The sequence below is a fragment of the Ruegeria sp. CG11 genome (assembly GCF_056537245.1).
On sequence record NZ_JBQFRE010000002.1, the window covers coordinates 166,483 to 222,429 of the forward strand.

At 60.3% G+C, this 55,947-nt stretch carries 56 protein-coding genes (2 of these 56 cut by a window edge); 23 read left to right on the forward strand and 33 right to left on the reverse strand.

What is annotated here, in order from left to right:
• Positions 1-359, reverse strand: the beginning of a protein-coding gene (locus ACR0KW_RS06930; protein ID WP_480804336.1) for a phytanoyl-CoA dioxygenase family protein. It extends 472 nt beyond the left edge of the window; 359 of the gene's 831 nt are visible here — the first part of the coding sequence; the start codon lies at positions 357-359; the stop codon falls past the left edge of the window.
• A 180-nt stretch (positions 360-539) separates the two neighbouring features.
• Here ACR0KW_RS06930 and ACR0KW_RS06935 point away from each other — a divergent pair, with 180 nt between their 5' ends.
• Complete coding sequence (locus ACR0KW_RS06935; protein ID WP_480804337.1) at positions 540-1,028, forward strand: twin-arginine translocation pathway signal; 489 nt, start codon at positions 540-542, stop codon at positions 1,026-1,028.
• 6 nt (positions 1,029-1,034) lie between these two features.
• Positions 1,035-1,631 (forward strand): ferric reductase-like transmembrane domain-containing protein, encoded by a 597-nt coding sequence (locus ACR0KW_RS06940; RefSeq protein ID WP_480804338.1) that lies wholly within the window; start codon positions 1,035-1,037, stop codon positions 1,629-1,631.
• Here ACR0KW_RS06940 and argF read toward each other — a convergent pair.
• A complete protein-coding gene (argF, locus tag ACR0KW_RS06945; RefSeq protein WP_480804339.1) occupies positions 1,628-2,554 on the reverse strand; it encodes an ornithine carbamoyltransferase in 927 nt (308 codons plus the stop codon). The genes ACR0KW_RS06940 and argF overlap by 4 nt on opposite strands.
• A 73-nt stretch (positions 2,555-2,627) precedes the next feature.
• The gene (locus ACR0KW_RS06950) at positions 2,628-3,815 is read right to left on the reverse strand and encodes an aspartate aminotransferase family protein (RefSeq protein WP_170326839.1); all 1,188 of its coding nucleotides are present in this window, start codon (positions 3,813-3,815) and stop codon (positions 2,628-2,630) included.
• Positions 3,816-4,108: 293 nt separating this feature from the next.
• Between ACR0KW_RS06950 and ACR0KW_RS06955 the strand changes: the two genes are divergently transcribed.
• A complete protein-coding gene (locus tag ACR0KW_RS06955; RefSeq protein ID WP_480804340.1) occupies positions 4,109-4,999 on the forward strand; it encodes a DMT family transporter in 891 nt (296 codons plus the stop codon).
• Here the strand turns inward: ACR0KW_RS06955 and ACR0KW_RS06960 are convergent.
• Positions 4,981-5,784: an ABC transporter permease gene (locus ACR0KW_RS06960; protein ID WP_480804341.1), complete on the reverse strand. Its 804-nt coding sequence runs from the start codon at positions 5,782-5,784 to the stop codon at positions 4,981-4,983. The genes ACR0KW_RS06955 and ACR0KW_RS06960 overlap by 19 nt on opposite strands.
• A 125-nt stretch (positions 5,785-5,909) precedes the next feature.
• On the opposite strand from ACR0KW_RS06960, the gene ACR0KW_RS06965 reads away from it, so the two are divergent.
• Both ACR0KW_RS06965 and ACR0KW_RS06970 read left to right on the forward strand, forming a co-directional pair.
• A complete protein-coding gene (locus ACR0KW_RS06965; RefSeq protein ID WP_170445228.1) occupies positions 5,910-6,485 on the forward strand; it encodes a GcrA family cell cycle regulator in 576 nt (191 codons plus the stop codon).
• A gap of 223 nt (positions 6,486-6,708) precedes the next feature.
• A complete protein-coding gene (locus tag ACR0KW_RS06970; protein WP_480804342.1) occupies positions 6,709-7,326 on the forward strand; it encodes a hypothetical protein in 618 nt (205 codons plus the stop codon).
• Positions 7,327-7,330: 4 nt separating this feature from the next.
• On the opposite strand, the gene ACR0KW_RS06975 is transcribed toward ACR0KW_RS06970, so the two are convergent.
• Both ACR0KW_RS06975 and ACR0KW_RS06980 read right to left on the reverse strand, forming a co-directional pair.
• The gene (locus tag ACR0KW_RS06975; protein ID WP_480804343.1) at positions 7,331-8,407 is read right to left on the reverse strand and encodes a DUF2235 domain-containing protein; all 1,077 of its coding nucleotides are present in this window, start codon (positions 8,405-8,407) and stop codon (positions 7,331-7,333) included.
• Entirely contained in the window at positions 8,385-10,676 is a 2,292-nt protein-coding gene (locus ACR0KW_RS06980) for a xanthine dehydrogenase family protein molybdopterin-binding subunit (protein ID WP_480804344.1), read from the reverse strand. Before ACR0KW_RS06980 ends, ACR0KW_RS06975 begins: the two co-directional genes overlap by 23 nt.
• A gap of 140 nt (positions 10,677-10,816) precedes the next feature.
• On the opposite strand from ACR0KW_RS06980, the gene ACR0KW_RS06985 reads away from it, so the two are divergent.
• The 3 genes from ACR0KW_RS06985 to ACR0KW_RS06995 all read left to right on the forward strand — a co-directional run bounded on the left by ACR0KW_RS06985 (position 10,817) and on the right by ACR0KW_RS06995 (position 15,650).
• On the forward strand, positions 10,817-13,978 hold the full coding sequence (locus ACR0KW_RS06985; protein ID WP_480804345.1) for a valine--tRNA ligase: 3,162 nt from the start codon (positions 10,817-10,819) through the stop codon (positions 13,976-13,978).
• Between the two features lie 136 nt (positions 13,979-14,114).
• Positions 14,115-15,278, forward strand: a complete 1,164-nt coding sequence (locus tag ACR0KW_RS06990; protein ID WP_480804346.1) for a benzoate/H(+) symporter BenE family transporter — start codon at positions 14,115-14,117, stop codon at positions 15,276-15,278.
• Between the two features lie 39 nt (positions 15,279-15,317).
• Positions 15,318-15,650 (forward strand): DnaJ family domain-containing protein, encoded by a 333-nt coding sequence (locus ACR0KW_RS06995; protein ID WP_480804347.1) that lies wholly within the window; start codon positions 15,318-15,320, stop codon positions 15,648-15,650.
• Here the strand turns inward: ACR0KW_RS06995 and ACR0KW_RS07000 are convergent, their stop codons facing one another.
• Positions 15,651-16,433, reverse strand: coding sequence for a crotonase/enoyl-CoA hydratase family protein (locus ACR0KW_RS07000; protein WP_480804348.1), 783 nt, complete (start codon positions 16,431-16,433; stop codon positions 15,651-15,653).
• 133 nt (positions 16,434-16,566) lie between these two features.
• Here ACR0KW_RS07000 and ACR0KW_RS07005 point away from each other — a divergent pair, with 133 nt between their 5' ends.
• Positions 16,567-17,670 carry a pyridoxal phosphate-dependent aminotransferase gene (locus ACR0KW_RS07005; RefSeq protein WP_480804349.1) on the forward strand — a complete coding sequence of 368 codons (1,104 nt, stop codon included), beginning with the start codon at positions 16,567-16,569 and terminating at the stop codon, positions 17,668-17,670.
• Between the two features lie 7 nt (positions 17,671-17,677).
• Here the strand turns inward: ACR0KW_RS07005 and ACR0KW_RS07010 are convergent, their stop codons facing one another.
• From ACR0KW_RS07010 to ACR0KW_RS07035, 6 genes are all read right to left on the reverse strand, one after another.
• The gene (locus ACR0KW_RS07010) at positions 17,678-18,868 is read right to left on the reverse strand and encodes a pyridoxal-phosphate-dependent aminotransferase family protein (protein WP_480804350.1); all 1,191 of its coding nucleotides are present in this window, start codon (positions 18,866-18,868) and stop codon (positions 17,678-17,680) included.
• Between the two features lie 50 nt (positions 18,869-18,918).
• A complete protein-coding gene (locus ACR0KW_RS07015; protein ID WP_480804351.1) occupies positions 18,919-19,551 on the reverse strand; it encodes a bifunctional 4-hydroxy-2-oxoglutarate aldolase/2-dehydro-3-deoxy-phosphogluconate aldolase in 633 nt (210 codons plus the stop codon).
• A gap of 5 nt (positions 19,552-19,556) precedes the next feature.
• Positions 19,557-21,362, reverse strand: a complete 1,806-nt coding sequence (gene edd / locus ACR0KW_RS07020; protein WP_480804352.1) for a phosphogluconate dehydratase — start codon at positions 21,360-21,362, stop codon at positions 19,557-19,559.
• A gap of 2 nt (positions 21,363-21,364) precedes the next feature.
• Positions 21,365-22,810 carry a glucose-6-phosphate dehydrogenase gene (gene zwf, locus ACR0KW_RS07025; protein WP_480804353.1) on the reverse strand — a complete coding sequence of 482 codons (1,446 nt, stop codon included), beginning with the start codon at positions 22,808-22,810 and terminating at the stop codon, positions 21,365-21,367.
• 137 nt (positions 22,811-22,947) lie between these two features.
• Positions 22,948-25,191 carry a phosphoenolpyruvate--protein phosphotransferase gene (gene ptsP / locus ACR0KW_RS07030; RefSeq protein ID WP_480804354.1) on the reverse strand — a complete coding sequence of 748 codons (2,244 nt, stop codon included), beginning with the start codon at positions 25,189-25,191 and terminating at the stop codon, positions 22,948-22,950.
• A gap of 46 nt (positions 25,192-25,237) precedes the next feature.
• Positions 25,238-26,476, reverse strand: coding sequence for an aspartate kinase (locus ACR0KW_RS07035; protein WP_480804355.1), 1,239 nt, complete (start codon positions 26,474-26,476; stop codon positions 25,238-25,240).
• Positions 26,477-26,639: 163 nt separating this feature from the next.
• Between ACR0KW_RS07035 and ACR0KW_RS07040 the strand changes: the two genes are divergently transcribed.
• Positions 26,640-26,993: a hypothetical protein gene (locus ACR0KW_RS07040; RefSeq protein ID WP_480804356.1), complete on the forward strand. Its 354-nt coding sequence runs from the start codon at positions 26,640-26,642 to the stop codon at positions 26,991-26,993.
• Here ACR0KW_RS07040 and ACR0KW_RS07045 read toward each other — a convergent pair.
• From ACR0KW_RS07045 to ACR0KW_RS07065, 5 genes are all read right to left on the reverse strand, one after another.
• Entirely contained in the window at positions 26,987-27,625 is a 639-nt protein-coding gene (locus tag ACR0KW_RS07045; protein WP_480804357.1) for an SDR family NAD(P)-dependent oxidoreductase, read from the reverse strand. The genes ACR0KW_RS07040 and ACR0KW_RS07045 overlap by 7 nt on opposite strands.
• Positions 27,626-27,628: 3 nt before the next feature.
• A complete protein-coding gene (locus ACR0KW_RS07050; RefSeq protein WP_480804358.1) occupies positions 27,629-28,084 on the reverse strand; it encodes a DUF1178 family protein in 456 nt (151 codons plus the stop codon).
• 71 nt (positions 28,085-28,155) lie between these two features.
• Entirely contained in the window at positions 28,156-28,620 is a 465-nt protein-coding gene (locus ACR0KW_RS07055; RefSeq protein WP_480804359.1) for an NUDIX hydrolase, read from the reverse strand.
• Between the two features lie 118 nt (positions 28,621-28,738).
• Positions 28,739-29,482 carry an EcsC family protein gene (locus tag ACR0KW_RS07060; RefSeq protein WP_480804360.1) on the reverse strand — a complete coding sequence of 248 codons (744 nt, stop codon included), beginning with the start codon at positions 29,480-29,482 and terminating at the stop codon, positions 28,739-28,741.
• Between the two features lie 53 nt (positions 29,483-29,535).
• On the reverse strand, positions 29,536-30,030 hold the full coding sequence (locus ACR0KW_RS07065; RefSeq protein WP_480804361.1) for a GNAT family N-acetyltransferase: 495 nt from the start codon (positions 30,028-30,030) through the stop codon (positions 29,536-29,538).
• A gap of 72 nt (positions 30,031-30,102) precedes the next feature.
• Between ACR0KW_RS07065 and ACR0KW_RS07070 the strand changes: the two genes are divergently transcribed.
• Together ACR0KW_RS07070 and ACR0KW_RS07075 are read left to right on the forward strand one after the other, a co-directional pair.
• Complete coding sequence (locus tag ACR0KW_RS07070; protein ID WP_480804362.1) at positions 30,103-30,708, forward strand: flavin reductase family protein; 606 nt, start codon at positions 30,103-30,105, stop codon at positions 30,706-30,708.
• The gene (locus tag ACR0KW_RS07075) at positions 30,708-31,349 is read left to right on the forward strand and encodes a CatB-related O-acetyltransferase (RefSeq protein WP_480804363.1); all 642 of its coding nucleotides are present in this window, start codon (positions 30,708-30,710) and stop codon (positions 31,347-31,349) included. Before ACR0KW_RS07070 ends, ACR0KW_RS07075 begins: the two co-directional genes overlap by 1 nt.
• Before the next feature lie 31 nt (positions 31,350-31,380).
• Here the strand turns inward: ACR0KW_RS07075 and ACR0KW_RS07080 are convergent, their stop codons facing one another.
• Positions 31,381-33,015 carry a SulP family inorganic anion transporter gene (locus tag ACR0KW_RS07080; RefSeq protein WP_480804364.1) on the reverse strand — a complete coding sequence of 545 codons (1,635 nt, stop codon included), beginning with the start codon at positions 33,013-33,015 and terminating at the stop codon, positions 31,381-31,383.
• A gap of 206 nt (positions 33,016-33,221) precedes the next feature.
• On the opposite strand from ACR0KW_RS07080, the gene ACR0KW_RS07085 reads away from it, so the two are divergent.
• A complete protein-coding gene (locus ACR0KW_RS07085; RefSeq protein ID WP_480804365.1) occupies positions 33,222-34,094 on the forward strand; it encodes an S-methyl-5'-thioadenosine phosphorylase in 873 nt (290 codons plus the stop codon).
• 5 nt (positions 34,095-34,099) lie between these two features.
• On the opposite strand, the gene ACR0KW_RS07090 is transcribed toward ACR0KW_RS07085, so the two are convergent.
• Complete coding sequence (locus tag ACR0KW_RS07090) at positions 34,100-34,963, reverse strand: alpha/beta hydrolase (protein ID WP_480804366.1); 864 nt, start codon at positions 34,961-34,963, stop codon at positions 34,100-34,102.
• Between the two features lie 245 nt (positions 34,964-35,208).
• Here ACR0KW_RS07090 and ACR0KW_RS07095 point away from each other — a divergent pair, with 245 nt between their 5' ends.
• Positions 35,209-35,838, forward strand: a complete 630-nt coding sequence (locus tag ACR0KW_RS07095; RefSeq protein WP_480804367.1) for a LysE family translocator — start codon at positions 35,209-35,211, stop codon at positions 35,836-35,838.
• A gap of 3 nt (positions 35,839-35,841) precedes the next feature.
• Here the strand turns inward: ACR0KW_RS07095 and ACR0KW_RS07100 are convergent, their stop codons facing one another.
• Positions 35,842-36,015, reverse strand: a complete 174-nt coding sequence (locus tag ACR0KW_RS07100; RefSeq protein ID WP_480804368.1) for a hypothetical protein — start codon at positions 36,013-36,015, stop codon at positions 35,842-35,844.
• Between the two features lie 105 nt (positions 36,016-36,120).
• Between ACR0KW_RS07100 and ACR0KW_RS07105 the strand changes: the two genes are divergently transcribed.
• The 3 genes from ACR0KW_RS07105 (at position 36,121) to ACR0KW_RS07115 (ending at position 37,523) form a co-directional block, all read left to right on the forward strand.
• Complete coding sequence (locus tag ACR0KW_RS07105; protein ID WP_302477135.1) at positions 36,121-36,255, forward strand: hypothetical protein; 135 nt, start codon at positions 36,121-36,123, stop codon at positions 36,253-36,255.
• Between the two features lie 80 nt (positions 36,256-36,335).
• The gene (locus ACR0KW_RS07110; protein WP_170326870.1) at positions 36,336-36,875 is read left to right on the forward strand and encodes an adenine phosphoribosyltransferase; all 540 of its coding nucleotides are present in this window, start codon (positions 36,336-36,338) and stop codon (positions 36,873-36,875) included.
• A gap of 168 nt (positions 36,876-37,043) precedes the next feature.
• A complete protein-coding gene (locus tag ACR0KW_RS07115) occupies positions 37,044-37,523 on the forward strand; it encodes a fasciclin domain-containing protein (protein WP_170326871.1) in 480 nt (159 codons plus the stop codon).
• A 39-nt stretch (positions 37,524-37,562) separates the two neighbouring features.
• Here ACR0KW_RS07115 and ACR0KW_RS07120 read toward each other — a convergent pair whose 3' ends face one another.
• The 11 genes from ACR0KW_RS07120 to coxB form a co-directional block, all read right to left on the reverse strand.
• Entirely contained in the window at positions 37,563-38,975 is a 1,413-nt protein-coding gene (locus ACR0KW_RS07120) for an FAD-binding oxidoreductase (protein WP_480804369.1), read from the reverse strand.
• 38 nt (positions 38,976-39,013) lie between these two features.
• Positions 39,014-39,832 carry an MBL fold metallo-hydrolase gene (locus ACR0KW_RS07125; RefSeq protein ID WP_480804370.1) on the reverse strand — a complete coding sequence of 273 codons (819 nt, stop codon included), beginning with the start codon at positions 39,830-39,832 and terminating at the stop codon, positions 39,014-39,016.
• A gap of 102 nt (positions 39,833-39,934) precedes the next feature.
• Positions 39,935-40,519 (reverse strand): GNAT family N-acetyltransferase, encoded by a 585-nt coding sequence (locus ACR0KW_RS07130; RefSeq protein WP_480804371.1) that lies wholly within the window; start codon positions 40,517-40,519, stop codon positions 39,935-39,937.
• Complete coding sequence (locus ACR0KW_RS07135; RefSeq protein ID WP_480804372.1) at positions 40,519-41,781, reverse strand: M16 family metallopeptidase; 1,263 nt, start codon at positions 41,779-41,781, stop codon at positions 40,519-40,521. The genes ACR0KW_RS07130 and ACR0KW_RS07135 overlap by 1 nt, the downstream gene beginning before the upstream one ends.
• Complete coding sequence (thrC, locus tag ACR0KW_RS07140) at positions 41,778-43,166, reverse strand: threonine synthase (protein ID WP_480804373.1); 1,389 nt, start codon at positions 43,164-43,166, stop codon at positions 41,778-41,780. Before thrC ends, ACR0KW_RS07135 begins: the two co-directional genes overlap by 4 nt.
• Positions 43,163-43,840 carry an SURF1 family protein gene (locus tag ACR0KW_RS07145; RefSeq protein ID WP_480804374.1) on the reverse strand — a complete coding sequence of 226 codons (678 nt, stop codon included), beginning with the start codon at positions 43,838-43,840 and terminating at the stop codon, positions 43,163-43,165. Before ACR0KW_RS07145 ends, thrC begins: the two co-directional genes overlap by 4 nt.
• A gap of 155 nt (positions 43,841-43,995) precedes the next feature.
• Positions 43,996-44,811 (reverse strand): cytochrome c oxidase subunit 3, encoded by an 816-nt coding sequence (locus ACR0KW_RS07150; protein ID WP_480804375.1) that lies wholly within the window; start codon positions 44,809-44,811, stop codon positions 43,996-43,998.
• 22 nt (positions 44,812-44,833) lie between these two features.
• Complete coding sequence (locus ACR0KW_RS07155; protein WP_170326879.1) at positions 44,834-45,409, reverse strand: cytochrome c oxidase assembly protein; 576 nt, start codon at positions 45,407-45,409, stop codon at positions 44,834-44,836.
• Positions 45,409-45,570 (reverse strand): hypothetical protein, encoded by a 162-nt coding sequence (locus ACR0KW_RS07160; RefSeq protein WP_170326880.1) that lies wholly within the window; start codon positions 45,568-45,570, stop codon positions 45,409-45,411. The genes ACR0KW_RS07155 and ACR0KW_RS07160 overlap by 1 nt, the downstream gene beginning before the upstream one ends.
• A complete protein-coding gene (gene cyoE, locus ACR0KW_RS07165) occupies positions 45,567-46,523 on the reverse strand; it encodes a heme o synthase (protein ID WP_480804376.1) in 957 nt (318 codons plus the stop codon). Before cyoE ends, ACR0KW_RS07160 begins: the two co-directional genes overlap by 4 nt.
• A 73-nt stretch (positions 46,524-46,596) precedes the next feature.
• Positions 46,597-47,508, reverse strand: coding sequence for a cytochrome c oxidase subunit II (gene coxB, locus ACR0KW_RS07170; RefSeq protein ID WP_480804377.1), 912 nt, complete (start codon positions 47,506-47,508; stop codon positions 46,597-46,599).
• A 176-nt stretch (positions 47,509-47,684) separates the two neighbouring features.
• Between coxB and tldD the strand changes: the two genes are divergently transcribed.
• The 5 genes from tldD to ACR0KW_RS07195 all read left to right on the forward strand — a co-directional run bounded on the left by tldD (position 47,685) and on the right by ACR0KW_RS07195 (position 54,666).
• Positions 47,685-49,106: a metalloprotease TldD gene (gene tldD, locus ACR0KW_RS07175; protein ID WP_480804378.1), complete on the forward strand. Its 1,422-nt coding sequence runs from the start codon at positions 47,685-47,687 to the stop codon at positions 49,104-49,106.
• Between the two features lie 230 nt (positions 49,107-49,336).
• Positions 49,337-50,464 carry a DNA-processing protein DprA gene (gene dprA / locus ACR0KW_RS07180; RefSeq protein WP_480804379.1) on the forward strand — a complete coding sequence of 376 codons (1,128 nt, stop codon included), beginning with the start codon at positions 49,337-49,339 and terminating at the stop codon, positions 50,462-50,464.
• Positions 50,465-50,625: 161 nt separating this feature from the next.
• Entirely contained in the window at positions 50,626-53,244 is a 2,619-nt protein-coding gene (gene topA / locus ACR0KW_RS07185; RefSeq protein WP_480804380.1) for a type I DNA topoisomerase, read from the forward strand.
• 91 nt (positions 53,245-53,335) lie between these two features.
• The gene (locus tag ACR0KW_RS07190; RefSeq protein ID WP_170326886.1) at positions 53,336-54,040 is read left to right on the forward strand and encodes a CoA transferase subunit A; all 705 of its coding nucleotides are present in this window, start codon (positions 53,336-53,338) and stop codon (positions 54,038-54,040) included.
• Positions 54,040-54,666: a CoA transferase subunit B gene (locus ACR0KW_RS07195; protein ID WP_480804381.1), complete on the forward strand. Its 627-nt coding sequence runs from the start codon at positions 54,040-54,042 to the stop codon at positions 54,664-54,666. Before ACR0KW_RS07190 ends, ACR0KW_RS07195 begins: the two co-directional genes overlap by 1 nt.
• A 42-nt stretch (positions 54,667-54,708) precedes the next feature.
• Here ACR0KW_RS07195 and ACR0KW_RS07200 read toward each other — a convergent pair whose 3' ends face one another.
• The gene (locus tag ACR0KW_RS07200) at positions 54,709-55,575 is read right to left on the reverse strand and encodes a lytic transglycosylase domain-containing protein (RefSeq protein ID WP_480804382.1); all 867 of its coding nucleotides are present in this window, start codon (positions 55,573-55,575) and stop codon (positions 54,709-54,711) included.
• 354 nt (positions 55,576-55,929) lie between these two features.
• Here ACR0KW_RS07200 and ACR0KW_RS07205 point away from each other — a divergent pair, with 354 nt between their 5' ends.
• Positions 55,930-55,947, forward strand: the beginning of a protein-coding gene (locus ACR0KW_RS07205; RefSeq protein ID WP_480804383.1) for a Flp family type IVb pilin. The gene runs 216 nt beyond the window's last position; the window shows 18 of its 234 coding nt (coding positions 1-18); the start codon lies at positions 55,930-55,932; its stop codon lies off the right edge, out of view.

Consider the following 55,947-nt stretch of genomic DNA (forward strand, 5'->3'; position numbering starts at 1 on the left):
TCCTGATGGAATGGCGGGCGTGAAGCCGACCCGGCCTCGCGCAGGAACCAGTTATCCATGACAAGGTTGATCGACGGCGCGCCTAACAGTTGCCCCGCCAGCGCGGCGCAGGGGGAATTGCGCACAAAATCGGTGAATTGAGGGATTTTGTTCCAGGCCCAGTAATCCTCGAAATAGGCCGGGGCGCTGGGGTCTTTGGTATGGCGGGTGAAGTTTTCGGTTGGGGCGGCGAGGTCCGCATCGATCCCCGCGCGCAGCAGCGACAGCCAATGGTCCGAGAACTTCGAACGCAGGACGACGGCCCCGTCGCGCTTGAAGGCAGCGATTTCGTCAGGTGACACCGTTTGCATCTGGTCCATGGGGCGGCCTTTCGGATCGGCATCGCAAGGATGGCACCCTTACTCACGTTGCGTCAAAGAAATTCACGTGAGGCGATCACAGGGCCGTGAAACCCGCCTCGGAAAAGGCGCGAACCGTGCTATCTTTGCGTCGTGGCGCGTCCCGGTCCCATTGGATGACACCTTGCAGGAGGTCCCGACATGACGAATACACGCTTTTCCCGTCGTTCCCTGATCGCCCTCGGCGGTGCCGTTCTGGCGACCGGTGCCACCGGCCTGCTGCTGCCTGCGCGTGCGACGGGGGTGGCCCCGACACCGTCCATGCGCGGTGGGTCCAACAACTACCGCCCCGGCGCGCCCATCGTTGATCGGATCGGCGGCGGCGGGTTCTGGATGACCGGCACCGTGCGGCGCGCTGGTGATGGAGCCCCCCTGCCCGGCCAGCGCATCCAGATTTGGGCCCACACGACCGAAGGCCACGAACGCGACCCGCAGAGCCACGGCGCAACGCTGACCAATGCGAATGGGGAGTTTCGGCTTGAGATGCCGCAAATCGTACCCGCCTTCGGCCAACCACATGGCCATCTGGCCTATGATAGCGGTGAGTTTGAGACGGTGTTCCTGCGGCCGATCATGGCGAGTTCAAAGGACAAGACCCTCGCCGCGCATTTCGTTCTGCAACCCCTCTGACCTTTCGTGACACGTGCCCTGTTGATCTGGACGGCCCTGACCCTCGTCCTGGCGGTGCCGCTGATCGCGGCGGCGAACAGCCCGCTTCTGGCGTGGCGTGATCCGGTCTACATCATCGCAGGTTTTGCGGGTGTGGTCGGTATGGGGTTGCTGTTGCTGCAGCCGCTTCTGGCCGGTCGATACCTGCCGGGGCTTTCTCCGCTGGCCAGCCGCCAATGCCATCGATGGGTTGGCATCGCGTTGGTTGCCACCATCCTGATCCATGTCGGCGGCTTATGGATCACCAGCCCGCCGGATGTGGTGGACGCTTTGCTGTTCGTCTCACCCACCCCGTTTTCCGCCTGGGGCGTTATCGCGATGTGGACGGGTTTTGCAGCGGCCTTTCTGGGCCTCTACCGGCAACGCATGCGTCTTCGGTTTCGGGTTTGGAGGCTGGGTCACACGGCACTGGCCGCTGTGACCATCACCGGCAGCGTCGTGCACGCGATGCTGATCGAAGGCACGATGGAGATCATGACCAAATCCGCCCTTTGCGCGCTGGTCTTGTTGGCGAGCGCCCGAACGCTCGCCAAACTGCGTGTTTGGGATGTGCGCAGACGTTAAACGCCCAGACACCAGCGCATCACGGCCTTTTGCGCGTGCAGACGGTTCTCGGCCTCGTCAAAGATCACCGAGTTCGGGCCATCCATCACCTCAGACGTTGCCTCTTCCTCGCGGTGCGCGGGCAGGCAGTGCATGAACAGCGCGTCGGGCTTGGCGTGCGACATAAGCTCGGTGTTCACCTGATACGGACGCAGCAGGTTGTGACGACGTTCTTTGGCCGACTGGGAATCGTGCATCGAGACCCAGGTGTCCGCAACCACCAGATCCGCGCCTTCTACGGCTTTGAACGGGTCCCGCTCGACCACGATTTTCGAGCCCTTCTGGCGAGCGAAGCCCATGAACTCTTCTTCGGGGTCGAACTGCGCCGGGCCGGTGAAGGTCAGATCAAACCCGAACTGCCCCGCCGCGTGCAGGAACGAGGCGCAGACATTGTTGCCGTCGCCGGTCCAGACAACCTTTTTGCCTGCGATGGGGCCGCGATGTTCTTCGAAGGTCAGCACGTCGGCCATGATCTGGCAGGGATGGGTACGGTCGGTCAGGCCGTTGATCACCGGCACGTCGGAATATTCGGCCATCTCGGTCAGGATCGTCTCATCAAACGTCCGGATCATGATCATGTCGACATAGCGCGACAGAACACGTGCGGTATCGGCGATGGTCTCGCCATGGCCCAGCTGCATGTCTTTGCCCGACAGCACCATGGTCTGCCCGCCCATCTGGCGCACACCGACATCAAAGGACACACGGGTCCGGGTCGAAGGTTTTTCGAAGATCAGCGCAACCATGCGATCCTTGAGCGGAAGGTCGTCATCCGGCGCAGCTTTCGGGCGGCCCAGACGGGCCTTTTTCATCTCACCGGCCTGATTGATCATCACACGCAGATCGTCTGCGTCAGTTTTGTGGATATCGAGAAAATGGTTCATTTCGCTTCGCTTTTGGCTGTCGGTTAGTGGGTCCAGCCCCCACACAACCGGAGTACTTGGAAAAAGATGAAGTTCAGGCGGTCGCAAGCTTGCCTTCGACCTGCGCGGCGGCCTTGTCGAGGCGGATCATGGCCTGCGCGATGTCATCCTCGGTCAGGGTCAGCGGTGGCAGCAGGCGGATCACGTTGTCGGCAGCGGGAACGGTGATGACCTCGTTGTCATAGCCCGCATTCACCACGTCCGTGTTGGTTGCCGTGCATTTGATACCCAGCATCAGGCCAGAGCCCCGAACCTCTTCGAACACCTCCGGGTGATCGGCAACCAGACCCTCCAGCTTTTGGCGCAGCAGACCGGCTTTGCGGTTCACACCTTCCAGAAAGGCGGGCGTGGCGACCTGATCGATCACCGCGCAACCGACGGCACAGCCCAGCGGGTTGCCGCCATAGGTCGAGCCATGTGTGCCTGCCGTCATGCCGCTGGCGGCGTCTTCGGTGGCCAGCACCGCGCCCAGAGGGAAGCCCCCGCCTATGCCTTTGGCGACCATCATGATGTCCGGGGTAATCCCCGCCCATTCATGTGCGAACAGCTTGCCGGTCCGGCCGACACCGCATTGCACCTCGTCCAGGATCAGCAGCAGGCCGTTTTCGTCGCAGATCTGGCGCAGGGCCTTCATCTCAGCATCTGGTACCGGGCGGATACCACCTTCGCCTTGCACCGGCTCGATCAGGATCGCGGCCGTCTTGTCAGTGATGGCATTGGTGACGCCGTCGAGGTCTCCGAACGTGACATGCACGAATCCCGGCAGCAACGGACCGAAACCCTTGGTCATCTTCTCGGACCCGGCCGCCGCGATACCGGCTGAGGACCGACCGTGGAACGAGCCGCTGAAAGTAATGATCTCGACCTTTTCGGGCAGGTCTTTGTCATAGAAATACTTGCGGGCCATCTTCACGGCCAGTTCGCAGGACTCGGTGCCCGAATTGGTGAAGAACACCGTGTCGGCAAAGGTATGCTCGACCAGCTTGTCGGCCAACGCCTGCTGTTGCGGGATGTTGTACAGGTTCGACACATGCCACAGCGCGTGCGCCTGCTCGGTCAGCGCATTAACCAGTGCCGGATGCGCGTGGCCCAGTGCGTTCACCGCGATCCCGGCACCGAGGTCCAGAAAACGTCGGCCGTCCGCCTCGGTCAGCCAAGCGCCTTCGCCCTTCACAAAGGTCAGGGGCGCACGATTATAGGTCGGCAGAACGGACGGGATCATCGGATCATCCTTTTCGATATGTTGAGCCCCGTGAGTGATACACGAAGGCAGGGTTCGTCAACAGATTTGGTGGAGTTTGCGCGGATTTACAGAGCGCAATGGATCAAACGGGCCGATTACGCGGCAATGCGTCGGCGTCGGAGTCGCAGGATATGTGCGTGTTTGATCATGTCGCGCCGTATAGCGGGACGCAGACAGTCTGAAAACCCAGAAAATCGCGGCGCCCTAAATTTCACCCTGAGACGTGAGTTTCCTGCTTGCTATTTCCCAGATGCTGGCCCACCGCTAGGGGCATGACACCCGTGCGCCAGAACCCTGCCCTTGCGGCCTTGCTGATCGTGGCCGCCAGCGCATTTATCGCGAGCACAACGCTGCTGGCCAAAGCGTTGGGGACGGAAACACTGGGTCCGGCGCTGCATCCGATGCAGATCAGTCACGGGCGGTTTCTGTTCGCCTTTTTGGTTATCGTCAGCGCGGTTGGCGTTCTGCGCCCAAAACTGCGCCGCCCGCATTGGGGGCTGCATATCGGGCGGACCAGTTTCGGTTGGGTCGGGATCACGCTGATGTTCGCCTCGGTCGCGTTCATCCCGATTGCAGATGCCACGGCAATCTCCTTCCTGAACCCGGTCTTTGCCATGGTGCTGGCCGTTCCGTTGTTAAAAGAGGGCGTAGGCCCCTGGCGCTGGCTGGCCGCCGCCGTCGCCCTGACCGGAGCACTTATCCTACTGCGACCGACGCCTGCCAGTTTTCAACCCGCAGCCCTGCTTGCGCTGTCAGCAGCGGTGGTGATTGGGATGGAACTGATCTTCATCAAGAAACTCTCGAGCCGGGAAATCCCGATCCAGATTCTGCTGATCAACAATGCGATGGGGCTGACGATTGCCTCGGTCGCGGTCAGCTTCGTGTTTCAGATGCCAACCGCCGCGCAATGGGCTGCATTGGCGGGTATTGGCGTGCTTATGGCCTGTGCGCAGGCCTGCTTCGTCAACGGCATGGCGCGCGCAGACGCATCATTTGTGGCTCCGATCAGCTATGCCACGCTGATTTTCGCCGCCTTCTATGACTTTGCGGTTTTCGGCGTAATCCCGGACGCGATCAGCCAGATCGGCTCGGCCATCATCCTGACGGGCGGGCTGATCCTGATCTGGCGCGAAACGCGGCAGCGTCAGGCCTTGAGTCGGTAACCTGTCCGCAGCATTTGCCAAGTGACCGCACCAACGAACAACGTTGCCCCCGCACAGACCACCATGCCCAACCAAGGCGAGCTATCCGACACGCCGATCATCCCGTAACGCAACCCATCGATTAGGTAGAAAACCGGGTTCAGATGGCTCAGCTTGTTCAGAACCGGCGGCAGTGCCTCGACCGAGTAGAAGGTACCCGACAGGAAAGCCAAAGGCGTAACTATGAAGTTGGTGATCGCCGCCATCTGGTCAAATTTATTGGCGAAGATACCGGCAAACAGGCCTAGCGCGCCCATGAGCGCACCTCCGAGGATCACGAAGATCAGGGTAATCAACAGGTTCTGCGGCGCGATGGACAGGAACACCAGAAACGCGACCGCAACGACAAAGGCGATCAGGACACCCCGAATGACGCCCCCCGCCAGATAACCCAGCAGGATTTCCAGCGGTGAAAGCGGCGGCATCAGAGTGTCCACGATGTTGCCCTGAACCTTGGCTATGATGATCGAGGACGAGGTATTGGCAAACGCATTCTGGATCACCGTCATCATCATGATGCCCGGCGCCAGAAAGATCAGGAACGGAACCCCCATCACGTCGGACCGCCCCGGACCAATGGCGATGGTGAAGATCAGTAGGAATAATCCCGCCGTCACCAATGGCGCCAGCAACGTCTGCGTCCAGACCGCCAGAAACCGCAGGGTTTCGCGTTTGGCCAGCGTGTAGAGGCCCATCCAGTTGACCGCCCCAAACCGGCGCGCGTCCTGATCGATAAGATTCTGCATGTCTGCCCCATAGCTGATTCGAAGACCGCTTGTAACTCGGCCCGCAGTGATTAAAATAGGGGGCTGAGACGAATTCCCAAGGCGGCCCGAATCCGGGGCCGCTTTCCGCTTTTGAAAGGCAACCGATGTCCTGGACTGACGAGCGCGTAGAACTTCTGAAGAAAATGTGGGGCGAGGGCCAGTCTGCCAGCCAGATCGCCAAGGAACTGGGCGGTGTGACCCGCAACGCCGTGATCGGCAAAGTGCACCGTCTGGGCCTGTCCAACCGCGCAACCGGTGCAACGCCGGCCAAGGCCGAACCCAAGGAAAAACCGGCCCCCGCGCCCAAGGCCGAGGCCAAGCCGAAACCCGCACCCAAAACCGAGCCGGCGCGCCCGGCCCCTGCCCCGGCAGCCGAAGCGAAACCTGCGGTTCCCGCCCGCCGTCAGATCATCCCGGCGGGCCAGCCGCTGCCGCCGCAGCCTTCGGCAAATGAAATCAGCCCCGAGGCACTGGCCAAGGTCAACGAGATCGAGAAGAAGGCGAAGAAGCTGACGCTGATGGAACTGACCGAGAAGACCTGCAAGTGGCCCGTGGGCGACCCCGCGACCGAGGATTTCTGGTTCTGCGGCCTGCCCGTAGAAGCCGGTAAGCCCTATTGCGAGGCGCATGTCGGCGTAGCCTTCCAGCCCATGAGCTCGCGCCGCGACCGCCGCCGGTAAGCTTGATCTAACAAATAGGCTGGCCGCTCGCCCAATGGCGGGCGGTCAATCTTAACACTCCGCTTTCTTTACAAGAGTTTTTCAGATTCAGTTCAAATTGAATCCCAAATACCTATTCTGCGGCTACGCTGCCTTGATCTTTTTGGCCTATTTCCAGCCCTTGGATCGAACTGTCTTCGAGCCGAACTATTCCTTCGGAACTTTCCAGTTTTGGATACAGGCCATGTATCTTGTGGTCTGGATCGCGCCTGCGGTGCCTTTGATCCTTTCAGCCATGGCCCTCATGGGTTTGCGCGGGATTCCCACAATTCTCGCCCACACCCTTTTCATCGTCACACTTCTTCTTGGAGTTTTCTTCACACTAGCCTCTGGCGTACTTTCTCTGTTTTCCACCACTCAATTGCTCCATGGTCTTACCCTGACAATGGCGTTGGGGTTGGGGTTCCTCATCTGGTCGGGAAAAGATGGAAAAGTACGTCCATCACGTTTTGCAAAGCTCGGAATAGCGGTCTCGGTTATCGCAGCGCTGTGGTCTTTGCTGACCGTTCCGATGATCCATATTCAAACACGTGTGATTGCGGGTGGTTCACCCTATTGCATCGCCGGGCATGCAGAAAACTCTCCGATCGAAACCCTGCACCAACTACGTGGGTTTTCATTCTACACAACAGAGACCGGCTACAAATCGACTTCCGAATGGTACTTTCACGGTCTGCTGTTTGTCGATGATACCGACGAAGAACGTATCTACAATTGGTCCCCGAGGCGATGGCGCTTCGATCTGGTCGAGCGTCCGGATGCACTGATCAAACAAGTCACAAACGTCTGCGTCCCAAGCTGACCTTCTACTGCGCCGGATGCGAGGGCAAATCCGGCATCGGCACCCAGCCCGGCAATTCATCCGGTGCGACCGAGACATGCAGGCGTTCTGACGGATCGCGACCAATCTTGCGGTGTTTGCGCAGCAGGAAAATCTTGCCCCAGCCGCGCCAGGTTCCAACAGACGGCGCGGTGGTCGCAGTCGGGAACCGGTCGCGCCAGCCGTCGGGCAGCGGCAACCCGTGCAGCTCGGCCTTGTCCAGCATCCAGATCAGGGAAATGTTGCTAAGCGGCCGTGCGTCTTCGAATCCATTCAACTGACCACCGACATCACCGTGGGTGCCCCGGAACCAGACCTGTTCTACGTGACCGTTGAAATCAGAGGTACACTCCCACAGAACCGGTTCATAAACCTCGCGCGTCTCGTCCAGCGCCATGGCGTGATAGCCGTGCCGGGTGGCAGGCCCAAGCTGATGGTTGTGGAACGAGTGCTTTTCTTCGGCCCGGCGCCACAGCAACGGAAGACGCAGGCCCAGCGCCTTGACCGTATCCCAGACACCGATCATTTCGATGGCGATTTCATCGTGGCAGAACTGACGGCGGAAGTCCCGGGCAGCGGTGCCGTTGGGGTTGCATTCGTAGTGGCGATAGGCCTGCTTGATATTGCGCACGGTGGCGTGTTCGGCCTTGAGCAGGCCAATCATGTCGATCACCCCGGCAAGGCTGCGCACGCCGTAGGCCCCGCGCGAATAGCCGATAAAGTAGATCCGATCACCGGGTTTGTAGCGCGATGCAAGATAGCCATAGGCGCGACGGATCTGGCGGTTGATCCCCCGCCCCATCATCACGTCCAGCGAGGTTTTCCAGCTTTCCCACTGAACCCCAGCCTCGTAAAACACCGAGACCTTGCCACCCATCTCCTGACACAGACGAAACGCCTGACCTGCATGGGTTTCAAATCCCGGCTCCAGCGTCGACATTGTGCCGTCGAGGATGATGACATGGCTGACAGGCTCGCGATGAGGTGTCTCGGCCGAGTGCTCGGACCGCAGAGGCCGTCCGAGCCATCCCAGTACCTTTCTACTCAGCCGCGACAGAACCATGCGTCAACAATTCCCATACTCTGTTGGGTGTGAAAGGCATATCCGCCTGCCGCACCCCGTGATCCCAAAGCGCGTCCTGAACCGCGTTTGCCACAGCGGCCAGCGCGCCCACGGTGCCGGCCTCTCCGCAGCCCTTCATACCCATCGGGTTGGAAGTTGACGGAACCGGCGCCGAGGTAAACTTTATCATGGGTATCTCGGCCGCGCGGGGCAAGGCGTAGTCCATCAACGAAGCCGTGAGCAGTTGCCCTTGCGCATCAAGCACAACATGCTCGGTCAAGGCCTGTCCAATGCCCTGGACCACACCGCCATGCACCTGCCCTTCGGCCAGCATCGGGTTGATTAGGTTACCAAAATCATCAACGACTGTATAGTGGTCCACCCATGTTTCACCGGTGTAGGAATCGATAACAATTTCGGCAACATGCGCGCCGTTGGGATAGCTGCGCGCATCAAGATTGGCGCGCGCTACGTGTTGCAGCAGATCGGTGCGACCATCGACGCGGGCCATCTCGGCCGCCTCGGTCAGGGTGGGCGTCAGGTTTGACCCGGGCGCGCGGAATGTTTCGCGATCAAAGCTCACGTCAGCCTCCTCGACTCCCATCTTATCGGCCAGATACGGCGTGAATGCGGCGATCATGACGTCGATTGTGGCCAATGTCGCCGTGCTTTGCACCGTGACCGAGCGCGACCCACCGGTGCCGCCCCCGTGGCGCAGCTGGTCGCTGTCGCCCTGAATGATGGTGATCCGGTCCGCGGGAATGCCCGTCTGATCCGACAGAAACTGAGTATAGGCCGTCTCATGCCCCTGCCCGTTTGACTGGGTTCCAACATAGAAGTTAACGGTGCCATCCTCACAAAACGCTATCTTTGCGTTCTCGGACGGGTCTCCCAGAATGCTTTCAATATAGTAACAGAGGCCCTGCCCCCGGATCAGGCCGCGTTCGGCATCGGCGGCCTTGCGTTCGGCAAAGCCCTGCGTCTGTTCGCCCGCACGGGTCAGGACCATGTCAAAATCGCCGACGTCATAAGTTTCGCCGGTGGCGGATGTGTAGGGAAATTTCTCAGGCCGGATGAAGTTCTTTCTGCGCAGCTCCCAAGGATCGACCCCTAGTTCACGCGCCGCACGGTCCATGATCCGTTCCAGCACATAGATCGCCTCGGGCCGTCCCGCCCCGCGATAGGCGTCGACCTGTGTGGTAGTGGTATAAAACCCTTCAACCCGCATAAAGGTGGTCTGAACGTCATAGACACCCATCAGAACCTTGCTGGCCAGATCGGTCTGAATCGCCTGACCGAAATGGCTGTTATAGGCGCCGAGGTTGACCTTGTTGTGCACCCGATAAGCGGTGATGCGGTGCTCAGCGTCAAAGGCCATCTCGGCCAGCGAGGTCAGGTCGCGGCCATGATGGTCGGACAGCATCGCTTCGGACCGGTCGGACATCCAATGGACGGGTTGACCCAGCTTCATCGCGGCAACTGCGACACAGAAATATTCGGGATACGGCATCACCTTCATGCCGAACCCACCACCCACATCGGGGGTGGTGACGCGGATCGCCTCAGGCTCCAGCTTCAGCTTTTGTGCCAGTTGCGCCCGCATGGCCCAGACGCCCTGACCGCCATAGGCAAACTGCAGCCGCCCATCAGCCCAATGCGCCTGACAGCCACGCGGTTCCAGCGAGGCGATGATCACCCTATTGTCCGCCACATTCAGCGAAACGGTATGAGCAGCCTGCTGAAACGCGGCCTCGGTCGCCGCTACATCCCCTAGCCCCCAATCAAAGGCACGGTTGTCAGGGGCCTCGGGGTGCAGCACTTCCCCTCCGGCGTCGACATCCAGCTTGGCGGGCAGGTCGTCGGTCTCCATCCAGATCAACTCAACCGCATCGCGGGCCTGCATCGGTGTTTCGGCGATGACCACGGCCACCGGCTCACCAACAAACCGCACCCGGTCTTTCGCCAGCATATGCCGGTCCGGTGCTGCCGCCTTGGACCCATCCCGATTGGTCACCGTCGCCGCGCTCATCACGGTATCGATCCCCGCCCCGGCCAGATCATCCAGCGCCATGACCAGCCGCACGCCATCCGCATCACGCGCCGCGTCCAGATCCAAAGCGGTGATCCGGCCATGCGCAACCGGGCTGCGGAAGAAGGCCGCGAACAGAGCATCGCCCGGCACATCATCATCCATGTACCGCCCCTGCCCGGTCAAAAAGCGCTGATCCTCGACCCGCTTGACCGGCTGGCTTTTTCCGAACTTGTCCATGGAATGCTCCTGTCGCTGCCTCACAGGCGACATTAGGTTGCGCCCGTTCGTTGTCTAGAGCGTCCGCAGACCCTTCCACTTCGCGCCACGTTTCGTTATTGCAGGCGCTGACCTAGGATTGATGACGCAGGACGCACCCCATGGCGATGGAAAAGACATTCAACGCGGCCGAGGCCGAGGCCCGCATCTACAAGGCCTGGGAACAGGCCGGAGCCTTCAAGGCAGGCGCGAACAAATCACGTGACGAGAGCTTTACCATCATGATCCCGCCGCCCAACGTGACGGGCGCGCTTCACGTGGGCCATGCATTCAACAATACTCTACAGGACATCCTGATCCGCTGGCACCGGATGCGTGGCTTCGACACATTGTGGCAGCCCGGTCAGGACCACGCGGGTATCGCGACGCAGATGCAGGTGGAAAAGATGCTGGCCGCCACCCAGCAGCCCGGTCGCCGCGAGCTGGGGCGTGAGGCGTTTCTGGACAAGGTCTGGGAATGGAAAGGCGAATACGGCGGCACAATCATCGAACAACTGAAACGTCTGGGTTCCTCCTGCGACTGGTCACGTAACGCCTTCACCATGGCGGGCGCACCGCGCGATCCGCGAACGGGGCATGAGAACTCCGCCAATTTCCACGACGCGGTCATCAAGGTCTTCGTCGATATGTACGAAAAGGGTTTGATCTATCGCGGCAAGCGACTGGTCAACTGGGATCCGCATTTCGAAACGGCAATCTCGGATCTTGAGGTCGAGAATATCGAAGTCGCCGGTCACATGTGGCATTTCAAGTACCCGTTGGCGGACGGTGAGACATATGAGTATTTGGAAAAAGATGAAGATGGGAATGTGATCTTCCGCGAGGAACGGGATTACATTTCAATCGCCACCACTCGACCTGAAACCATGCTGGGGGACGGCGCAGTTGCGGTTCATCCATCAGATGAGCGATACGCGCCAATCGTTGGGAAACTCTGCGAAATTCCGGTTGGTCCGAAAGAGCATCGCCGTCAAATCCCGATCATCACCGATGATTATCCTGACCCAGATTTCGGCTCGGGCGCGGTGAAGATCACCGGCGCGCATGACTTCAACGACAACATGGTGGCCAAGCGCGGCGGCATCCCCATGTATCGCCTGATGGACACCAAAGGTGCGATGCGGGCCGATGGCGCGCCTTACGCTGATGAGGCGGGCAAAGCGCAGGAATACGCGCGCGGGCGTGAATTCACTGAGAACGAGATTGATGCGATCAACCTCGTCCCCGATCACCTGCGCGGGCTCGACCGGTTCGAGGCGCGGGCAAAAGTGGTTGAAGAAATCACCAATGACGGTCTGGCCGTCATGTGCCGTGCCGACGACGCGCGGCTGGGTTCGACCGCGCTGAAGCCGGAACACGAAGGTGCCGACAAGCTGGTCCCGCTGGTCGAGAGCAAACCGATCATGCAGCCCTTCGGCGACCGCTCGAAAGTGGTCATCGAGCCGATGTTCACCGACCAATGGTTCGTGGACGCTGAAAAGGTCGTCGGCCCCGCGCTGGATGCGGTCAAGGACGGCACGGTCAAGATCATCCCCGAGTCGGGCGAGAAGACCTATTACCACTGGCTGGAAAACATCGAGCCCTGGTGCATCTCGCGCCAGCTGTGGTGGGGGCATCAGATTCCGGTTTGGTATGGCCTTGATCTGTCCGCTGATGACTTCATCGACGATGAAAATGATGGTGACCTTGATCTGGTCGAACTGGGCCGCTTGCTGAATGAAGGCGGTATGCTGCATCGCGGCAATGTCATGGAATGCGCAGCGAGTCTTGAGGCCGTTACCGAGAAGTTCCTCGATGACAATGCCAACATACCCAGCCCGCTGAGCCACGCAACTGTTATAGAAGTTGCCGACAAGCAGGAAGCGATCCACCAGTTCGCTGAAAGCCTTGCTCAATACGCTGTCGACCAAGACCCGACCAAGCTGGTTTACCCGGTGTGGCGCGACCCCGACGTCCTCGACACCTGGTTCTCCTCCGGCCTCTGGCCCATCGGTACGCTGGGCTGGCCCGAACAGACCGAGGAATTGGAGCGCTATTTCCCGACGGACGTTCTGATCACCGGCTTCGACATACTGTTCTTCTGGGTCGCCCGGATGATGATGATGCAACTGGCGGTGGTCGATCAAATCCCGTTCCACACAGTCTACCTGCATCAGCTCGTCCGTGACGAGAAGGGCAAGAAGATGTCCAAGACCACCGGCAACGTTATCGATCCGCTGGAGATCGTGGACGAATTCGGCGCCGACGCGCTGCGCTTTACCAACGCCTCGATGGCGGCCATTGGGGGTGTGCTGAAGCTGTCGCGCGAGCGCATCACCGGCTATCGCAATTTCGGTACCAAGCTTTGGAACGCCGTCCGCTTTGCCGAGATGAACGAGGTCTTCACCGACGCCGTTCCGCAACTGGACGTGGGCGACCTGAAGCCCAAAGCTGCCGTGAATCGCTGGATTATCGGCGAGACCGCCCGTGTACGCGAAGAGGTCGACGCGGCGCTGGAAAGCTATCGCTTCAACGACGCGGCCAACGGACTCTATGCCTTTGTCTGGGGCAAGGTCTGCGACTGGTACGTGGAGCTGTCGAAACCGCTGCTGCAGGGCGACGACGCCGAAGCACAGGCCGAGACTCGCGCCACCATGCGCTGGGTTCTGGATCAGTGCATGATCTTGCTGCACCCGATCATGCCCTTTGTCACCGAAGAGCTGTGGGGCCTGACCGGCAACCGTACCAAGATGATCGTTCACGCCGACTGGCCGACCTACGCCGCTGCTGATCTGGTGGATGCGGATGCGGATCGTGAGATGAACTGGGTGATTTCGGTGATCGAAAACACCCGTTCGGCCCGTGCGCAGATGCGAGTTCCGGCTGGCCTCTATGTGCCGATGCTGGTGACCGAGATCGACGCCACCGGACAGGCCGCCTGGGACCGTAATGAGGCGCTGATCAAACGTCTGGCGCGGATCGACAGCCTGACTAAGGCCGATGAGCTGCCCAAGGGCACCATCTCGATCGCCGCTCCCGGTGCCTCCTTCGGCCTGCCGCTGGCGGATATCATTGACATCGGTGCCGAAAAGGAACGGCTGGAAAAAGCCAAGGGCAAGCTGGCCAAGGAACTGGGCGGCCTGCGCGGGCGTCTGAACAACCCGAAATTCGTAGCCTCGGCCCCGGAAGAAGTGGTTGCGGAAGCCAAGGCCAACCTCGCCGCCCGCGAAGAGGAAGAAGAGAAACTGAACGAGGCACTCGCCCGTCTGGCCGAGATCGCCTGATCTTCACCTTTTCCCAAACACTCAAATTAAAACCCCACCGGCCAATCCGTCGGTGGGGTTTTCTTTTGGCTCAAGGGACTTGCCCCCAAAGCGTAACCCTTGTTAGCAATTGCCGGTCACAAGCCCCGAGGTCAAAATGGCGCGCGCCTACCCCCCGATGCAAACAATCTCGACCGGGCTGGTTGTGGCCATTGTCGGGTTCTTCAGTTCGTTCCCCATCGTGTTGCAGGGGTTGGCGGCCATGGGGGCATCCCCGGCCGAATCCGCCTCGGGCCTGATGATGGCCGCCATCACCATGGGTCTGACGGCTATCGGCCTAAGCCTGTGGTACCGGCAACCCATCAGCGTCGCGTGGTCGACACCCGGCGTCGCGTTATTGGCGGTGTCCGCGCTTCCAGCGGCAGGGTTTTCAGAGGCCGTGGGGGCATTCCTGTGTGCAGGCGCACTGACCGTTCTGGCCGGGCTTTGGCGCCCATTGGGTCGGCTGGCCGCAGCGATCCCAACGACGCTGGCGCAGGCGATGTTGGGCGGCGTTCTGCTGCCCCTTTGCATTATCCCTTTCAAGGCTGCGGTTGACCTGCCTTGGCAAGCCTTGCCGGTGATCCTGACATGGTTCATCGCCGGGCGGATCAACCGGCTGTTCGCTGTCCCGGCTGCGGTGATCGCTGCAGCGATTGTTGTGGTCCTGAACGCAGGCGATACATCGGTTGCCCCATCTCATCTGATGGCCGTACCGGTCTGGACCATGCCGACGCTTTCGCTGGCTTCGATCATCGGCATCGCAATCCCGCTTTTCATCGTGACAATGGCCACACAGAATATACCCGGCATCGCCGTGATGCGCAGCTTTGGATATGCGCCCATGCCGGGCAAGCTGTTCTCATCCGTCGGAGCAGCCAGCATTCTGTCAGCGCCCTTCGGTGCTCCGGCCACCTGCCTTGCTGCGATCACCGCCGCGATGTGTTCCAACGAGGACAGCCACCCCGACCCGAACCAGCGCTATTGGTCAGCGGTAATGGCGGGTGTGTTTTACTGCCTGTTCGGCATTTTCGCGGTGGCGATTACTGGGTTCGCCGTACATGCCGATCCTCTGCTGATGGGTACTCTGACCGGAATCGCACTGATCGGAGTGCTGGCCAACGCCACCCACGCGGCACTTGAAGTCCCTGCCGAGCGGGAGGCTGCGGTTTTGACCTTTGCAATCACGGCCTCTGGCATATCCGTCTTTGGCCTGGGGGCTGCCGTCTGGGGTCTGTTGGCCGGAGGCATTGCTTATTTGGTGACGAACCGAACACGCTAGCCGCTTTCACCTGTCGCACGTCCGGAGTATCGTCTTGTCATGTTTGGATCGCTTGGAAAACTGATCGAACGCCAGATCAAAAAGGCGCAGGCCGAGGGCCAGCTAGAGGGCCTGGAAGGCGAAGGCCATCCTCTGCCCGACCGGTCAGGTGAGGCCCAAAGCGACCCGGCAATCGCAGCAGGGCACCGGATTATGGCGCAGGCCGGTGTGCTTCCCGAAGAATTCGAGATCCGCAAAAAGCTGGATGCAGCGCGAAAAGACTATGCTGCACTGACCGACCCGGATGACCGCAAAGCGGCCATGGCCCGGATCGCGGATCTTGAGATGCGGTACAACATGGCACGCGACGCGCGGCGGGCCTTTATGCGCTGATCACTTGAACTCGGGTTTGCGACCCTGCATCTGCGCCATCACCACCTCCATCTGATCGGGTTTGCCAATCAGTTCCACCTGTTCGGCAGATTCCTCCATCAAAACCTCGGCGCGGGATTTGCTCTCAGCCACTTCGATCAGGCGTTTTGCCGCGCGGATGGCCGAGGGGCTTTTGCCTGCAATGTCTTCGGCCAGCGCCTGCGCCTCGGTCAGCGGATCATCCGAGAGTTTCGTGACCAGCCCCCAGTCTGCCGCTTGCTGCGCGCCGATGGGACGCGCGGTGTAGGTCAGCAAACGCAACACGTCCGAGCGCACAAGCTGCGGCAGCAGGACCATGCCGCCCATGTCGGGGATGATGCCCCATTTCATCTCCATCACAGCCAGCTTGGCCTCGGGGTGAGCGATGCGGATATCCGCGCCCAGCGCGATCTGAAGCCCGCCACCATAAGCCACGCCCTGAATGGCGCAGATCACCGGCACCGGGACACGTCGCCAGACCAGTGCCAGTTCCTGCATCTCGTTGGCATCCTCATGGCTGCGGGTCATCAGCCATTCGGTCGGGTCCATATGGGCCATCTTGGCAAAGCTCGCCATGTCCAACCCGGCACAAAAGCTCTTGCCCTCGCCCGACAGCACCACGGCGCGCACGTTCGAGACCGCAACCTCTTGCCCGGCGGACAGCAAAGCCTTGATCATCGCGTCATCCAGCGCGTTCATCTTGTCGCCGCGTGTCAGCGTGACATGGGCGATGTGATCTTTGTACTCGACGGATACGCGTGACATGTGGGCCTCCCAATCTCTGTTACCCCAAACCATGCCCGGAAGGGTCGGCAAGTTCCACTACAACGTCGGGGCACGTCTGGCGGTGCTGTAGCAGGTGGTTGCCTGACGGGGGACCATGGGGTTATCTCGCTGCATGACTGATCCACGCTATACCCCGCTTGCCTTGTCACTGCCCGCAACCGTGCCCTTTGTCGGGCCCGAGACACAAGAGCGTCAGCGCGGCGCACCATTTGTGGCCCGGCTGGGCGCGAATGAGAGCATTTTCGGCCCATCGCCCCGCGCGATCGAGGCGATGGCGGCAACAGGAATCTGGATGTATGGCGACCCCGAGAACCATGATCTGCGGCACGCGCTGGCGGATCATCACGGAGTGACGCCGGAAAACATCGTGGTTGGCGAAGGCATCGACGGGTTGTTGGGTTACCTCGTGCGGTTACTGGTCGGCCCGGGCGATGCGGTCGTCACCTCGGACGGAGCTTATCCGACCTTCAATTATCACGTGGCAGGCTTTGGCGGCGTGTTGCGCAAGGTGCCGTATAAGGGCGACCACGAGGACCCTGCGGCGCTGTTCACCAAGGCCGCGGAAGTGGATGCAAAGCTGGTCTATCTGGCCAACCCCGACAACCCGATGGGCAGCTGGCACAGCGGCGCGGACATCGTTGCCGCGATGGAGGGCCTGCCCGAAGGATCCCTCTTGGTGCTGGATGAGGCCTATGTGGAATGCGCGCCCGAGGGCACCGCGGCGCCGGTCGCGGCGGATGATCCACGTGTGATCCGAATGCACACGTTTTCCAAGGTCTACGGCATGGCCGGGGCGCGGGTTGGATATGCCATAGGCGCACCGGGATTGATCGCGGCCTTCAACAAGGTGCGCAATCATTTCGGCATGAACAGGGCCGCGCAGACAGGCGCGCTGGCTGCGTTAAAGGATACTGAATGGCTGGCCCATGCGCAGGAGCAGATCAGCATATCCCGCGACCGCATCAGCCAGATCGCACGGGATAACGGGCTAAAGCCCCTGCCCTCGGCCACGAATTTTGTCGCCATCGATTGTGGTCAGGACGGAGTATTTGCCAAGGCAGTGCTGGAGGCATTGGTGGCGCAGGGCATCTTTGTGCGAATGCCTTTTGCCGCCCCTCAGAACCGGTGTATCCGAGTCAGCTGTGGTGAGGCGGTGGATCTGGACGCATTTGCAGCCGCGCTGCCACAAGCCTTGGCGGCAGCGCGGGCTGAATAGGCCTCGTTTATTGGGATAGAACGGCCGCTGCGGCCTCAAGCGCGCCTTTGCCGCGCGGGATGTTCTGGGCGGCCATAGCGGTCTCCATGCCCCCCAATATTGCCATCACCATTTGACCGTTCACGTGGCCCATATGACCGAGACGGAAAAAGCCGTTCCAGTCCTCCATGCCAAGACCGATGCCCAGAGTCAGACCCATCTGTGTCTCGGTGAATTGGCGCAATGGCGTACCACGCTCATCCGTCAGGCGCAGAGTGGTGACCGCGTGGCTGCGATGGGCACGGTCGGCGACGTTCAACTGCAGCGCACCGCCTTCTGCCCAGGTTTCACAGGCGGTCCAGATTGCAGTGGCAAGGCGTTCGTGGCGGGTCCAGACACGTTCGATGCCTTCTGCGTGGATCAGGTCCAAGGCGGCGCGCAGGCCGTACAGGTGATGCGTCGGGGCGGTGCCGTTGAAATACTGGTAGAACAGTTCCGGCTTTGCCCGCGGCTGCCAGTCCCAGTACTGAGACACACGCGGCATCTCGGCCCGTTTGGCCTGCGCTTTGTCGTTGAAGAACGCGAACCCGACGCCTGCCGGAGTCATCAGACCTTTTTGGCAAGCGGTGACCATGACATCGACGCCCCAGACATCCATCTCAAACCGGTCGCACCCCAGCGAAGCGATGCAGTCTGCCATTAACAGCGCCGGGTGGTCCAGGTCATCCAACAGCGCCCTGAGCGCCGGGATGTCGTTGCGGATCGAGCTGGAGGTATCCACATGCACCGCCAGAACCGCTTTGATCCGGTGTCCGGTATCCGCGCGCAGGGCGTCTGCAATGCGCTCCATATCCCACGGTGAGGACGTACCGAAATCAATCAGTTCGACCTTGGCGCCAATTCCTTCGGCCATCTCGGCCCAGCCATGGGTGAACCGGCCCGAGGCCGGGGCCAGCACGGTTTCCCCCGGAGCGATCACGTTGGACAGCGCGGCTTCCCACGTACCGTGACCGTTGGAGATGTAGATGGCGACGTGATGTTCTGTCCGGGCCACGCGGCGCAGGTCGCGGGTCAGGGCAGGCATCATCTCGATCAGTTCGCCGTCATAGATATTGGGCGACGGGCGGTGCATGGCCTGCAAAACCGCATCGGGCATGACCGACGGGCCGGGAATAGCCAGATACTCACGCCCCTGCGCGAGAGAAATTGGGTTTGTCATGGGGTCAACCTGTTTGAATTGCCCCCACCCTAACGCCGCAATAGGTGGCGTCAATCCGCCAGCTTGGCCGCCTCACGGGCAAGTGCTTCGATCCCGGCCCAATCGCCGTCCAGAACCATCTGCTTGGGTGCAACCCAGCTGCCTCCGGCGCAGACCACGTTTGACAGCGACAGGTAATCTTTCGCATTCGCGGGCGAGACGCCACCGGTCGGGCAGAACGTGATCTGCGGCAATGGCGCTCCGATGGCTTTCAACGCAGGCGCGCCACCCGATGCCTCGGCCGGGAAGAATTTCAGCATGTCATAGCCCTGTTCCAGCAGGCGCATCGCCTCGCTCGCCGTGGCCGCTCCGGGCAGCAAAGGCAGACCTTCCGCCTCACAGGCCGCGATTAGTGCGTCGGTCGCACCGGGGGAGACACCGAACTGCGCGCCCGCCTCTTTGGCGGCGCGGACGTCCTTAGGGGTAACCAGCGTGCCTGCCCCAACGACTCCGCCGGTCACCTGCGCCATCTCGCGGATCACATCCAGCGCAGCAGGCGTACGCAGCGTGACCTCCAACGCGGGCAGCCCACCGGCGACCAGCGCCTCGGCCAGAGGGCGGGCGTGTTCAGCGTCATCGACGACCAGAACAGGCACAATCGGCGCAAGGGCGCAGATTTCACGGGTACGTTGGGTTTTTGTCATGAGGATTATGCTCCGAAAATGCTGGCGCCAGCGTCGGCGGAACCGACGTTATTGCGGAAAGCGGCAAACAAGTCGCGACCAGTGCCGTGTTGGTTGGCAGACAGATCGGCGGTGACAGGAGCGCGATCCAGCACACCCGGGGTAAGGATTTCCAGATCGCCTGTCACCGCATCAACGCGCAATAGATCACCGTCTTGCAAGTAGGCGATCGGGCCACCCTCCAGCGCTTCGGGGCAGACATGGATCGCGGCGGGAACCTTGCCCGACGCGCCGGACATGCGGCCATCGGTGACCAGCGCCACTTTCTGCCCCCGGCCCTGCAGGATCGACAGCATCGGCGTCAGCGAGTGCAGCTCCGGCATACCGTTGGCCTTGGGGCCCTGAAAACGGACGACAACGATGACGTCGTCGGTGAACTCTCCGGCCTTGAAGGCGGCTTTGACTTCGTCCTGATCGTGGAACACGCGCACGGGCGCCTCAACCACCTGATGTTCGGGGGCCACGGCCGAGACCTTCATGACAGCGGTGCCCAGATTGCCGGTTAGGCGCGACAGGCCGCCGGTGGGTTGGAACGGATCTTTGGCGGGGCGCACGATCTTGTCGTTCAGGCTGTGGCCTGCGCCCTCTTCCCAAGTCAGTTCGCCGCCCTTCAGTTTGGGCTCCTTGGTGTAGTTGTGCAGGCCCTGCCCCGCCACGGTCAGCGTGTCGGGATGCAGCAAGCCATCCTCAAGCAGCGTACCGATGCAGTAGCCAAGGCCGCCAGCCGCGTGGAAATGGTTCACGTCCGCCAGACCGTTGGGATAGACCCGCGCGATCAGGGGTACTACGGCGGAGATGTCCGAAAAATCCTCCCAATCCAGCACGATCCCGCCTGCGCGCGCCATGGCGATCAGGTGGATCAACAGGTTGGTCGAGCCACCCGTGGCCATCAAACCGACGATACCGTTCACAAAGGCGCGCTCGTCCAGCACCTGATAGACCGGCGTGTAATCATTGCCCAACGCGCTGAGAGACAGGGCACGGCGAGCGCCCTCTTGCGTCAGCGCATCCCGAAGCGGGGTGTTGGGGTTAACAAAACTGGAGCCCGGCAGATGCAGGCCCATGAACTCCATTAGCATTTGGTTGGTGTTGGCGGTGCCGTAGAAGGTACAGGTGCCGGGGCCGTGATAGGCGGCCATTTCCGCTTTCATCAGCTCGTCGCGCCCCACCTCTCCGGCGGCGAATTTCTGACGGACCTTGGCCTTTTCATCGTTCGGCAACCCGCTGGTCATCGGGCCAGCGGGCAGGAAGACGGCAGGCAGATGCCCGAACGCCTGCGCACCGATGATAAGGCCGGGCACGATCTTGTCGCACACGCCAAGGAACACGGCCGCATCATAGGTGTTGTGGCTCAGCGCCACTCCGGTCGCCAAAGCGATCACGTCGCGAGAGAACAGCGAAAGCTCCATCCCCGCCTCACCCTGCGTGACGCCGTCGCACATGGCGGGCACGCCACCTGCGACCTGTGCGGTGCCACCCGCCGCGCGGATCGCATCACGGATCAGGCCGGGGTAGCGCTCGAACGGTTGGTGGGCCGAAAGCATATCGTTATACGAGGTGACAATGCCCAAATTCCCGGCCGTACCCGTCGCCATCGACTGCTGATCTTGCCCTGCACCGGCATAGGCATGGGCCTGACCACTACAGGACAGGTGCGCGCGCGCCGGCCCCTTTGACCGGGCTTGCTCCATCCGCTCTATGTGAGGCCCGCGCAGGTCGGCGCTGCGCTCGATAATCCGTTGGGTGACGTCGGTGATAACAGAATGAACCATAGTTAACCTCCGATCTGACGCCAGCGGCGACCGTCGCGATGCATCAGCATCAATGCTTCTTCTGGGCCTGAACTGCCCTGATCGTACCGCGCCGGGCGATCGCCCCGCTCTTCCCAGCCCTGAATGATGGGATCGACCCAGGCCCAAGCCGCCTCGGCCTCGTCCCCGCGCATGAACAGGGTCTGATCGCCGCGGATCACATCCATCACCAGCCGCTCATAGGCGTCCGGCGCACTGGATTCAGCGCCCAGCGCGTCGGCAAAGCTCATGTCCAGCGCCACATCGGACAGGCGGAAACCGCCCGGGCCAGGATCTTTGATCGTGGTGCGTAGAGTGATGCCTTCATCCGGTTGCAGGCGGATAACCAGCACGTTGCCGTGCAACGGGCCGACATTTGGGAAAATCGTATGTGGGGGATCGCGGAAGAACACCGCAATCTCGGATTCACGTGCCCGCAGGCGTTTGCCGGTGCGCAGATAGAATGGCACCCCGGCCCAGCGCCAGTTGCCCAGATGAACCTTGAGGGCAATGAAGCTCTCGGTCCGGCTGGCGGGATTGCCGACGTGATCGACATAACCGCCTTGACCATGTTCGGCGCGATACTGACCACGCGCAATGTCTTTGGGCTCTACTTGTTCCAGCGCCTCGATCACCTTGACCTTTTCGTCCCGCACAGCGTTCGGTGCAAATTTCGAGGGCGGCTCCATCGCCGTCAGGCACAGAAGCTGCACAAGATGGTTCTGGATCATGTCCCGCATGGCGCCGGATTGATCGTAATACCCCCCGCGCCCCTCGACGCTGACGGTTTCAGCCACGGTGATCTGCACATGGTCGATATGGGTCGAGTTCCACAGCGGTTCGAACAGCGAATTGGCAAAACGCAGGGCCATCAGGTTCTGCACTGTTTCTTTACCCAGATAGTGATCGATCCGGTAAATCTGATGCTCTTCGAAACAGGCGCGCAGACCCTCGTTCAACGCCTTGGCCGAGGCCAGATCATGCCCGAAAGGTTTTTCCACCACGATGCGGCTGTCCGGCGTGGCAAGCCCGTGATCATGCAGTCGCTGCGCAATGCCTGAGAACAGGCTGGGACCAACAGACAAATAGAAGGCGCGCACCACATCAGGGCGCAGAGACTTGGCAAAATCGGACCAGCCCGCCTCGCCCATCGCATCAACCGGAACGTATTCGACCCGGCTCAGGAATTGATCCAGCACGTCCCTTTTGAACTTGGGCGCGAATTCCTTCATCGAGGCGCGGATCTGTTCACGAAACGTGTCGCTGTCCATATCCGACCGGGCAGTGCCAATGATCCGGGCGTCTTCGGGCATCTGGCCCACTTCGAAACGATGATAGAGGCCCGGCAAAATCTTGCGCTGTGCCAGATCGCCAGTGGCGCCGAACAACACCAGATCGAACGGGTTGACCGGAATTACGCGTGAAACCATCGACGGGCTCCTTCAGTTTTCACCTGAGCCACCATAGCATCCCAGTTCTGGTGCCTGTGACATGGGTTATGTTATCGCTAACATTTGCGGTTTGAATAGGCAATGCGGATGCAGAAAGCAAGTCCGGATTTGGAAAATCAGCTCTGATTGCGCAGCCAGTCCATGACGGCGGGGCGTACAGACTGCTCTCCTCGGTGGCGCGCGTCGGCGATAATCTTGCGCAGCGATTGCAGGTCAGCCCGTAAAAGAAGGCTTTTGACTGGACCAATCGAAGCCGGACGCATCGACAGCGACCGAATGCCCATTGCGGCCAGGCACAGCGCCTCGACCGGGCGACCTGCATCCTCACCGCAGAAGGACAGCGGCGTATCCGAGATGTTGCAGCGTTCAACGATCCGCTCGATGAAACTTAGAAAGCTGACGTTCAGCGTATCGTAGCGGCGACGCACCAGTTCATTCTCGCGGTCGGCGGCAAAGAAGAATTGCTTCAGGTCGTTGCCGCCGATCGAGACGAAATCGACCTCGTCAAAAAACTTCTGCGGCGCAAAGGCAAGTGACGGCGTTTCCAGCATCGCGCCGACTTCGATCGTCTCGGGCAGGACGTGACCAAGGCGCTTTTCGCGCTCGATGGTCTTGTTGACCTCCCATTTCGCCTCGCGGAATTCGTCGGCCTGCGCCACGAAGGGGAACATGATCGTCAACGGCCGACCATTGGCAGCGCGCAGCAGGGCCTGCAACTGCATCCGCATCACGCCACGCTTGTCCAGCCCGACGCGAATCGCGCGCCAACCCAGAGCCGGGTTCGGTTCGGCCACGTGTTTCATATAGGGCAAAACCTTGTCCGAGCCGATATCCAGCGTCCGGAACACCACGCGTTTGTCCCCGGCCGCATCCAGAACCCGCTGATATTGCGCCACCAATTCCGACCGTTTCGGCATCTGGTTGCGGATCAGGAACTGCAACTCGGTCCGAAACAGGCCAACGCCTTCGGCCCCGGAATTGCCCAGCGAGGGCAGATCAGCCATCAGGCCCGCATTCATCACCAGATTGATCCGTTCCCCATCCCGCGTAACGGTCGGGGTTTCGCGGATCGAAGCATAACGCTCCTGCGCCTTGGCCTGCATGGCGATCTTGTCGCGGAAGGCGCTGACCACGGTATCTTCGGGGCGCAGATGCACGACACCATGATCACCATCGACCAGGATGTGGTCGCCGTTCAACGCCTCAGTGGTGATGCGGCCCACATGAACAACCAGCGGAATCGCCAGTGCACGGGCGACAATGGTGGCGTGGCTACCGACCGAGCCTTCCTCAAGAACGATACCTCTCAGCGACCGGCCGTATTCCAATAGATCACCGGGGCCGATATTGCGGGCGATCAGGATCGGATCGGGCGGCAGGTCGGCCCCATCGGTTTTGCCCTGCCCGGTCAGAATACGCAGCAACCGGTTGGACAGGTCGTCCAGATCGGCCAGTCGTTCACGCAAATAGGGATCGGTCACCTGACCCATGCGGGCGCGGGCCTGCGATTGCTCTTTCTCGACCGCGGCTTCAGCGCTGAGGCCGCGGGCGATGTCCTCTTCCATCCGCCGCATCCAGCCTTTGGAATTGGCGAACATGCGATAGGCTTCCAGAACCTGAAGCTGTTCCTTGTCGGCCCCTCGCGAGATTTCCAGCATCTTGTCGACGCCTACGCGCAGTTCTTCCACCGCCTCGTTCAGACGTTCAAGTTCACGACGCGGGTCTTCGGCGATGGGGTTGGTCACCACGACGCGCGGTTCATGCAGCCAGACATGGCCCTCGGCTGATCCTTCTTGCGCCGGACCACCGCTCAACTGCACCGATTGCTGGTGCAGCGGCGACAGGGCCGCGCCCTCACCGACAAAAGCGCCAAGCTCGGCCATCTCGGCCAGAACCATGGCGACCACTTCCAGCGCATAGACCTCATCCGCGGAAAATTCGCGCGCCTCGCGGGACTGAACCACAAGAACGCCCAGCTTTTCGCCCAGACGCTGAACCGGCACGCCAAGGAAGGACGAGAACCGCTCTTCCCCGGTTTCCGGCATATAACGGAAACCCTTGGCCGACGGCGCATCTGCCGTGTTCACGACCTTGCCGGATTGGGCGACGCGACCCACCAGCCCCTCGCCCATGCGCATCCGGGTCTTATGCACCGCTTCTGGTGCCAGACCTTCGGTGGCGCACAGCTCCAGCGTATCCTCATCGCGGAACAGATAGATCGAGCAGACCTCTGCCCGGATGCTGTCCGCAATCAGGCTGGTGATCCGGTCAAGACGCTCCTGACCGGCGGCTTCGCTCGCCATCTCTTCGCGCAGCCGCCCCAGCAGCTTGCGGGATTCTGTTTCGGTGCCGTCCGCCATGGCCCAACCAATTTAGTGTGTCAGGCGAAACCCTTGGCTGAGATGCTCAGGCCGCCTTGTCCAGTTCAAAGGCATCATGCAGTGCCTGAACCGCAAGTTCCATGTATTTCCTGTCGACAAGGACGGAAATTTTAATCTCAGAGGTTGTGATGACCTTGATGTTGATCCCCTCATCCGAGAGGATCTTGAACATTTTGGCCGCAACACCGGACTGAGACCGCATCCCGATGCCCACCACCGACACCTTGCAGACATCGGTATCGGCCACCAGTTCAGCATAGTTCAACTCGCCCGCGTCCTTGATTGCCAGCAGGGCTTTTTCCGCCCGCGCTACCTGATCGGTTGGGCAAGAGAACGTCATATCCGTGCGCCCTTCGTCCGAGATGTTCTGCACGATCATGTCGACGTTCACGCCCTCATCGCTGAGTGCGGTAAAGATGGTCGAGGCGATACCGGGGCGGTCCGCCACCGATACGACGGTCATCTTGGCTTCGTCACGGGAATAGGCCACACCGGCCACGACATTGGATTCCATGATATCCTCCTCGTCAACGACCAGCGTACCGGCCTCGTCGGATTGTTCTTCGAAACTTGAGAGAACGCGCAGTTTCACCTTATAGCGCATCGCCAGCTCGACCGAGCGGGTCTGCAGCACCTTGGCCCCCAACGAGGCCAGTTCGAGCATTTCCTCGAACGAAATGCGGTCCAGCTTGCGGGCCTTTTCACAGATGCGCGGGTCGGTCGTGTAAACACCGTCCACGTCCGTATAGATATCGCAGCGCTCGGCACCGAACGCGGCCGCAAATGCAACCGCAGTCGTGTCCGAACCACCGCGTCCCAGCGTGGTGATGCGGCCTTCGGGGCTGATGCCCTGGAAGCCCGCAACAACAGCCACCTTCATGCCTTCGCCGAACTTCTGGTTCAGGTTCTCGGTCGGGATTTCCTCGATCCGGGCCTGGCTGTGGGCGCTGGTGGTTTTCAACGGCACCTGCCAGCCCTGCCAGCTGCGCGCCGGGATATCCATTTCCTGCAGCGTCAGCGCCATCAGGCCAGCGGTCACGTTTTCACCCGAAGACACCACGGCATCATATTCGCGCGCGTCATACAGTGGAGAGGTCTCGTCGACCCAGCCGACCAGTTCGTTGGTCTTGCCGGACATGGCCGAAACGATGACGATCACGTCATAGCCCTTGGCCACCTCGACACCGATGCGTTTGGCTGCGCGACGGATGCGGTCAAGGTTGGCAACCGATGTGCCACCGAATTTCATAACGAGTAAGGGCATGGGGGTGGTCTCTCCGCGCCTTGGAATTCAGATCCCGTGCGTCTTATGCGAGGGGGGCCCTAAGGGCAAGGGTTCAAAACCGCCCCGAATGCCGCATGGGGCCGCTTTACATCCGGCAGTGGGGGTGTCAGCCTTAGGCGACAAATTTTCCAAGAGGTTTTCCATGCTCCGCCTTGCCATCGCAGCCCTGCTGCTGTCTTCACCCGCTTTTGCGCAAGTTGCCACACTGGCCGCAACCGACGGCAAGAATGCCTTGGGCACGGTGCCCTGCGCCGCGGGTGGTGAACCTCTGAGCAGCTGTCATGCCGAGCTTCGCCACCATGACGATGGCACCACCACGCTGGCCGTGTCGTTGGGCGCAGGCGAGGTGCGCAGCATCTACTTCACCGATGGCGTCCCAACGTCCAGCAGCTCGCCCTCAAAGATCAGCCACGAAACGCGCGGCGACCTGACTGTGGTTTTCATCGACCCGGATGAGGTTTACGAAATCCCCTCAGCCGCGCTGATCCGTCAATAAGCGTGGGGGCGACCGTCCCAGGTTTCGAAACAGCCGGTGGTGTCCAGTGATAACGCGTCGAACCGCTCGATCAGGCCCTCTGCGGCCTGATCCGAGGTGATCTCGGCAGCCGGCCCGCCCATTTCGGTCTTGACCCATCCGGGATGATAAATGCCGACGGCGATCCCGTCTGCGCGCAAGTCAGTGGCCAGATTTCGCCCCAGATTCAGTGCCGCAGCCTTTGATGCGCGGTAGATATAGCTACCGCCAGGCGCCCGCGTGTGTGACGCCATTTGCGAAGATAAAATCACGATCTTTCCGCGCGCTGCGCGCAGGTTGGGCAGCAAGGCCTGAACGGTCAGGAACACGCCGGTGACATTGGTGGCAAAGCTCTGCGCCCACATGTCGGCCGGATAGCCGTCGATGCCCTGTCCCTTGTCTAGATAGACCCCGGCATTGCAGATCAGCAGGTCAACCGGCTGGACTTCCAAATGCGCTGCCAAATCAGCATGTTGCGACGGGTCAGCGACATCCAGGACCACTTGCGCAGACCCGTCCCGCGCAGTGCCGGTCAGCGCGTCGCCCCGCGCCCGATAGTGATCCGCCAGCGTTCTGCCGATCCCACGACCGGCGCCAGTGATCACAACATGCATGTGTCAGTTGGTCTTTCTGCTGGGAACAAACGGAAGCGGAGCCACCGGCACCCCATCATCAATTAAGGCCTGAGCCTCTTCCGGCTTGGCCTCACCATAGATCGCCCGTTCGGGGGCGTCTCCCAGATGAATCTTGCGCGCCTCGCTGGCGAAATCCTTGCCGACATAGTCCGAGTTTTCTTCGACCTTACGGCGCAGCTCGGTCAGCACCTTTTCGACATCGGGGGCCGGTGCCGCCACATCTATCGTGTCCGCCTCTGGCATCGGCGCCAACGGCCGCGCCTCGGCGTTGCGGGCCGGACGGACGCGTGGTGTCATGATGGCTTTTTCGACTTCCAAACACCCGCAAACGGCGCATGTCACCATGCCCGAGGATGCCAGTTTGTCGTAAGCGGCGGCCGATTGAAACCAACTGTCAAACGTGTGGCCGTTGCTACACTTCAATGCGTACTGAATCATGGTCCGTCCAAATGTCGGTTGTCGAATAGATACCGTGGGACATGGCAAGATCAAGCCCCTCCAGCGACAACTCAGTGCCTAACAGGCTCAAGCTTTCGTAACAATATTGCCAATTCGCGGGAATTGACCTTTTGGGCCGCCTTTTTCGGTGAATACCACTTTCTGTCCCGTTGCCTGCATTCGGGAAAGCGCGATGAGACCGATTGCACCAATAGCGGAAATACATCCACGGCGCACAATACAGGCCCCTTTTTTGGGCGGAATTTCTGGTAATGGAACCGCCCCATCGTTTTCGTGTCGCAGAGACCGCGAATACCGGCCTCTTCCCATGCTTCCTGAAGGGCTGTCTCGGACGGGGTCAAACCGTCGATCAGCCATCCCTTGGGAATGATCCAGCGATGGGATTTACGTGTGGTGATCAGCAGAACTTCGGTGCGCCCCTTTTCGATGCGATAGCACAGCGCGGCCGATTGCTGCCGCACCGGCAGATGCCGGGTCTTTCGCGAAACATATGGCGCAAGTCTGGCGTCAATCACGCTAGCCGCCTTTCAATTGGAATCCTTGCCTGTTTTCCCGCAGTTTTTTGCTTATTTAGCGGGCCCTCGGATAACGGATACCATATAAAGCGTTTTTCTCCAAGCCCTTGGCCTTGGATCACATACGCGCCGCCAGCTTTCGCACCAGATCATCATGCGGGATGTCCGCATCGATCGCCAATCTCCGTAGCCCAAAATGCACACGGGCGATCTGCTGGTAATAGCGCGTGTAGACATAGTTCGTGCCGCCCCCTGCAATCGCCCCCAGCACCGGCACGGACTGCGCCGCCAGTTTCTGCCCCAGCACGACAGACAGGCGGGGGGCAACCGCTGCGACCAGCTTTTGCATGGCCGGGCCGGTCAGCGTCAGCCTGACGGAAAAGAACCCAAGATCAGCGCCATCGTCCTTGGACAAAGGCCCGGCTGCCGACAGAACGCGCACGCAGTCGAATTTCACGCCTTCTTCGGACGGATCAAACCCTTCGCGCGCCGCGGCACCCTGTATCGAGCGCAGCAGCATCGCAGTAGTCGCCGGTAGCTCCATCAGAGCGGTAGAAACACCGCCCAAGCCGCCCGCCGCGCCCATAGCGGTGGTCACAGCGGTGTTGACCCAGGGGCGCTGATCGGGAACAGCGCGACGCGACCCTTCCGCCGCGTGCATCGCCAGCCACAGGGCCTGTTCCGTCGCACCTGTCAGACCCTGCCTGATCGGTTCGGGCAATTGCTCCAACAAGGATTCAGCCGACCCGCCCAGGCTGTTCAACAATTTGACACCCGGTCCACCGGCCGTCCTGTAATACCCGGCCAAACGGTCCAATTCGGCCTCGGCATCCAGTTTTTCGACAAGAACCACGTCCTGCATAAACACCCTCCTGCCCTTTAGACATCGGGGTTTATGCCCGCGGTTTCAATAGTTCAGCGGCTCCAGCGGGTCACTGGCCCTCGGACGCCGTCCCAAACGCCGGGCGACAATTCCAGCCCCAAAACACGGTCCGGGTTGGTGGGCGGTGGCATCTCAATCCCGCTGAGACGGGAAAAACCAAACCGGGCGTAATAGGGCGCATCACCGACCAACATGACGCGTTCCCACCCCAATGTGCGGCCAGCTTCGATGCCTTCGTGGATCAGAAATCCGCCCAAACCTTCGCCCTGATGAGTTGGGTGCACGGCCACCGGTCCCAACAACAGCGCATCGTGTTCGCCAACATGAACTGGCCAGAACCGGATCGCACCGGCGAGAATGCCCTGCCCGTCCCGCGCCACCAGAGACATCCCGGCCACTGGCGGCACATCATCGCGCAGACGATAAGAGGACAGCGCCTCGCGCCCCGGCGCAAAGCACAGGTCATAAAGGGCTTCGACTTCCCACCAATCCTCCGGCTCTTCCGGCCTGATCCCGAACTGCTGCACCCCAGCCCTCTTTTCCTTGCTGGCATTCGCACTAGCACTTCGGTACGCCTTGGGCAAACGCTTGGAGATCATATGTTCTACCGCCCCGAAGACGGCCACGGCCTGCCACACAACCCCTTCAACGCTGTCATCACGCCGCGGCCGATCGGTTGGATATCCACACGCAGCCCCGAGGGGATCAACAATCTGGCCCCCTATTCCTTTTTCAACGGGGTCGCCTACACGCCGCCGCAAGTGATGTTTGCATCAACCGGCACCAAGCATGATCAGGATAGTGGCAAGGACAGTGTGTCGAATATCGAGGCGACCGGCGTGTTCTGTGTGAATGTGGTTGCTCATGCGCATCGGGACGCGATGAATGCCAGTTCCGCAGGCCTGCCCAAACATCACGACGAATTCGATCACGCCGGTCTGACACCGGTCGAATGCGAGACTATTCCGTGCGCCCGAGTTGAAGGCGCTCCAGCTGCACTGGAATGCAAGCTGACGCAGATTGTTACTCTGCCAGGAGAATCAAATCGTGTCGTGTTTGGCGAAGTCACCGGTGTTCACCTGCGGGATGATTGCCTGAAGGACGGAATTTTTGACGTCACGTCCTTCCAGCCGCTGGCCCGGCTTGGATATCGCGACTATTCAGTTGTGACCGAGCTATTCAGCCTGTCCAGGCCTGACGACTGATGCCACTCCCTGACCCTCATCGCAGATACCCGGTTACCCTGCCCGATGGGACCGACCACAAGGGCACGGTGTTCTTGTCCGAGGCAGTCGATCATCCACGGTTTGAGGCCGGGGCGTTCAGCTACGCATCAGACTTTGACCCGCCCGAGGATTGGGGGGCACGGCTGGCTCCTTATCTGTTTCCGTTTTCTAAGGAAAAACTGATCCTGGGCAAATTTTGCCAGATTGCTCATGGCGTTCGGTTCATTACATCTTCGGCCAATCACGCGATGGCGGGACTGACCTGTTTTCCTTTTCCTGTCTTCGATCCGGACAGGATGTCGGGATACCAACCCGACACGCGGGATACGATCATCGGGCATGACGTATGGATCGGATATGGCGCATTGATTCTGCCCGGAGCCCGGATCGGCAACGGATCAATCATTGGTGCCGGATCGGTTGTCCGAGGTGATATCCCACCTTACGCAATCGTCACGGGAAACCCCGCAGAGGTGCGGCGTTTCCGTTTTGAAGCGGATGTGATTGCCAGACTGGAGGAACTTGGCTGGTGGGACTGGCCACCACAAGAAGTTGGAGCCGCCGAAAGCGCCCTTTTATCCGGGGATATCGATAGGCTGGAACGACTGGCACCAAATTGAAAGGCGACCCTCGGGCCGCCTTTCCAATATGTCAGTGGCCGCCCAAAATGCCGGTACGGACCGAGTAGTCCACGGCCAGTTCGTAATCCGGGTCATCATCGCTATCGACCATCAGGTGACCGGCCTTATTCAGCAGCTTGTGGCAATCACGGCTGAGGTGGCGCAGCATGACGCGTTTACCTGCGGCTTCGTATTTGGCGGCGATGTTTTCAATCGCCTGCAGCGCCGACTGATCGACAACGCGGCTTTCGGCAAAATCCACGATCACTGTTTCTGGATCATTTGGTATGTCGAAAAGCTCGACGAAACCGTCAGATGAGCCAAAGAACAGTGGGCCTTGAATCTCATAGACCTTGGCACCCTTTTCAGTCGACGACTCGCGAGTAACGGCGTGAATACGCTTGGCATTGTTCCACGCATAAGCCAGCGCCGAGACGATAACACCGACGACCACGGCAACCGCCAGGTCCTCCATCACGGTTACAACGGTAACCAGAACGATCACGAACGCATCGGTCAGCGGCACTTTGCGCAGGATTTTGAACGAGTTCCAGGCAAAGGTTCCGATGACCACCATGAACATCACCCCGACCAGCGCGGCCAGCGGGATTTGCTCGATCAGCGGTGAAGCGAACAGGATGAAGATCAGCAGGAACAGCGCCGCCGCGATACCTGCAATGCGCGTACGACCGCCGGACTTCACGTTGATCATCGACTGACCGATCATCGCGCAACCGCCCATACCGCCAAAGAAACCGGTGGCCACGTTTGCGACGCCCTGTGCGATACACTCTTGCGAGGCTCCGCCGCGCTTGCCGGTGATTTCCCCTACAAGGTTTAGGGTCAGCAGCGATTCAATCAGGCCGATAGCGGCCAGAATCACGGCGTAGGGCAGGATGATCTCAAAGGTTTCCCAGTTCAGCGGCACCATCGGGATGTGGAAGGCGGGCAGTCCGCCCTCGATCGAGGCCAGGTCGCCAACGCGCGGCACGTCCAGCCCAAAGCCGATCACCAGCGCAGCCACAACCAGAATACCAGCCAGAGGCGCAGGAACGATGCGCGTGATACGCGGCATGACCCAGATCACCGCCATGGTCAGCGCTACCAGCCCCAGCATGGTATAGAGCTGCATGCCCGAGAGCCATTCACCGCCACCTACGCCGTGGCCGGTATTTTCCATGGTGCCCGGCACCTTGAACTGCCCCATCTGCGCCAGGAAAATCACAATCGCCAGACCGTTCACAAAGCCCAGCATCACCGGATGCGGCACCAGACGGATGAAGCGACCCCAGTGCATAGCCCCGGCAATCACCTGCAGGATGCCCATCAGCACTACGGTTGCGAACAGGTATTCGACCCCATGTTCAGCGACCAGCGCCACCATCACCACGGCCAACGCCCCGGTTGCGCCCGAAATCATGCCCGGACGGCCGCCAATCAGCGCGGTAATCAGACCGACCATGAAGGCCGCGTAGAGACCGACCAGCGGATGCACCCCAGCAACAAAGGCAAAAGCCACCGCCTCAGGAACCAGTGCCAGCGCCACGGTCAGACCGGACAGCAGCTCGATCCGCAGACGCGAGGCGGTCAACCCCTCGTCCGGCACCCAACGCAAATCGGGCTTGGCTATACGATTGGCAAAGCTTGCCAGCATGGCTCGGGGCATGGGACGGTCCTGTCGGTCTGTTTTGTTCGCGCGAAAGGGGCCTTGTAGCGGTCAAACCCCGCCGGAGATACCGCGTCAGGCGGGACCCTGGTATGCACAAGGCGCATACCGAACCAGTACCCAACACAAACCGTTGAAGCCACTTGCCAAATCCTCTGCCGCCCCGCAGAAATTCCTCAACGGATTTTTTCATGCGGAGAGCAGCCATGACCCAGACCAAAATCGCCATCATCGGTGGATCAGGTATTTACGAGATCGACGGGCTGGAGAACGCGGAGTGGGTCACGGTGGAAACCCCGTGGGGCGATCCTTCGGACCAAATCCTGACCGGAACGCTGAATGGCGTGGCCATGGCCTTCCTGCCGCGTCACGGGCGCGGTCATGTGCATTCGCCGACCGAGGTGCCCTATCGCGCCAATATCGACGCGCTGAAACGGCTGGGGGTAACGGATGCGATCTCGGTATCTGCCTGTGGGTCATTCCGCGAGCATATGGCACCGGGGGATTTCGTGATCGTCGATCAGTTCATCGATAGGACATTCGCGCGTGAAAAGAGCTTTTTCGGCACCGGTTGCGTTGCCCATGTCAGCGTCGCCCATCCAACCTGCCCACGTCTGTCGGACGCCTGTGAAACCGCGGGCAAGGCGGCGGGTATCACCATTCACCGCGGCGGAACCTATCTGGCTATGGAAGGACCGCAGTTCTCGTCCTTGGCCGAGTCCAAGATGTACCGCGAACAATGGGGCTGCGACGTGATAGGCATGACCAACATGCCCGAAGCGAAACTCGCCCGCGAAGCTGAGCTTTGTTATGCCTCGATCGCCATGGTCACCGATTACGACAGCTGGCATCCTGACCACGGAGAGGTCGACGTGGCCGCCATCATTGCCACTCTGACCGGCAATGCCGAGAAAGGCCGGGCTCTGGTTAAAGGCCTGCCCGATCTGTTGGGAGCCGAGCGCGCACCCTGCCCGCATGGCTGCGACCGCGCGCTGGAATACGCCATCCTGACTGCACCGGAAAAACGCGACCCAGCGTTGCTGGCCAAATTGGATGCGGTTGCCGGTCGGATTCTCTGATCTGGCTATTGCCCCAGCGCGCCTTGCACCTCGGCCCAAAGCCCATGCGACCAGAGGTCGTTATGGGTTCCGCCGGGGATAACGTGCAACTGGGCGGTGTCCCCTGACATCGCCGCGAGCGCCTCACCATGATGCAACGGGATGGTCTCGTCCTCGGTCCCGTGGAAAATCAGGGTCGGCACAGTGATGCTGTCGATCAAGTCACGGGTGGCGAACTGATCCCTCATCAGGGCGGAGACCGGCAGGAACGGATAGCGCTCGGCTGCCACATCCACGGTGGCGGTAAACGGCGCCTCAAGCACAAGCAACTGCGCGTTGGGGCGCTCTTCGGCCACCGCAGCCGCAACACCCGTCCCGAGGCTCTGGCCGTGCAGGACGATTTCGGCGCCTTCAGCCTCCAACCGGTCGAACAACTGCAGCCCATCCGAGATCAATGCCAGTTCCGAGGGCTCGCCCTCGCTGCCTGGGAAACCGCGATAGCTGGGCGCAAGAAGGCCAAAACCGCTGTTGAGGATTTCGCGCATACGATCGGCCCGGTCGCCCAGATTGCCGCTTTGACCATGAAAGAACAGAACCGTCGGTGCGTCCTCGATGGCCGGCGGAGCGGACCATGCGGTCAGCACCACGCCGTCGGACATGGGAACCGAGATCACATCCACATCGGCCAGCCCAACAGCCCTGGGATCGGGCAGTTCCCCGGACGGTTTGTACAGCAGCGCGTTCTGGTTTGCGTACATATACCCAAGTATCCCGGCGTATAGCGCACCCCCGATCAGGACCAAGAGGATCAACACACGCCTTACCGGCCAGGCTCTCGACCGGGCGGGTTTCGAAAATGTTCCGATGTGATCTGGATGTAGCTGCGTCATTTTTCGCCTCCGATCCCCTGGTGCCTCTTAGTTTGGGAAACCGGGTGCGAGTTTCAAGGAAGATGCACAAGCCTTAATTCAATCTTTAACCTGCACGGCTCGGACTTTTTATTAGACGGTTCATCTGGACACGCACCTTGATACTCTCTGTGAGTTCACCTGAAACAGAAACCTAAGCAATCCACGAAGGGCTTGACGTTGCCGCCGCATCGGGGCTTGGTGAGAAGATAAACACAGGAACCCCCATGTCCATCGACCTTTGGCTGGCCTTTGTGGCCGCATCAACCGCCTTGCTGCTGATCCCCGGACCGACCGTACTGCTGGTGCTCAGCTATGCCCTGTCGAAAGGTCGCAGTGTTGCCGTGGCCTCGGCCTCCGGGGTCGCGGTGGGGGATCTCGTGGCCATGACCGCATCGCTGCTGGGCTTGGGCGCGCTGGTACTGGCCTCGGCGACGTTGTTTTCCGTTTTGAAATGGGTGGGTGCGGCCTATCTGGTGTGGCTGGGCCTCAAATTGTTGCGCAGTGCGCCTTCGGGCGGATTGCAGACAGTGGAAACCGGCCGCGACGTCACCGCCCACAGTGTCTTTGGCCACGCCGCCGCCGTCACTGCGCTGAACCCGAAATCCATCGCGTTCTTCATTGCCTTCGTGCCGCAGTTTCTGCGCCCGGCGGACCCTTTGGGCCCACAATTCGCCATCCTGATCGCTACCTTCGTCGGCCTCGCCTGGCTGAACGCGCTGGCCTATGCGCTGCTGGCGGACAGGCTGCGCCGGATGATCGGACGTGCCAGTGTCATCACCGCGATGACCCGGTTCGGAGGGCTGACGTTGATCGGAATGGGGGTTGCGACCGCCGTCCTGCGCCGCCCGGCCTGAGGATCAATCCTCAGCGTGTTCCTTCATGAAACCACGGATGAACCGTCGGATTTCCCGTGCGGCTGAGGTATCCAGTTCCTTGCAAAGTTCGACAAAAGCGTCGCGCTCATCCTTGTCCAGACGCAAGACCAACTGACTGTTTTTCTTGGTAGAACCTTTTCCGTCTTTCTTTGACACGTTCTTTTCCCCGTCGAACACTTGATTCTCCAAGCGATGCAATGTATATACATCGCATAGAAATTGTAGTTATCGAGCACCTAACAATAAAAAAGGAATATGGCAATGAACCTTCATGCTGCTCAGGCATTTCTTTTGCGAGACCAGCGCAACTGGCGCAAACCGCATCTTTCGTGGCTGCCTGCCGCGCTCTATCGGTACAAAAGCCTGCCGAACTCTGTTTCGCAACGTCGCAAGTAAGGCGGCGGTAATCTTTCCTTGCAAGGCTGACCCCAATGGGCCAAACACGCCCGCGTGTTTTGACGCCAAAGGGGTTGGCCATGTCCAGAAACAAGTCGGTCAAGGATTACATCCGAACCATCGTTGATTTCCCGCATGAAGGGATCATGTTCCGGGACGTCACCACCCTGTTCGCCGATCCGCGCGGGTTCCGTATGGCGATCGACCAGATGCTGCACCCCTATGCGGGAGAACAGATCGACAAGGTCGTCGGCCTTGAGGCCCGCGGTTTCATCCTTGGCGGCGCGATTGCCCACCAACTGAGCGTCGGCTTTGTCCCGATCCGCAAAAAGGGCAAGCTGCCCGGCACCACGATCAGCCAAGATTATAAGCTGGAATACGGCGAGGCCATCGTGGAGATCCACGATGACGCCATCCAACCGGGCGAGAAAATCCTGGTCGTCGATGACCTGTTGGCCACCGGGGGCACCGCCGCCGCCGGGATCAAGCTGATCGAGCGGCTGGGCGGTGAGATCGTCTCGTGCTCCTTCATCATCGACCTGCCGGAACTGGGCGGTCGCAAGGTGCTGGAAGAGATGGGCATGGACGTACATATTCTGTGCGAGTTCGAAGGGCTGTAAGCGCCCTGCGTTCACAAGATTGTGAGTGGAAAACCGGGCAGGCTCAGGCTTAGCGCGATGAAGCCCAATATCAACCCGATCCCATAGACACATTCAGTGATCTTTTTGCGAGGGTCATCCGTACCCCTGTTGATGCCGGATGAGGCATTCGAACAAGGGAATTGTATCATGTTTCGCAAACTCGCTATTGCTGGCGTGACCAGCGCTCTGCTTGCCCCTACCGCCTTTGCTGGCGACAACAAAGACATTGTTGACACCGCTGTCGGTGCTGGCAGCTTTGAAACCCTCGTTGCCGCTGTTCAGGCCGCTGATCTGGTGGACACGCTGAAAGGCGAGGGCCCATTCACCGTCTTCGCCCCCACGGACGAGGCGTTTGCCGCCCTGCCAGAAGGCACAGTGGAAACACTCCTGATGCCCGAGAACAAGGATCAGTTGGTCGCGGTTCTGACCTATCATGTGGTGCCGGGCAAAGTGATGTCGGGTGATTTGTCAGACGACATGACAGCCGCCACGGTTCAGGGTGGAGATATCACTATCGATCTGGACAACGGTGTAATGGTGAATGATGCTAACGTTGTTCAGGCGGATATTGAGACTTCGAACGGCGTGATCCACGTCATCGACAAGGTCATCCTGCCGGGCTCATAATCGCCCCGTCGCGGCCCGACACATCCAAGGGCCGCGTCTTTACCTCAAAACCGCGCCCGGATTCATGATCCCCAAAGGGTCTAGCGCGGTTTTGATGGCGCGCATGGCCGCCAGCTTTGTCGCATCCCCATATCTTTCCAGATCGCCGGTCTTGAGCCGCCCGACCCCGTGCTCGGCACTGACAGAACCGTCAAACGCGTGAACCAGGTCATGCACAGCGTGTTTTACAGCCTGCCTTTGCCCATCGAACTCCGAGCGGTCATGACCAAGCGGCGGGAACACGTTGTAATGCAGATTGCCGTCCCCCAGATGCCCAAAGCAGTTGATACGGAACGGGCCAAGCGCCGCCACCACCTCGGCGCCGCGAACAATAAACTCAGGAATTCGCGAGATCGGGACCGAAATGTCGTGGCTCGACACCGACCCGATCAAGCGGTTCGCCTCGGGGATGCGCTCGCGAACGGCCCAGAGGTCCATGCGCTGCGCCTCGCTCTGCGCGATGACCGCATCGTCAACGAGGCCAGCCTCGTTCGCTGCGGCGTAGAGCGTTTCCAGTGCCTCTGACGGTGATTGCCCGGAAAACAGCCCCAATTCGATGAGCACGCACCATTCGGGCTGGGTCGTAAAGGGTTGTCGCACATCCGGCAGCACCTCAGTCAGGAACTGCAGACCTTGCCGGTGGATCAGTTCAAATGTGCTGATCCCGTCCCCCAACTGATCCCGTGCCAGCGCCAGCAACTCGATCGCCGCTTGCGGCGAGGCGACCTGCACCATCGCAGTCCCCACCGCATCGGGTCGCGGAAACAGATGCAGCGACGCCGCCGTGATGATCCCCAGCGTGCCCTCGGAGCCGACCAGAAGGTCGCGCAGGTCATAGCCGGTGTTGTCCTTGCGCAACCGGCTGAGCCCATGCCAAATCTCACCATTCGGTAAAACCGCCTCAAGCCCCAGACACAGATCACGCGCATTGCCATAGCGCAGCACATTCACCCCGCCCGCATTGGTGGCGAGGTTGCCACCGATCCGGCACGACCCCTGCGCCGCCAACGCCAGCGGGAACAGCCGGTTGGCATCCTCAGCGGCGGCCTGCACATCAGCCAGAATCGCGCCCGCCTCAGCGATCAGAATATTCTCAGTCGGATACACCGCACGGATCGCCGTCATCCGCTCGAGCGAGATCAATAGCGGCGCAGGCCCGTCGGGCATGACCTGCCCGCCGACCAGCCCGGTGCCCCCACCGTAGGGAACCACAGGCACCCGCGCGTCCGAGGCCAGCCGCACCAGCGCCAACACCTCCTCAACCGTTCGCGGCAGAGCGAGCAACCCCGCATGTCCGGAAAATCGGCGGCGCGGTTCTTCCAGGTAGCGATCGGTGACAGGGCGCAGGATATCGTCGCCCAAGTCGGCCCGGATCAGGTTGGCAAGGGTCTCATCGGCAGGATTCAGTGTCATACCTATTCCTTGCCCAAGCGGCCCTGTCCCCACAAGCCCTATTCCAATTCAATCAGATAGCGCGGCTCCAGCACCACGACCGTGGGCCGATCCGGCAGTGTCTGCAGCGAAACAACCAGTTCCGAGACACCGTCACGTTCGACCGGAAAATCATTTCGGATATCGACCAGAAACCGATCCAGCGAAAAGCCGGAAAACCAGTGCATCGGTATGATGACCGAGCTTTTCAACCGCTTCAAAACCGAGATCATGTCGGGCAGAGGCATGGTCGTACCGCCATCCACCGCAGCCATCACCACATCCAGCCGCCCCAAGGCCGCGAACTGTTCGTCCGAAGGCACGTGGTGCAGGTGGCCGAGATGACCGATGCACAGGCCTTCAATTTCAAACACAAAGATCGAATTGCCGCGTTCTTCGACCCCGCCATAGGGGGATCGGATATCGGTCGAGACATTGCGCACCAACATCTCGCCCAGATCGAGGTGATGCTCAATTCCCTGCCCGAACTCTCCCCAACCGGGTAAAACATGCGGAATGGCCGGGTCGGGATGGGCCGTCCAATGAGTACTGTGCGCGTGATTCATGGTGACCACGTCAGGGATCAGATCAGCGCTGCCAATGAAGCCGGTGAAATCGGTCACCGCATTCAACCCGCCCTGTGTCTGGATCAGAAACGAAGCATGCGCGATATAGCTGATCCGCACCGAGTAGTCCGGGATCGGGTCTTGCCAGGCGGCCTTGTGAACATACTCGATACCAGGCGCAGCATCCGCGATGGCGATACAATGGCTCGGCCGTCGCTCCTGCGCTGCGGCCCCGCCCGAGATTACCATCAATGCCGCAACAATCCAGCGCATGTCGGAAGTGTAGCGCAGAACACCCCCAAGTCATGCCCTTTGTTCATCTGGCAATAAATATCCCGCGGGAGTCGCGGCCTGCCGCGGCGGCTGCAGAGCCCCCTACCCCGCGTCGGTCTTTCCTCGCCGGTCCGACCGCAGGCTTGCGTACAAGACATGCGTACGCCAGCGTCCGTTGATCTGCAGATAAGACTGCGCCACGCCCTCGTATTTGAACCCCGAGCTTTCCAGCAACCCGCGTGAGGGCTTGTTTTCGGGCAGGCAGGCGGCCTCGATCCGGCTCAGGTCCAGGCGGGTAAAGGCGTGGTGCACCACGGCGCCGATCGCCTCGCGCATAAAGCCGTTCCGGGCGAAGGCCTCACCGGTCCAATAGCCCAGCGTCCCCGCCTGCGCAGGGCCGCGACGGACGTTGTCGAGTGTGATTGCCCCAACCAGCACATCGTCCGTGCGGCGGAACAGGAACAGAGGGATCGCCGTGCCGCTGGAAACCGATCGCTGCGCCCAATAGACCCGGTTGGTGAAGGACTTGCGGCTCAGGTGATCCTTGGCCCAGACCGGCTCCCACGGGGTCAGGTATTCTTTGGAGGAACGCCGCAGCGCCGCCCAGTCGTTGAAGTCGGAATGCACCGGCGGGCGCAAGCTCAGGCGCTCGGTTTCGAGTTTCAGCTTGCGTCTGCCCAGAAGCATCACGCCGCACGCCTCTCCTGCAGTTCCGCCAAGGTGGGCGCGCCCGAGACCGGACCATAAAGCGCCAGCGCCGCCGGGGCCTTGACGGCCATGTCTTCGGCAAAGGCGCGCACGTCTTCGGTGCTGACCGCATTGATCTTGGCGACGGTATCTTCAAGCGAGGGGACCCGGCCCCAAATCTGAACCAGCCGCGCCAGACGTTCCGCCCGGTTCGAGGGGCTTTCCAGCCCCATCAGCATCCCGGCTTTCATCTGGGCGCGCGCACGGGCGACCTCTTCCGGGCTCATGTCCTCGGCAGCGCGTTTCATCTCATCGATAGTGATGGTGGCCAGTTCCGCGACCTGTTCGGCCGAGGTTCCGGCATAAATCGTGGTCGTCCCTGTATCGGCATAGGCCCCGGTCTGCGCGAAGATCGTATAGCAGAGCCCGCGCGTTTCCCGCACTTCCTGAAACAGGCGCGAGGACATGCCGCCGCCCAGAGCGGTGGAATAAATCTGCGCCGTATAGATCGCATCATCACGATAGCCGGGGCTTTCCAGCGCTAGCGCGAAATGAGCCTGTTCCAGTTCTTTCTCCTGCCGCGCTTCACCGCCGGTAAATCGCGCCGCTTCGGGGATCAAACCTTTACGCGGTTGCAGATGACCAAACATCTGTTCGGCCATTTTCATCAGCGCATCGTGATCCACGGCACCCGCCGCAGACAAGATCATCTGCTCGGGGCCATAATGCTCGGCCACGAATCCCGACAGGTCCTCACGCGAGAAAGCACTCACACGCTCGGTCGGGCCAAGAATGGTGCGGCCCAACGGCTGGTCGTGATAGCTTTGCTCCTGCAGCCAGTCAAAGATCACGTCGTCAGGCGTGTCATAGGCCTGCCCGATCTCTTGCAGGATCACGCCGCGCTCGACCTCAATCTCTCGCGGGTCGAAAACCGGGTTCAGAACGATATCGCCGATCACATCCATCGCCAGCGCCACGTCGTCCTTCAGAACACGCGCATAGTAGGCCGTCACCTCGCGCGAGGTGTAGGCGTTGATGTACCCACCCACATCCTCGATCGCCTCGGCGATTTGCAGCGCAGAACGACGCTCGGTTCCCTTGAAAGCCATATGCTCAAGGAAATGCGCGATACCGTTCTGCTCGATCCGCTCATGCCGCCCGCCGGCGGTTACCCAGATACCGATGGCCGCCGATTGCAGCCCCGGCATATTTTCACTGACGATACGAAAGCCGTTCTTCAGTTGGTCTTGTCTGACTGTCACTCAGCAATATGCCTTCTGATATGATCCTCAAGGGCGCCCAGATCGTTGGCAATGCGGGTCACCCGTTCCGGACGTTCATACAGATCAGACATGCGGGATGGAAGAGGCGGATGTTCGCCGCTTGCCTTCTCGACCGCTGCCGGGAATTTCGCCGGGTGTGCGGTGGCCAGCGTGATCATCGGAACCGCCACTGCACGCTGTTCTTCGGCGACCTTGATGCCAACTGCCGTATGCGGGCAGACCAGTTCGGCACTATGGGCCAGAGTGTGCTTGATCGTCGCCAGCGTTTCGTCTTCGGACACGCGACCCGAGTCAAAACTCTCGCGCAGCGCTTCCATTGCGCCCTGACTGACGTTGAAACCGCCATTCTTCAATTCGTCCATCAACTGCGCAACGGCGCCGCCATCCTCGCCATAGGCGTAATACAGCGCACGCTCAAAGTTCGAGCTGACCTGAATATCCATCGACGGGCTGATCGAGGGGATGGTGTCGCCCTTGAAATACCCCTCACCCGACAGGCAGCGGTGCAGAATGTCGTTCTGGTTGGTCGCCACGACCAGACGGTCGATGGGCAGCCCCATGCGTTTGGCCAGATAGCCCGCAAAGATGTCGCCGAAATTGCCGGTGGGCACGGTGAAACTGACCTTGCGATGCGGCGCACCGAGGCTGACAGCGGCCGAGAAGTAGTACACGATCTGCGCCAGAACCCGCGCGAAGTTGATCGAGTTCACGCCAGCCAGCTTCACACCATCGCGGAAGTCGAAATCGTTGAACATGTCCTTCAACGCGGCCTGGCAATCGTCGAAATCCCCATCCACGGCCAGCGCATGAACATTGCTGTCAGCGGGCGTCGTCATCTGACGGCGCTGCACCTCGGACACGCGGCCATGCGGGAATAGGATGAATACATCAACCGCGTCCAGCCCCCGGAACGCCTCGATAGCGGCCGAGCCCGTGTCACCGCTGGTCGCCCCGACGATGGTCACGCGATCCCCGCGCCGTTTCAAAGCCACCTGGAACAGCTGGCCGATCAACTGCATCGCAAAATCCTTGAAGGCCAGCGTCGGCCCATGGAACAGCTCCAGCAGGAAGTGGTTCTCGTTCAGTTGCTTCAACGGCGCGCGGGCGTCGTGGCCGAACCCCTCGTAGGCGCGGGCGATGATCGCCTTGAACTCATCCTCAGCGAACGAGCCGCTGACATAGGGCCACATCACCCGAAAGGCGATTTCCTCATAGGGCAGACCGGCGAGCGCTGCGATTTCATCCTGCGACATCACCGGGATCTCAGCGGGCAGGTACAGGCCGCCGTCACGGGCCAGCCCGGTCAGCATCGCCTCTTCAAAGGTCAGTTCAGGCGCTTGGCCACGGGTCGAGATGTATTTCATTGCTCTTCACTTTCAGAAGGGGCGCGGTTGCGCCACAGGAAATAACCGGTCATCGCGGCCCAGACCAGAGCCAGACCAAACCATGTGATTGCATATTGCAAGTGATCGTTGGGAATGCCCGCCGTATCCACCGGCAGAGGCGTCACCCCCGGGTCGGTTTCCGAACGGGCGATCAGCAAAACGGGCTCTGCCCCCAGCGCAGCCGCCAGATTGGGCACGTCCCGGGCAAACCAGATGTTGTCCTCGATATCGGGTTCGGGGGTATAGCTGTCGATCTCATCCGGCCAATGCAGATTGCCCGTGACCTCCATTGGACCCGTCAGGCGATCAGCCTGCTTAGCCGTCGTCGGCACAAAGCCCCGGTCAACAAGAATGGTCCGATCTTCAATGCTGAAGGACTGGATGATCCGATACCCTGCCCCGACCTGCTTGACCGAAACCAGTACGTGAATTTCCCCCGGCTCCATGTCTCCGACCACCGTCACGGGAAGAAACTTGTCGTCTTCCTCCGAAACCGTCTGGGGCAGGTCAATCGGCTCAGCTGCGATACGCGCCTCGATCTCGGCCAGCACATCCTGCTTCCACGCCAGCCTCTGCACCTGCCAAAGGCCCAGCCAGACCAGCACGCCCAGACCGGCAAGACCGAAGATCAGCAAAAAGAGAATGCGGCGCATTTATAGACCATATTGCAAAGCCGGAACCGGCGTCTTGTTAAGGGGCACGCGGACCGAATTGCAACCACGCAATTGTATCGGGCGCAATCTTGCGCCCTGATCGAGAAAAAGCCGCCCCAAAGGGCGGCTTTTGCAATTGAACAGCCTGACCGGCGTTACATCAGCGGGGCCTGACCCCAGATGTAAACTGCGAAGAACAGGAACAGCCAGACAACGTCCACGAAGTGCCAATACCAGGCCGCGGCCTCGAAGCCGACGTGCTTTTCAGGGGTAAAGTCACCGCGCAGCGCCCGGATCAGACAAACAGACAGGAAGATCGTCCCGATGATCACGTGAGCACCGTGGAAACCGGTTGCCATGAAGAAGTTCGAATAGAACTGGTCGCCACCGAATTTCCAACCGTCATGGGCCAGCAGTTCAAAATACTCAAACCCCTGCAGGAAGGTAAATGCGATGCCCAGCGCAATACCGATGGCCAGACCCTGCACCAGCGCCCTGCGGTCATTGTTGTGGACCAGAGCATGGTGCGCCCAGGTGATTGCACAGCCCGACAGCAACAGAACCAGCGTGTTGATCAGCGGCAGATGGAACGGGTCAACCGCATGGATATCCGGTTGGATGTACTCGGTGCCTGCATAGTCGTACATCGGGTACATGCGATGTTTGAAGAACGACCAGAACCAGGCGAAGAAGAACATCACCTCGGACATCACGAACAGAATGAAACCGTAGCGCAGGCCAATACGGACAACCGGCGTGTGATCCCCGGCGCGGCTTTCGGCCACCACTTCGGACCACCAGGCGAACATGGTGTAAAGAACAGCCACCAGCCCCATCCAGAACATGAACGAGGTGATGCCGTGCATCCAGAGGACAGCTCCGAACAGCATCACAAAACCGCCGACCGCGCCGAAAAGCGGCCAGATCGACGGGGTCAGAATGTGATAATCGTGGTTTTTAGCGTGTGCCATCAGCGTCCCTCACCTACAGGCGTTAGTTCGTGTTTGTATCTGCCTGCGTTTCAAGAGCGGCGTAGCCCTCGGGCAGGTCTATTTCGTAGAATGTATACGACAGAGTGATCGTATGCACATATTTGGCTTCCAAATCCTCGACCATTTCGGGATCGACGAAGAAGCTCACCGGCATCTGAACCCGTTCCCCGGGTTGCAGCACCTGCTCTTCAAAGCAGAAACAGGCGATTTTCTGGAAATACCCGCCGGCAGAATAAGGCGCGACGTTGTAAGACGCCTGCCCGGCAATCGGGCGGTCGGTCGGGTTGTAGGCCTCATAGAATGCCAGCCCGGTCTCGCCGATGCGCACTTCCATCTCACGCTCGACCGGCTTGAACTCCCAAGCCATGCCCTTGGCTTTCGAGGCGTCAAAGCGGACGGTCACTGTGCGGTCCAGAATTTCTTCGGGCGCTTGCGCAGCCACGCCGGTGGTGCCACCAAACCCGGTGACACGACAGAACCAGTCGTAGAATGGCACCGCAGCCCAGGCCAGGCTGCCCATCAGGACAACCACACCCACCGTCTGCGCAACCGTTTTCTGCGGACCGGTCAATGCCATCAGTTCTGCACCTCCTGTGCGGGTACACCCATGCTCGTGCCCGAAACCTTAACGATGGTCAGGCCGAAGATGATCACGATGAAAGCCGCCAATGTCAGGCCGACCCCCAGATTGCGGCTAAAGCGGCGTTCGTGCAGCTCGTGACTTTTACGCAGGCTCATGACCACCCTCCCAAGCCATAGGGTTTCAACAACGCTTCGGTCAGAATTGCACCGAAGTGCAGGAAAAGATAGAGCAGCGACAGCTTGAAGAAAGAGCGCTCGACCTTGAAGTTGTCCGCCTCTGCATCGTCCTCGGTCCGTCGCGAGATCTGCCATGCCCCACGCAGGAATAGGGCGTTCATCACCACCGCAACGGTCAGGTAGATCGGCCCACCAATGCCCGAGAACGCAGTGCCAACAGCCAGCAGCGCCAGCAGCGCGGTATAGATCAGGATATGCCAGCGGGTTGCGCGGCGGCCGTGGGTTACGGTCAGCATCGGCACACCTGCATCGTCGTAATCCGAGCGCATGAACAGCGCCAGCGCCCAGAAATGCGGCGGGGTCCACATGAAGGTCAGGGCGAACATCAGCCACGGCTCAAGCGTCATCGACCCTGTGGCGGCAACCCAACCGATCACCGGCGGGAAAGCCCCGGCCGCGCCGCCGATCACGATGTTCTGCGGCGTCGAACGCTTCAGCCACATCGTGTAGACGACAACATAGAAAAAGATGGTAAAGGCCAGAAACGCACCGGCAAACCAGTTCGTCGCCAACCCCAGCATGATCACGGACAGGCCGGACAGCGCCAGCCCGATCGCCAGAGCTTCGCCCTCTTCCACCTTGCCGGACGGAATCGGGCGGCGCTTGGTGCGTTTCATCACCTTGTCGATATCCGCATCCCACCACATGTTCAGGGCGCCCGACGCGCCCCCGCCAATGGCAATGAACAGGATTGCGCAGAAGCCGACGAAGGGATGGACCGGCACCGGAGCGGCCAGCAGACCGACCAGAGCGGTAAACACCACCAGCGACATCACACGCGGCTTCAGCAGGGCGAAATAGTCGCCAAAGCTGGCCTCGTCCGCGCGGGTTTGCGCGGTCACGGTGCTGGCATTGATGCTTGCGTCGCTCATATCCGGTCCTTCTGAGGCGAAAGCTGCGCGATCACCGCGCAGCCTGCTTGTGTTGGTCTAGGCCTTTTCGGGCTTAGTTCGAGGCAACCTGATAGGCCGCAGGCTGACCTGCATACTGTTCCTGAGCGCCCTGCAGCCACTGCTCATACGCCTCTTCGCTGACCACTTTGACGGTGATCGGCATATAGGCGTGATCCTTGCCGCACAGTTCCGAGCACTGGCCGAAATAGACGCCTTCCTTGTTAGCCTGGAACCACAGCTCGGCCAGACGTCCGGGCACACCGTCCTGCTTCACACCGAAGGAAGGAATGGCCCACGAGTGGATCACGTCGGATGCGGTGACCTGCATGACGACGATCTTGCCGACCGGTACGACAACGGCCGTGTCGGTGGCCAGCAGCCATTCGTCATCGCTGTAACCTGCGTCAGCCAGCTTGGCGCGCATTGCATCATCCAGAACAAACGGTGTTACGTCAGCATCTGCCGGGCGAGCTCCTTCGTCCAGCGTAGCCGGGTGCCCCAGCAAATAGCTGTCGAATGCAAAATCGTGATCAACATATTCATAGGTCCAGTACCACTGGTTGCCCACAACCTTGATGACAACGTCGCCTTCGGGAATCTCCTGCTGCTTGAACAGAACCGGCAGCGAGAAGGCACCGATAAAGACCAGAATCAGGATCGGACCCAGGGTCCAGGCGATCTCAACCGGGGTATAGTGCGAGAAGCGCGCCGGTGTCGGATTCACACGCTGGTTGTACCGTACGATGCAATAAACCAGCAGGGCACCAACGAACAGGCAGATCGCTGTGATGATCACCAGAATCATGCCGTCCAGCCGTTGAATCCCGTCGGCAAGGCTGGTGGCCGCGGGCTGGAAACCCATGCCGCCGTCAACCGGTTTACCAATAATCTCAAGCTCCTGAGCCATGGCGGGAAGGCTGGAGAGGGCTGTCATGAACCCCGAAAGCATCAAAGCATTCTTCATTTTCTGTCCTGATCGTTTGATCTTTGCGTCCCTGTCGAAAAGGTGTGAATCGGTCGCACCTCTCCCGTTGTCTTTGGCAAAGTTAAAAACCATATTCCGAATGTTAGATAAAGCAAAATGCTTGCGTCAAACAGACGCTATTTTTGATCTGGATCAAACCCGAAAGGTCCCAAGTGATGCCCAACGACCCGTTTCGCCCCTTTGATAGCGCTCTTCCGCAGGACGAAGCGCTTGCGGTATTGCAGTCTGCCACTGCCGGGGCCGAGGACGGAGAACTGTTCGTCGAGCGGCGGAAATCCGAGTCTCTGGTCTTTGATGACGGACGCCTGAAGACTGCGTCCTATGACGCGTCCGAAGGATTCGGCCTGCGCGCCGTTCAAGGTGAGGTTGCAGGATATGCCCATTCCACCGACGTCTCGATTCCAGCGCTGAAACGCGCGGCGGAAACTGCACGTTTGGCGGTTGGCGAAGGCGGCGGCACGCTGGCCGAAGCACCGCGTGCCACCAATTCGCGGCTTTATACGGACGAAGACCCGATCGAATCTGCCAGCTTTCCGGTAAAAATCGAAACCCTGCGCGAGATCGACGCCTTCTCCCGCGACCTGGATCCCCGCGTCGTGCAGGTCAGCGCCACCATCGCTGCTGCGGTTCAGGAAGTCGAAATCCTGCGCCCAGACGGCGTGATGGTGCGCGATGTGCGCCCGATGACCCGCCTGAACGTGTCGGTCATTGTGGAACAGAACGGCCGTCGCGAAAGCGGCTCGGCAGGGGGTGGCGGTCGCGTTGGTCTGGACGGGCTGATTGATCCATCCGATTGGCAGGACAAAGCGCGCGAGGCGCTGCGCATCGCGCTGGTCAATCTGGACGCCGTCCCCGCCCCGGCCGGTGTGATGGAGGTCGCGCTCGGCCCCGGCTGGCCCGGCATTCTGCTGCACGAGGCCATCGGGCACGGACTGGAAGGCGATTTCAACCGCAAAGGCAGTTCGGCCTTTGCCGGGCTGATGGGTCAACAGATTGCGTCCAAAGGTGTAACGGTGGTGGATGACGGCACCATCGCGGACCGGCGCGGGTCGATCACGGTGGATGACGAAGGTACGCCCAGTTCGCGGACTGTGCTAATCGAGGATGGTGTCCTGACCGGCTACATGCAGGACCGTCAGAACGCCCGCCTAATGGGGGTCGCGCCCACCGGAAACGGCCGACGGCAGAGTTATGCCCACAAGCCGATGCCGCGCATGACCAATACGGTGATGTTGGGCGGGGACGCTGATCCTGCCTCTTTGGTTGCTGATATTAAAGACGGCATCTGGGCCGTAGGTTTTGGCGGCGGGCAAGTGGATATCACCAACGGCAAGTTCGTATTCTCCTGCACCGAGGCTTATCGCGTCGAAAACGGCAAGATCGGTGCCCCGGTCAAAGGTGCGACGCTGATTGGCGACGGTCCATCGGCACTGAACCGTATTCGCGGGTTGGGTAACGATTTGGCGCTTGATCCGGGCATGGGGACCTGCGGCAAGGACGGTCAATGGGTGCCGGTCGGCGTCGGGCAGCCTACGGTTCTGATGGATGGGCTGACCATCGGCGGATCAGCGGCCTGAGAGAGAATCGGGGGGGCCGCCACGGTTAACGTCGCGCTTTCGGCATTTCTGTTTTCCCGCGTCCGCTTGGCATTCACCCCAAGCGGGCGCAATTATTTTTCGGTTGTAAATCAATGCGGTGCAGGGCGCCGCGATTTAAATCATGAAAATTTTCCGAATAATTTGAAGGGATTCACAAGCTGTTAACCCCTGCAGCCGTAAACCAGTTCTGCAATCAGACGGAGCAACGGATGACCGAAGAGCAGCTTTCTTCCAATCACCCCACACTCCCACCCACCACGGAAGAGGATCGGTTTTCCTGGCTTCGTCTGTTGCGCTCGCGCAAGGTCGGTCCGGCGACATTTCGTCGGCTGCTGCGGGAACATGGCTCGGCGCAGAACGCGCTGACCGCGCTGCCTGATATGGCACGCGCTGCCGGAATTGAAGGGTATGAAATTTGCCCACCCGGCGTGATTGAGGCGGAACTCAAGGCCGCAAAAGCCGCAAATGCGCGGCTTTTGTGCCTTGGGACCGCTGATTTTCCTGATGCTTTGAACGATCTGTCCGACGCCCCGCCGATGCTGTGGGCGATTGGCGATGTGTCATTGCTGCGCAAACCCTGCATTGCGATGGTCGGGGCGCGCAACTGTTCCTCGCTGGGTGCGCGGATGGCGCGCGGGTTGGCGACCGATCTGGGAAAGCAGGGATATGTCGTCGTGTCCGGGTTGGCGCGTGGCATTGACACTTCTGCACATATGGCCGCACTGGAGACGGGCACCGTGGCGGTCTTGGCCGGCGGCGTGGACGTAATCTACCCCGCCGAAAACACCGATCTGGCCAGAAATATCGCCCAATCGGGGCTGCGCGTGTCCGAGCAGCCGATGGGCGTGACCCCACAAGCCCGGCACTTTCCGCGCCGCAACAGGATCATCTCGGGGTTGGCACAGGCGGTTGTTGTGGTCGAGGCCGCTGCCAAGTCCGGCAGCCTTATCACCGCACGCGATGCGCTGGATCAGGGGCGTGAGGTTCTGGCCGTGCCCGGCCACCCCTTCGATGCTCGCGCGGCTGGTTGCAACCTGCTGATCCGCGACGGGGCCACACTGGTTCGATCCGCAGAAGACGTGATCGAAGCATTGCCACAGCAGCAGGTGGACTTGTTCGAAGCTCCATCGCCCGCAGCGCCCGCGGAATCAGCCCCCACGGGGACAGCCCTTCACGCTGATATACTTGCCCGCCTGGGACCGTCACCGATTGCCGAAGACCAGCTGATCCGCGACATCGCGGCCACGGCGGGTGAGATTGGCCCGGCTCTGGTCGATCTGGAACTGGAGGGGCGCATTCAGCGCCAGCCCGGCGGGTTGTTGTCCCTGACCGCTTGACGATGCGGTTCGCAGAACACGCTAAAAATTCCACCTCTATCGCGCTGAAATCGCCGCCAAATTCCGGTTTTTAAAGGAACGCATTGACAATTCGCTCTTGCCCTACACATTTTGCACGATCATAGAAGGCGCCTAATTCGTCGAGCGAGGTTTTCCCTTAAATGCCTGTAGTTGTTGTAGAATCCCCAGCAAAAGCCAAGACAATCAATAAGTATCTTGGCTCCGACTACACGGTTTTGGCGTCATACGGCCATGTGCGAGACCTGCCCCCAAAGGACGGATCGGTCGACCCCGAGCATGAATTTGCGATGAAATGGGAAGTGGGAAATGACAGCCGCAAACATGTCAAAGCCATCGCCGACGCGCTGAAAGAAGACAACGCCCTGATCCTCGCCACCGACCCCGATCGCGAGGGCGAGGCAATCAGCTGGCACCTGCAAGAGGCGCTGACCAAACGTCGCTCGATCAAGAAGGACACGCCGGTCAGCCGGGTGACCTTCAACGCCATCACCAAGGACGCGGTGACCGAAGCGATGCAGAACCCGCGTGACGTCGATATGCCTTTGGTCGAGGCCTATCTGGCCCGCCGCGCGCTGGATTATCTGGTAGGGTTCAACCTGTCTCCGGTCCTGTGGCGCAAACTGCCCGGCGCGAAGTCCGCGGGCCGAGTGCAGTCGGTTTGCCTGCGTCTGATCGTCGAACGCGAGATGGAGATCGAAGCGTTCAAGCCGGTCGAATACTGGTCAGTACGCGCCTTATTCGAAACGCCGCGTGGCCAGACTTACGAGGCGCGTCTGGTTACCTTGGCTGGCAAGAAGCTCGACAAACACGACCTGGCGAATGCCACGCAGGCGGAACTGGCCGTGCAGGCCATCACTAGCCGCGCGCTGAGCGTGACGTCGGTCGAGGCGAAGCCAGCAGCCCGCAACCCCAGCGCCCCGTTCATGACCTCGACTTTGCAGCAAGAGGCCAGCCGCAAGTTCGGCATGGGCGCACGTCACGCGATGCAGGTGGCGCAGCGGCTCTATGAGGCCGGGTATATTACCTATATGCGGACAGACGGCATCGATATGGCCCCCGAGGCCGTAGCTGCCACCCGGGATGCGATCAAGGACCGTTATGGCGACGAATATGTGCCCGACAGCCCTCGGATGTACAAAAACAAAGCCAAGAACGCGCAGGAAGCGCACGAATGTATCCGTCCCACGGATATGTCGCGCGATGCCAAAGCGCTGAAGGTGACGGACGAGGATCAGCGCAAGCTCTATGACCTGATCTGGAAGCGCACCATCGCCTGTCAGATGGCCGCTGCCCGGTTGGAGCGCACGACGGTCGAGATCGGCAGCGCGGATGGCCAGGTCGGCCTGCGCGCCACCGGCCAGGTGGTTCTGTTCGATGGGTTCATGCGCGTTTACGAAGAGGGCCGCGATGATGTGGCTGACGACGACGAAAAGCGCCTGCCGCAGATCATGCAGGGCGATCCGGCGCCGTTTGCCAAAACCTCGCTGAAGGATCAGTTCGCCAAAGCCGAGGACAAGGCCGCCATTCTGTCCGACAATGAGGCTGTTCTGGCCTTGCAGCACCACACCCAACCGCCGCCGCGTTACACCGAGGCTACCTTGGTCAAACGGATGGAAGAGTTGGGCATCGGGCGCCCCTCGACCTACGCCTCGATCGTGACCACGATTCAGGACCGGGAATATGTGCGCAAGGACAAAAACCGGTTGATCCCCGAGGAAAAAGGGCGGATCGTCACCATCTTCCTGCTGAATTTCTTCCGCCAATATGTTGGCTATGAGTTCACCGCCAACCTGGAAGAACAGCTGGACGACGTCAGCGCCGGTGACCGCGACTACAAGGACTTGCTGGGCAAGTTCTGGCGCGATTTCTCGGCCGCAATTGGCGAGACGTCTGAACTGCGTATCTCGGAAGTGCTGGACAAGCTGGACGAGGCGCTGGCGCCCCAACTCTATCCTCCGCGTGAGGATGGATCTGATCCGCGTATCTGCCCGAAATGCGGCACTGGACAGCTGCACCTGAAAACCTCGCGCACCGGCGGGTTTGTCGGCTGCGGCAACTATCCCGAATGCACCTATACCCGCCCCATCGCTGGTGAAGGCGCAGAGGGGGATGAACGACTGCTGGGCGAGGATGCGGGCGATGAGATCTGGCTGAAATCCGGCCGCTTTGGGCCTTACGTGCAGCGAGGCGAGCCCACGCCCGAGAACAAAAAACCCCCTCGCGCCTCCCTGCCCCGAGGTTGGAGCAAGGACGATATGGATCTGGACAAGGCGCTGACGCTGTTGTCCCTGCCCCGCCAGATCGGTGAACACCCCGAGGGCGGCATGATCAGCTCGAATTTCGGACGGTTCGGGCCATATATCATGCACCAACTGCCGGAAGAGGCGAAACCCGTCTACGTCAACGTCAAAGACCCCAATGACGTGTTCGAAATCGGCATGAACCGGGCCGTTGAGATGCTGGCCGAAAAGCGCGCCAATCCCGGGCGCGGGCGGAGCGCCGCTGCGAAACCGCTGAAAGAGCTGGGCGAACACCCCGATGGCGGCGCGATGCAGGTTCTGGACGGGCGGTATGGTCCATACGTGAAATGGGAAAAGGTCAACGCAACTATCCCCAAAGACATCAAGCCCGAGGACGTGACCCAGGAAATGGCCATCGAACTGGTCAATGAACGGGCGGCCAAGAAAGGCACCAAGAAAAAGGCCGCACCGAAGAAAAAGGCTGCCGCAAAGAAAACCACCAAGAAGGCGGCGACCTAGGTAGAAATACCACCACCCCTTTGGATTCGTTGACTTCCCTGTGACGTGGCGGCACAACCTGCCCATCACCATGTCATTGGGGGAGTTTTCCATGAAGAAAATCTATGCCAATGCCACCGAAGCACTCGACGGGGTGTTGACGGATGGCATGATGATCGCAGCAGGCGGTTTCGGCCTGTGCGGCATCCCTGAATTGCTGCTGGAGGCGATTAAAGAATCCGGTACTCAGGACCTGACCTTTGCCTCGAACAACGCGGGCGTTGATGATTTCGGCATCGGTATCCTGCTGCAGACCAAGCAGGTCAAAAAAATGATCAGCTCCTATGTCGGCGAAAACGCCGAGTTCATGCGTCAGTACCTGGCCGGAGAGTTGGAGCTGGAATTCAACCCGCAAGGTACCCTGGCCGAGCGTATGCGCGCTGGTGGCGCCGGTATCCCCGGTTTCTACACCAAGACCGGCGTGGGCACCGTCATCGCTGAAGGCAAGGAGCACAAGGACTTCAACGGCGAAACCTACATCATGGAAGAAGGCATCTTTGCCGATCTCGCGATCGTCAAGGCGTGGAAAGCTGATGACACCGGCAACCTGATCTTCCGCAAGACCGCCCGCAACTTCAACGTGCCTGCCGCCACCTGCGGCAAGATTTGCGTGGCCGAGGTTGAGGAAATCGTCCCGCGCGGCTCGCTGGACCCCGACCAGATCCACCTGCCCGGTATTTACGTGCATCGTATCATTCAGGGCGATCACGAAAAGCGCATCGAACAGCGCACCACCCGCAAGAAGGAGGACGCATAATGCCCTGGGACCGCAATCAGATGGCTGCCCGCGCGGCGCAAGAGCTGGAAGACGGCATGTATGTGAACCTCGGCATCGGTATCCCGACGCTGGTGGCAAACTATGTGGGTGACAAGGACATCACCCTGCAATCCGAGAACGGTATGCTGGGCATGGGCCCCTTCCCGTTCGAGGGTGAGGAAGACCCCGACCTGATCAACGCCGGCAAGCAGACGATCACCGAACTGTCGCGCACCTCGTATTTCGACAGTGCCACATCCTTTGCCATGATCCGGGGTGGCAAGATCGCCGCTGCCGTTCTGGGCGCGATGGAAGTGGACGAGGAAGGTGACTTGGCCAACTGGATGATTCCCGGCGTGCTGGTGAAAGGCATGGGCGGCGCGATGGACCTTGTGGCCGGTGTAGGCCGCGTGATCGTCGTGATGGATCACACCAACAAGCACGGCAAGTCCAAGCTGCTGCAGAAATGCACCCTGCCGCTGACCGGTAAAAAGGTGGTGGATCGAATCATCACCAACCTCGGTGTTCTGGATGTGGTCGAAGGCGGCCTGAAGATCGTTGAAATCGCCGAAGGCGTGACCGAAGACGAAATCCGCTCGGCCACCGAGGCCAGGATCGTCAACTGATCCCCATCACCGAAAAGGCCCGCCGAGATCGGCGGGCCTTTTTCAGTTCAGGGTTTGAAACACACACCCGTCCGAAATCAATTCGGGTGGAGTGGAGCACAGAGCCTTGGCGATCTGGAAGGCCGCAAGCACCTTGGGCACATAGTCCCGCGTCTCTGCGTAAGGTGGTACGCCGCCATGTTTGCGCACGGCCCCTTCGCCCGCGTTGTATCCAGCCAGCACCAGAATCGGATCATTGCCAAACTCTTCCATCAGCCAGTTCAGATATTTCACACCGCCCGAGATATTCTGAGAAGGCTGGAAACTGTCCTGCACCCCAAAGCGCTTGGCGGTGGCTGGCATCAATTGCATAAGCCCTTGCGCTCCGGCCGAGCTGACCGCATCCGCACGGCCCGCCGATTCCACCGAAATCACCGCCAGCACCAGAGCGGGCGAAACCTCTGTTCCAACCGTCGACCGCAGAATCTCGATCCCCTGTTGTTGCGCGATGTTTTGGAGCGTCTGCAGGCGTGGTGATGCCACATTGGTTGTGGCCAGCGCTTTTATGGCCTCGTTCAGCCTTCCTGCGCCCGAAGCTGAAAGCGCGGGCGAGATTTTGTCCCAAAAGGCCTTGTAGGACCCGACCGGCTTGTTCTGTGACCCTGCGCCCGGAGCGCTCGGGGGAACAACTGCTGTGCGCGTCACGGCTTCGGGTATGGAAATCTCAGCCCCGGTGCTGGGCGCATAGGGGGCTGCCGCATGTTCCTCGGGCGATATCTGAACAGTCACCTTGGGCCGTGTACCGGGCTTTGGTGCCTTCACTCTTTTGTATACGCCCCTGGGTTCAACCTCGGTTGCGGCGGCCGGCATTGGCGCTGACACCATTAACGCCAAGATGCCGGCGCAGGTCATTGCGTCCCGGAGTTTCATTTTGCCTGCCTCGTGCTTTTTGTTTTCAACAGTTTGAACCGCAAATCCCTTTGAAAAGCCAGAAAAACACGCCGAATTGGGGCAATTTCGCCTCATTTGCCGCAATTTTGCATCGGCGACAACACCGAGCGTCTTCCATTGTGAATTTTAAAATGTTTATTTTCAATACCTTAACCAAAAAACTACCAAAAAGTTAAGTCCGGAATGAAAAAATCGGGGTTTGGCCCAATTCCTGCCACGCCTAACAGGCAAACATAATGCCATACCGAGACGGTCGGGAGCGGACTGAGAGAGAAAGCTCTGTTAGACACCGAGGTTTAAGTGACTTTTTTGATCCTTTAGGAGGGACGTAACATGATCAAGTTCATCAAG

What these genes read in the sequence shown, in the direction of transcription:
- thrC (WP_480804373.1), bottom strand. Translation starts at nt 43,166, where the DNA reads ATGAAATACATCTCGACCCGTGGCCAAGCGCCTGAACTGACCTTTGAA.
- ACR0KW_RS07090 (WP_480804366.1), bottom strand. Translation starts at nt 34,963, where the DNA reads ATGACGCAGCTACATCCAGATCACATCGGAACATTTTCGAAACCCGCC.
- ACR0KW_RS07130 (WP_480804371.1), bottom strand. Translation starts at nt 40,519, where the DNA reads ATGCTTCTGGGCAGACGCAAGCTGAAACTCGAAACCGAGCGCCTGAGC.
- ACR0KW_RS07010 (WP_480804350.1), bottom strand. Translation starts at nt 18,868, where the DNA reads ATGACAAACCCAATTTCTCTCGCGCAGGGGCGTGAGTATCTGGCTATT.
- ACR0KW_RS07200 (WP_480804382.1), bottom strand. Translation starts at nt 55,575, where the DNA reads ATGAAACTCCGGGACGCAATGACCTGCGCCGGCATCTTGGCGTTAATG.
- zwf (WP_480804353.1), bottom strand. Translation starts at nt 22,810, where the DNA reads ATGGTTTCACGCGTAATTCCGGTCAACCCGTTCGATCTGGTGTTGTTC.
- ACR0KW_RS06970 (WP_480804342.1), top strand. Translation starts at nt 6,709, where the DNA reads ATGTATCTTGTGGTCTGGATCGCGCCTGCGGTGCCTTTGATCCTTTCA.
- cyoE (WP_480804376.1), bottom strand. Translation starts at nt 46,523, where the DNA reads ATGAGCGACGCAAGCATCAATGCCAGCACCGTGACCGCGCAAACCCGC.
- coxB (WP_480804377.1), bottom strand. Translation starts at nt 47,508, where the DNA reads ATGAAGAATGCTTTGATGCTTTCGGGGTTCATGACAGCCCTCTCCAGC.
- ACR0KW_RS07070 (WP_480804362.1), top strand. Translation starts at nt 30,103, where the DNA reads ATGTTCTACCGCCCCGAAGACGGCCACGGCCTGCCACACAACCCCTTC.
- ACR0KW_RS07120 (WP_480804369.1), bottom strand. Translation starts at nt 38,975, where the DNA reads ATGACACTGAATCCTGCCGATGAGACCCTTGCCAACCTGATCCGGGCC.
- ACR0KW_RS06985 (WP_480804345.1), top strand. Translation starts at nt 10,817, where the DNA reads ATGGCGATGGAAAAGACATTCAACGCGGCCGAGGCCGAGGCCCGCATC.
- ACR0KW_RS07160 (WP_170326880.1), bottom strand. Translation starts at nt 45,570, where the DNA reads ATGAGCCTGCGTAAAAGTCACGAGCTGCACGAACGCCGCTTTAGCCGC.
- ACR0KW_RS07060 (WP_480804360.1), bottom strand. Translation starts at nt 29,482, where the DNA reads ATGCAGGACGTGGTTCTTGTCGAAAAACTGGATGCCGAGGCCGAATTG.
- tldD (WP_480804378.1), top strand. Translation starts at nt 47,685, where the DNA reads ATGCCCAACGACCCGTTTCGCCCCTTTGATAGCGCTCTTCCGCAGGAC.
- ACR0KW_RS07195 (WP_480804381.1), top strand. Translation starts at nt 54,040, where the DNA reads ATGCCCTGGGACCGCAATCAGATGGCTGCCCGCGCGGCGCAAGAGCTG.
- ACR0KW_RS06950 (WP_170326839.1), bottom strand. Translation starts at nt 3,815, where the DNA reads ATGATCCCGTCCGTTCTGCCGACCTATAATCGTGCGCCCCTGACCTTT.
- ACR0KW_RS06965 (WP_170445228.1), top strand. Translation starts at nt 5,910, where the DNA reads ATGTCCTGGACTGACGAGCGCGTAGAACTTCTGAAGAAAATGTGGGGC.
- ACR0KW_RS07045 (WP_480804357.1), bottom strand. Translation starts at nt 27,625, where the DNA reads ATGCATGTTGTGATCACTGGCGCCGGTCGTGGGATCGGCAGAACGCTG.
- dprA (WP_480804379.1), top strand. Translation starts at nt 49,337, where the DNA reads ATGACCGAAGAGCAGCTTTCTTCCAATCACCCCACACTCCCACCCACC.
- ACR0KW_RS07150 (WP_480804375.1), bottom strand. Translation starts at nt 44,811, where the DNA reads ATGGCACACGCTAAAAACCACGATTATCACATTCTGACCCCGTCGATC.
- ptsP (WP_480804354.1), bottom strand. Translation starts at nt 25,191, where the DNA reads ATGGCGGACGGCACCGAAACAGAATCCCGCAAGCTGCTGGGGCGGCTG.
- ACR0KW_RS07050 (WP_480804358.1), bottom strand. Translation starts at nt 28,084, where the DNA reads ATGATTCAGTACGCATTGAAGTGTAGCAACGGCCACACGTTTGACAGT.
- ACR0KW_RS07125 (WP_480804370.1), bottom strand. Translation starts at nt 39,832, where the DNA reads ATGCGCTGGATTGTTGCGGCATTGATGGTAATCTCGGGCGGGGCCGCA.
- ACR0KW_RS07110 (WP_170326870.1), top strand. Translation starts at nt 36,336, where the DNA reads ATGTCCAGAAACAAGTCGGTCAAGGATTACATCCGAACCATCGTTGAT.
- ACR0KW_RS06995 (WP_480804347.1), top strand. Translation starts at nt 15,318, where the DNA reads ATGTTTGGATCGCTTGGAAAACTGATCGAACGCCAGATCAAAAAGGCG.
- ACR0KW_RS07080 (WP_480804364.1), bottom strand. Translation starts at nt 33,015, where the DNA reads ATGCCCCGAGCCATGCTGGCAAGCTTTGCCAATCGTATAGCCAAGCCC.
- ACR0KW_RS07155 (WP_170326879.1), bottom strand. Translation starts at nt 45,409, where the DNA reads ATGGCATTGACCGGTCCGCAGAAAACGGTTGCGCAGACGGTGGGTGTG.
- ACR0KW_RS07075 (WP_480804363.1), top strand. Translation starts at nt 30,708, where the DNA reads ATGCCACTCCCTGACCCTCATCGCAGATACCCGGTTACCCTGCCCGAT.
- ACR0KW_RS07105 (WP_302477135.1), top strand. Translation starts at nt 36,121, where the DNA reads ATGAACCTTCATGCTGCTCAGGCATTTCTTTTGCGAGACCAGCGCAAC.
- ACR0KW_RS06990 (WP_480804346.1), top strand. Translation starts at nt 14,115, where the DNA reads ATGGCGCGCGCCTACCCCCCGATGCAAACAATCTCGACCGGGCTGGTT.
- ACR0KW_RS06960 (WP_480804341.1), bottom strand. Translation starts at nt 5,784, where the DNA reads ATGCAGAATCTTATCGATCAGGACGCGCGCCGGTTTGGGGCGGTCAAC.
- ACR0KW_RS07095 (WP_480804367.1), top strand. Translation starts at nt 35,209, where the DNA reads ATGTCCATCGACCTTTGGCTGGCCTTTGTGGCCGCATCAACCGCCTTG.
- ACR0KW_RS06935 (WP_480804337.1), top strand. Translation starts at nt 540, where the DNA reads ATGACGAATACACGCTTTTCCCGTCGTTCCCTGATCGCCCTCGGCGGT.
- ACR0KW_RS07015 (WP_480804351.1), bottom strand. Translation starts at nt 19,551, where the DNA reads ATGACAAAAACCCAACGTACCCGTGAAATCTGCGCCCTTGCGCCGATT.
- ACR0KW_RS06955 (WP_480804340.1), top strand. Translation starts at nt 4,109, where the DNA reads ATGACACCCGTGCGCCAGAACCCTGCCCTTGCGGCCTTGCTGATCGTG.
- ACR0KW_RS06980 (WP_480804344.1), bottom strand. Translation starts at nt 10,676, where the DNA reads ATGGACAAGTTCGGAAAAAGCCAGCCGGTCAAGCGGGTCGAGGATCAG.
- ACR0KW_RS07035 (WP_480804355.1), bottom strand. Translation starts at nt 26,476, where the DNA reads ATGCCCTTACTCGTTATGAAATTCGGTGGCACATCGGTTGCCAACCTT.
- ACR0KW_RS06975 (WP_480804343.1), bottom strand. Translation starts at nt 8,407, where the DNA reads ATGGTTCTGTCGCGGCTGAGTAGAAAGGTACTGGGATGGCTCGGACGG.
- ACR0KW_RS07005 (WP_480804349.1), top strand. Translation starts at nt 16,567, where the DNA reads ATGACTGATCCACGCTATACCCCGCTTGCCTTGTCACTGCCCGCAACC.
- edd (WP_480804352.1), bottom strand. Translation starts at nt 21,362, where the DNA reads ATGGTTCATTCTGTTATCACCGACGTCACCCAACGGATTATCGAGCGC.
- ACR0KW_RS07115 (WP_170326871.1), top strand. Translation starts at nt 37,044, where the DNA reads ATGTTTCGCAAACTCGCTATTGCTGGCGTGACCAGCGCTCTGCTTGCC.
- ACR0KW_RS07190 (WP_170326886.1), top strand. Translation starts at nt 53,336, where the DNA reads ATGAAGAAAATCTATGCCAATGCCACCGAAGCACTCGACGGGGTGTTG.
- ACR0KW_RS07085 (WP_480804365.1), top strand. Translation starts at nt 33,222, where the DNA reads ATGACCCAGACCAAAATCGCCATCATCGGTGGATCAGGTATTTACGAG.
- argF (WP_480804339.1), bottom strand. Translation starts at nt 2,554, where the DNA reads ATGAACCATTTTCTCGATATCCACAAAACTGACGCAGACGATCTGCGT.
- topA (WP_480804380.1), top strand. Translation starts at nt 50,626, where the DNA reads ATGCCTGTAGTTGTTGTAGAATCCCCAGCAAAAGCCAAGACAATCAAT.
- ACR0KW_RS07040 (WP_480804356.1), top strand. Translation starts at nt 26,640, where the DNA reads ATGCTCCGCCTTGCCATCGCAGCCCTGCTGCTGTCTTCACCCGCTTTT.
- ACR0KW_RS07000 (WP_480804348.1), bottom strand. Translation starts at nt 16,433, where the DNA reads ATGTCACGCGTATCCGTCGAGTACAAAGATCACATCGCCCATGTCACG.
- ACR0KW_RS07145 (WP_480804374.1), bottom strand. Translation starts at nt 43,840, where the DNA reads ATGCGCCGCATTCTCTTTTTGCTGATCTTCGGTCTTGCCGGTCTGGGC.